Source organism: Aeromonas media (assembly GCF_000819985.1).
Taxonomy (GTDB): Bacteria; Pseudomonadota; Gammaproteobacteria; order Enterobacterales; family Aeromonadaceae; genus Aeromonas; species Aeromonas media.
This window is the reverse complement of record NZ_CDBZ01000154.1, coordinates 1-55,183: the sequence shown is the minus strand read 5'-3', so window position 1 is coordinate 55,183 and position 55,183 is coordinate 1. Positions and strand designations below refer to the sequence as shown.

Sequence of the window (55,183 nt, the reverse complement as noted above, 5' to 3'; positions counted from 1 at the left end):
TGCTGCATGACCAGCTTCACATCGGTGACGAGGTGGCGCTGATGCCACCGGCGGGGGACTTCTTCCTGCAGACCGAGACGGCCACCCCAGTGGTACTGATCTCCGCCGGAGTGGGTCTGACCCCCATGCTGAGCATGCTGAACCAGTTGCTGGCTGAACAAGCGGGGACTGAAATCCGCTGGCTGCACGCTTGCGAGCATGGCGCCCAGCATGCCTTCAAGGAAGAGATCCAGATAAAGAGCAGCCAGCACGCCAGCTTGCAGAGCCGGGTCTGGTATAGGACACCTGCCGAACAGGACGTGCAGGGGCAAGATTACGACTTCAGCGGCACCCTGGCGCTGGAACAGGTCACTGACCTCATCCCGGCCAACGCTCACTACTACTTCTGCGGCCCCCTGGGCTTTATGAAGGCTGTGAAAGATCAGCTGAGCAGTTTGGGCGTCCCCGCAGACAGAATGCATTACGAGGTGTTCGGCCCCCATCAGGATCTCTGATCCCGCCTCCTGACAGGGAAAATGAACAAGGCCCACGAACGCAGGTTCGCGGGCCTTGTTGTATCGAGTGGCCTGGCTTGCCGGACTTAGTGCATCGCCTTGGCGCGGGCGATGGCATTGGCGGGCATGCGATTACCGAGTCGGCTCAGCAGGCTAGCCGCCTTCTGGTGGGTCGCCTTGTCGCCGATGACGGCGCCGTGCAGCCAGTGGTAGGCCTCCTCGTAATCCAGCGGACTGCCCATACCCTGCAACAGCATCTCGACCCACTCTATCTGGGCCCGCTGGAAACCCAGGCTGGCAGCCTCCCGCATCAGGGTCTCGGCCCGTACCAGGTCCTTCTGGACCAGGATGCCTTTCCAGTAGTAGCGCCCCAGCTGCTCCAGTGCGGGAGCCAGGCCCTGATTGGCCGCCTCCCACATGTATTGCACGCCTACCTGGGCATCCGGCTTGGTGCAGACGCCCCAGGCCAGCATGTCCCCCCACAGGAACTGATAGGCCGGGATCTTCATCACAGAGGCGCGTGCCTCTATGTCCTGGGTCAGCTGGCACCTGTCCTGCTTCACCCGGGTCAGATGACGTCCCTGCTCTATCCAGTTGAGCAGCTCGTCCTGCCGATAGAGCGGCACAGCCTGCAGCTCTCCCTTGGCCAGGGATCCAGGATTCACCGCCCTGGGCAGCGGAGCAGCCGCCGGGGTTGATGCCACTGGAGCGGGTGCATCAACGCTCGACAGCACAGGGGTCGGAGCAGCGGCAGCCGTAGGCAACGCTGCCGACGCCACCGGCGCTGGGGCAACGGCAGCTGACGGTACAGGTGCGATGGCCGGTAGAGTCGCTGATGCAACCTGTGCTGATGACGGGGCGGTCGATGGCAAAGCCGCCGAGGGGGTCGGGACTGTGGTGGCCGCCACCGACTGGGTTTGTGTGGCCGCCGAGATCGGCTCGGCCCCCTGCAAGGGGAGGCTGCACAAACCGACGAGGCCGATGAGGGTACTGGGTTTCATCATAGGGATCTCCTGCTGCCCTCTTTATCGGCAGCCGGGTCCATCTCCTTAGTCCGCCATGGCAAACCCCGGAAATGACAAAGGGGAGCCTGGGCTCCCCTCATGATCGACGCTGCGGCTTACTTGACGAAGTCGACACCCAGCTGGATATCGGCCTTCAGGGTAGCCAGCATGCTGTCCATGGACTCTTGCTCGAAGGCGCTCAGCTTGCCGTAGTCCAGCACGCTCTCGACACCGTTCTTGCCCAGCAGCACCGGCTGCGCGAAGAAGGTGGCGTGCTCGCCGTTGCCTTCCACATAGGCGCACTCGATGACATTGGCTTCGCCCTGCAGACCCTTGATGAGGGACAGACCGAAACGGCAAGCAGCCTGACCCATGGAGAGAGTGGCAGAACCGCCACCGGCCTTGGCTTCCACCACTTCGGTACCGGCATTCTGGATGCGCTTGGTCATGGCAGCCGCTTCTTCCGCGGTGAAGCTGGCCCCTTCGATCTGGGACAGCAGCGGCAGAATGGTCACGCCACTGTGGCCACCGATCACGTTGACGCGGATCTTGTCGATGTTCAGGCCCTTGGCCTCGGCCACGAAGGTCTCGCCACGGATGACGTCCAGGGTGGTCACGCCGAACAGACGACGCTTGTCATAGACGCCGGCCTTCTTCAGCACTTCGGCGGCGATGGCGACCGTGGTGTTGACCGGGTTGGTGATGATGCCGATCAATGCCTGCGGGCAGGAGGCGGCACACTTCTCCACCAGGTTCTTGACGATACCGGCGTTGATGTTGAACAGATCGGAACGATCCATGCCGGGCTTGCGCGCCACGCCGGCAGAGATCAGCACGACATCGGCGCCGACCAGAGCCGGGCTCGGATCTTCACCGCAGAAACCTTTTACTTTCACGTCAGTCGGAATATGGCTCAGGTCCGCCGCCACGCCCGGAGTGACCGGGGCAATGTCATACAGGCTCAACTCGGAACCGGCAGGCAGGCGATTTTTCAACAGCAGAGCAAGGGCTTGGCCGATGCCACCGGCGGCACCCAGAACGGCAACTTTCATGATCAACTCCATGTCTAAGCGTAGGTTTAAGGTTGTTTCTAGTTGGGTTAACGCTGTTTCTTATTGTGCGCCTCACCTTAAAGGATCCCCTGCTAAAAAACAATCTGATAACAGTTGTAATCACGGGTTCTGTGAGCCAGGGAGCAAGCGGTGACGAAAGCGGAGAGGAATATGCGATAAATGGGAGGAAAGACACAGATTTCCTGTGTCTCCCTCACCATTAAGAGGTAAATACGACTGCTTCAGGACTGGAATGCCAGTGCACGCTTCTCGCACCAGCGGAAACCAATTGTTAACAATCCATTCATGGTCAGGTAGAGGCCCCCGGCCACGGTAAACACCGCCAGGGTGTCATAGGTCTGGGCGTTGAGACGCTGGGCCAGCCCCATGATGTCCATGATGGTGATGGTACTGGCGAGGGAGCTGCCCTTGAGCACCAGGATCACTTCGTTGGAGTAGGCAGGCACCAGCCGACGGGCGGCGTGGCGGGTCTTCATCCACAGAGTCTGGCCGGCGGAGAAGCCGAGCGCCCGGCAGGCTTCCACCTCGCCGGCGGGGATGGCGTCGAGCGCCCCCTTGAACAGCCGGGTGGAGTAGGCCGCGGTGTTGAACCCGAGCGCCAGCACGGCGCAGAACCAGGGCTGCTTGAGCAACGGCCAGAGCGGTCCGGCCTTGAGCCATTCAAACTGGCCAGGCCCGTAGTAGATGAGGAAGATCTGGATGAGCAGGGGCGTGCCGGTAAAGACCAACACCCACAGCTGCACAAGCTGGGTCACCACCGGAATGCGGCGCTCCAGCACCCAGGTCATGCCAGCCGCCATCAGCACGCCAAGCAGCAGGCTGAACGCGGTGAGCTGCAGGGTAATCGCCAGCCCCCCCAGCAGGGTCATCAGGTAATCCTGCATGGTCAGCCTCCGTAACGGCGGGTGTAACGGGCAGCCTGCTTCAAGCCAAACTCACTCACCAGGCTGATGGCCAGGTAGATGAGGGCGGCGGCGGCGTACCAGGTGAAGGGTTCATAGGTGCTGGCCGAGGCCATCTGGGCCTGGCGCATCATCTCGTTCACCCCGATGAGCGACACCAAGGCAGTGTCTTTGAGCAGCACCAGCCACTGGTTGCCCAGCCCCGGCAAGGCGTGACGCCAGGCCTGGGGCAGCACGATGCGAAAGAAGATATGGCTCTTGCCAAGACCCAGCGCCAGCGCCGCCAGCCGCTGCCCGGCGGGCACCGCATTGAGCGCCGCCCGCAGGGTCTGGGTGGCGTAGCTCGCGAACAGCAGGGAGAGCGCCAGCACGCCACAGGCGAAGGGGCTGAACTCCACATACTCCCCGGTGATGAGGAACAACACCTGGGTCGAGCCGAAGTAGATGAACAGCACCACCAGCAGCTCGGGCAAACCACGAATGAGCGTGGTCAGCGTGGCCACAGGCCACACCAGCCAACGCTGCTTGCTGAGCTCGGCGGCGCTGAATGCCAGCGCCAGCGCCATGCCCCCGACCAATGATGCCAAGGCCAGCCCCAGGGTCATCCAGGCTGCATCCAACAACAGGCTCAGCATGGCTTACTGCGCGAAGTACTTGTCGAAGATCTTCTGATAGGTGCCGTTGGCCTTGATGTCGGCCAGCCCCTTGTTCAGCTGGGTCAGCAGCTCCTGGTTGCCCTTGGCCACAGCGATGCCAAAGCCGGTACCGAAGTACTTGGCGTCGGTCACCGGTGTACCGATGACACCGTACTCCTGGTGCTGCTTGAGCCAATCGGCGGCAACGGCGGTGTCGGCGAAGACGCCGTCGGTGCGACCGTTCATCATGTCAAGGAAGGCGCTCTGGTAGCTGGCGTAGGGCACGGTCAGCAGACCCTTGCTCACCCAGTTGTCCACCAGGTAGGACTGATGGGAGGTGCCGTTCTGCACGCCAACCGTCTTGTCCACCAGCTCTTCAGGCCCCTTGAAGGCGCCCTTCTTGGCCACGAAGACCGCGGAGTTCTCGTAATAGATGTCGGAGAAGTCGACCTGGGCGGCCCGCTCCGGAGTCACGTCCATGGCGGCAATGACGGCGTCATAGCGACGGAACTTGAGGCTGGGGATCAGGCTGTCAAAGGCCTGGTTGTGGAAGCTGCACTCCAGCTTCGCCTGCTCGCAGACGGCGCGGGCCAGATCGATGTCAAAGCCCTGGAACTCGTTCTTGTCATCCAGGTATTCGAACGGCGCATAAGTGGCCTCGGTGGCGAACTTGATCTCCTTGGCCAGCACCGAGGTGCTCAGCAGACCCATGGCAGCAACCAGCAACAGACTCTTTTTCATGACAGCTTCCTTATCGATTCAGTATCAATGCATCAAGAATTCGGCAAACCGGCTGGTTTGCGGAGATTGGAAGATGGCGGCGGTGCCGGATTCGATGATCCGCCCCTTCTCCAGATAAATCACCTGACTGGCCACCTTGCGGGCGAACTCCACCTCGTGGGTCACCACCACCTGGGTGATGCCGGTCTGGCTCAGGGTGCGGATGATCTCCGCCACCTCTTTGGTTATTTCAGGATCGAGCGCCGCGGTGGGCTCGTCAAACAGCAGTACCTGGGGATCCATCATCAGGGTTCTGGCGATGGCCACCCGCTGCTGCTGACCGCCGGAGAGGCGCGCCGGCCAGGCATCCCGCTTGTCGGCCAGCTGCAACTGGGCCAACAGGTAGGCACCCTTCTCGATGGCGGCCGCCTTGCTCATGCCGAGCAGTTTTACGGGCGCCTCGATGAGATTCTCCATCACGGTGAGATGGGGCCACAGATTGTACTGCTGGAACACCATGCCCACCTTGCGGCGCAAGGCCTGGGCCTGACGGTTGAATTCGGCGGCAGAAAGGTTGGACGGGAAAGAAAATTCACTGTCGGCTATGCGCAGCACACCCGCATCCGGGGTGTCCAGCAGGTTCATCATCCGCAGCAGCGAACTCTTGCCCGCACCGCTCGGGCCCAGCAATACCAAGGTCTCGCCGGGTGCAGTCCGGAAGCTGACCTGTTGCAGTACCGGCACTTTGTGCCAGGATTTTTCGATGCCGATTAATTCGATACCCATACAGCCCAATTGAATAAGTTTTCAAAATTTCGTCCTGATTCTAGCGCCAGCATAAGTTGATGCAAGCTATATTTGAATCAATATGCAGAACAAGCGCCGCTTCCTTGCCAAAACAGGCATATGAATGCAAAATAGCAGCGCTGTTCGTATCTGCCGCCTGAGCGTGACAGGCGGTCACCTCCCTCATTCGTGAGTCCAAGATGAAACATAACGACAAGCAAGAAAAACTGGCCAAGGCCTTTAAAGCCTTGCTGAAAGAGGAGCGATTTGGCTCCCAGGCAGAGATAGTCACTGCCCTGCAAGAGATGGGCTTTGAGAACATCAACCAGTCCAAGGTCTCGCGCATGCTGAGCCGCTTCGGCGCCGTCCGCACCCGCAATGCCAAGATGGAGATGGTCTACTGCCTGCCGGTGGAACTGGGTGTGCCCACCACCTCCAGCCCGCTCAAGAACCTGGTACTGGATGTCGACCACAACGGCGCCCTGGTGGTGATCCACACCAGCCCGGGGGCGGCCCAGCTCATCGCCCGCCTGCTCGACTCCCTCGGCAAGGCCGAAGGTATCCTCGGCACCATAGCCGGTGATGACACCATCTTCATCACCCCGACCAGCGACACCGACATCGAAGAGCTCTACCTCTCCGCCCTCGAGCTGTTCGAACAGACCCCCTGATCCGGTCGCGCTCGCGCCACCTGAACGAAAAATCCCGGCCAAGGCCGGGATTGTTGTTTCTGCGCGATTAGCAAGCAGTTACTTGCCTTGGGCGACCAGAAAATCGATGGAGGGGGCGAAGAAGGCGGCTCCTGTCACTGCCCTGGTGAAGCGCAGCAGGTGATCGAAGTGGCTCCCCTCCCCCTTGTACATGCTGGCCAGCATGGCATTGAAGTGCTGCGGGGTGCGGCAGCAGGAGATGAAGTAGAGCCCCTGCTCGCGCATGGTGCCCCAGGGCATGCTCTGGCGCAGTATCTCCATGGACTCTCCCTTCGGGGTCTTGAGGTTGACCCGCTTGATGTGGGAGGTCAGCGGCTTGTCGGCCGATTCATACTCGATGTTGTCGGCCTTGGTGCGGCCAATGATGTCCTCCTGCTCCTTCAGGGCCAGCTTCTCCCAGTCGCTCATGGCATGCACCCAGCGCTGGACATGGACATAGGAGCCACCGGCAAACTCGCCCCCCTCCAGCAACGCTACCTCGGCCCTGTGCTCATCCTGGGGGTTCTCGGTGCCGTCGACGAAACCGGTCAGATCCCGGCAATCCAGATTGCGGAAACCGCGCACCTCTTCGGCCAGTGCCACCAACCCGGCCAGCAGGGCCATCACGCGCTGACCGGCATGGTGCAGCACATCGACCCGATCGGCACGCAGTTGCACGAAGAGATCAAACGGGGTATTCGGCGCCTCATGACCATTGGCTTCCTGAGCCATAAAACCACGGAACTGGGGCGGACGGGCGACAGGGTAGATGGCATCCCAGCCCTCGGCCCCGACGGCAACCAGACCGCTGAAACCGGCGTCGGGGAAATCGGCGCTCACCGAATCCCACAGAACCGGCAGCCTGGCCAGACGGGCTGCCAGCTCGACACCGTCACCGGTGCGATTGAACATCAGATAGAGGGCATGCAGATTCGGCTCTGCGCAGATCCCGGCTTGGGCTTTCATTTCTCTCTCCAAAGGCATTGGCTATGGGCGTGGCGCGATTATAAACCGGAACGGAGTCAATTCCTTGATTTCCCATCACTATCAGGACATCTGTTCGAACAGCACCAGGGCATGGGGGGCCACGGTGACCCGCGCCCTCTCCCCCTCGAGAGGCTCCCCTATGCTGGCCTCCAGCACCTGGTCGGCGCACTCCACCAGCACCCGGCAGTGATGGCCGAGGAACTGCTGCTCCCGCACCAGCAAGTCGCCATCGGCGGCGGCCGCCAATGCCAGCTGCTGGGGCCTGAGCATCAGCTGCAACCGCTCTCCCGGGGCGCGACCGTGCGGCTCATGGCCACAGATGACCCCGAGCGCCGTCTGCACGCAGTGGCTGTCCACCACCTCGGCCGCCAGATAGTTGACCCCACCAAGAAACTCCGCCACGAAGCGGTTCTGCGGCTGGCGATAGAGTTGTTCCGGTTCCCCTACCTGCTCGATGTGACCGGCTCGGAACAGCGCCAGCCGGTCGGCGAAGGCAAACGCCTCTTCCTTGCTGTGACTGACGAAGATGGCGCCTATCCCCTGACGCTTGAGCAGGGTGCGGATCTCGAGGATCAGCTTCATCCTCACCTGGGTGTCGATGTTGGAGAAGGGCTCGTCCAGCAGCATCAGTCTGGGCTTGCACACCAGGGCGCGGGCGATGGCGACCCGCTGCTGCTGGCCACCGGAGAGCTGATGGGGATAGCGATCCCCCAAGCCCTGCAGGTTGACCAGGGTCAGCGCCTCGTCGATCTGCTGCTGGCGGGCCTCGCGAGGTGCCCGGGTCAGCCCGAAACCAATATTCTCGGCCACCGTCAAATGGGGGAAGAGGGCGTAATCCTGAAAGATCATGCCGATGTGGCGACGCTCAGGCGACACCGTCACGCCGGGCCCGTCCAGCAGGGTATCGCCGAGACGAATGCTGCCTTCCGCCAGTGGCAGCAGGCCGGCGACGGCCTTTAGCAGGGTGGTCTTGCCACAACCGCTCGCCCCCAGCAGGCAGACGATCTCGTTGTCGGCCACCGTCAGGGAGAGCTGCTCCAGCACGTTCTGGCCGTTGTAACGGCAGCTAACCTTCTCTACTTGCAAGCAAGACACGACTCAGTTCCTCTCGTTTCGTGGCATCCCCCGCCGATGGCCGGGGTACGCTCATGTACCCTGGTGACAGGCCTAATGACCCGGGCTGTCCAGACTGCGATTGACCCAGATAAGCGGTACCAGCCCCACCAGCACGATGACGATGGCGCCGAGCGCCCCCCGCTCCAGCATCTCGTCCGAGACGAACTGGTAGACATGGGTCGCCAGGGTCTCGAAGTTGAACGGCCGCAGCAGCAGGGCCGCGGGCAGCTCCTTCATGGATTCGATGAACACCAGCATGGCACCGGCAAAGAGACCTCGTCGCACCAGAGGCAGATGCACCCGGCGCAGCATGCCCCCCGTCCCCTGTCCCAGAGAGCGGGCCGCCATGTCGAGGCTGGGGGAGATCTTGCCCATGCTGCTCTCCACCGAGCCGATGGCGATGGCCACGAAGCGCACCAGGTAGCCGAATACGATGGCGGTGAGGGTGCCAGTCAGCAGCAGGCCTGGTCCCTGCATCCCGAGCCACTCGGCCAGATCGTTGAGACCAAAATCGAGCGCCGTCAGCGGCACCAGCACCCCGATGGCGAGCACTGTGCCCGGCATGGCATAACCGGTGGCGGCGATGCGCAGGGGCAGCAGGCTGCGAGTGCCACCATCGAGACGGCGGAAGAAACCCAGCAGCAGGGCGATGGCCATGGCGAGCAGGGCAGTCAGGGCCGAGATGAGCAGACTGTTGCCGGCGAAGCGCACGAACTCCAGCGTCCACGACAGTGCGAAATAGCGCACCCCGTAATCCAGCAGGATGACGAACGGCAGAGCGAAACCGGCCAGCACCAGTCCCCAGCACCAGAGCCCGGCCAGCAGACGGCTGGCCCCCTTGAGGGGATAGCGCAGAGGCTGCTCATGGCCCATGGATTTCTGGAATACCTGCTGGCGCTGGCGGGAGCGGCGCTCCAGGGCGATGAGCAGCACCACGGCCAGCAGCATCAGGCAGGAGAGCCGGGCGGCAGTGGCCAGGCTGCCGTAACCGAGCCAGGTGTCGTAAATGGCCGTCGTCAGAGTGTTGATGGCAAAGAAATGGACGGTGGCGAAGTCGGCCAGGGTCTCCATCGCCACCAGCGATGCCCCGACCATGATGGCGGGGCGGGCCAGGGGCAGGCTGAGGCGACGAAAGCTCTGCCAGGGGGTGCAGCCGAGCAATCGGCTGGAGTGAATGAGGCTGACCGACTGTTCCAGGAAGGAGGCGCGCGCCAGCAGATAGACATAGGGGAACAGCACCAGCGCCAGCACCCAGGCGGCACCGCCGAGGGAACGGATGGCCGGGAACCAGTAATCGGTCGGGCTCTGCCAGTCAAACAGGGCTCTCAGCCCCGCCTGCAGCGGGCCCGAGTAGTCGAGCAGGTCGGTATAGACGTAAGCCACTATGTAGGAGGGCATGGCCATGGGCAGCATCAGGGCCCACTGCAGGGCGCGGCGCCCGGGCACCTGGCACATGGCGACCAGCCAGGCAGTGGGCACCCCGAACAGCAGGCTGAGCAGCACCACCCCCAGCACCAGACCTGAGGTGTTGCGAAGGTAATCGAGCAGCACCGTATCGACGAGGTGGCGAAACAGGTCTCCGTCTGCCGAGAGGGCAGAGAAGATGAGGGCAAGCACCGGCAAACCCAGCAGCAGAGCGGTGGCCCAGCTGCTGGCAATCCATCCAAAATTTTTCATGAGACCACAGAGATTGATGGGGCCCTTGGCCCCATCTGATTACAAGTCGAATTTCACTTCATCCAGCAGCTGCAAGGCGTCCTTGCGGTGCTTGGCGTAGTCGCTGACCGGCATGGGGTCAGACTTGAAACTGCCCCAGGACTTGACCATGGCGGAAGGCTCGACCCCGGCCTTGACCGGGTACTCGGCATTCACGTCCGCGTACATGTGCTGGGCGGTGTCGCCAGAGAGAAACTCCATCAGCTTCTGGGCCGCGTCCTTGTTCTTGGCGTACTTGGTCATGGCCACACCGCTCACGTTGACGTGGGCACCGCGATCACCCTGGTTCGGGAAGTTGATGTAGACCGCATCGGCCCAGGATTTCTGTGCCGGGTCTTTCAACATGGCACCCAGGTAGTAGCTGTTGCCCAGAGAGACGTCGCAGATACCATCCTTGATCGCCTTGACCTGATCCCGGTCGTTGCCTTGCGGCTTGCGCGCCAGGTTGGCCTTGACCCCTTCCAGCCAGGTTTTAGCGTCCGTCATGCCGTGATGGGCGATCATGGACGAAACCAGCGCCACATTGTACTCGTGCTTGCCGCTGCGGGTACAAATTTTTCCTTTGAATTCAGGCTTGGCCAGATCTTCGTAACTGATGGTGTCGAGCTTGCCGAGGCGATCCTTGCTGGAGTAGATGGCGCGAACCCGGGTGGTCAGGGCGAACCACTTGTTGTCCGGATCCCGATAGATGGACGGGATGTTATCCTGCAGCGTCTTGCTGTCCACCGGCTGCACCAGATCCTTCTCCACCAGATCGGTCAGGCGGCTGATGTCGACGGTCAGCATCAGATCCGCCGGGGAGAGCTTGCCTTCGCGCTCCAGACGCTCGTTCAGCCCCTCTTTGGCAAACACCACGTTGACCTTGATACCGGTTTCTTTCTCGAACTGCTGGATGATGGGCTTGATCAGCTCATCCTGCCGAGTGGAGTAGACATTCACTTCCGCAGCGGCAAAGGCCGACTGGGCGATCAGCGAGGAGAACACCAGCGCCAGCATCTTCATTTTCATCATCCATTCCTTGTCTGTGCATAAAGTGATAACTATTTTCGTTTGCATTCTGCATGAATCAGGATGAGAGGATCAAGGTGGTTTACAGAGGTAGGGCCACATATTTAATCGCCGCTAAAACAAAAAGACCGGATGGAATCCCACCCAGTCTCTCCATGACCACGTATTCTCTTTTTCTGCCGGGTCTGCCTGAGTGCTCCTCGGGCTTAGCCACCGGTTCCATGGCGCGGGATCACAGTGCCTCGTCGTCGCTCTCGCCGGTACGGATGCGCACTGCCTGCAGCAGGTCATAGACGAAGATCTTGCCGTCCCCTATCTTGCCGGTATAAGCCGCCTTGCAGATGGCCTCGATCACCCCTTCCACGTTCTCGTCGGCGGTGGCGATCTCCAGCTTTACCTTCGGCAGGAAGTCGACCTGGTACTCGGCCCCCCGGTATAATTCGGTGTGCCCCTTCTGGCGACCGAAGCCCTTGACCTCGGACACGGTCAGACCCTCGACCCCCAGGTTGGCGATGGCCTCGCGCACGTCGTCCAACTTGAAAGGTTTGATAATCGCAGTAATCAGCTTCATCTGGTTGCTCCCAATCCATGGTATGTCATGAAGAGGTCATCAATTCTTGTGCCAAGTATTTTTATTGTTTATTTTCATAAAGATAGCCATTAACCCTTGAGCCGTTTCGACTCAGGATCACCAAGGAAGCGCATCTCGCCCCATAATGAGGCACCAAGCTGCACCAGACTCCCTTGATGCACCAAATGAGAGCATCACCCCATGTTAGTCATCTCCAACAGCGTGATCATTCCCTGGCATGAGCTGCAGTTTCAGACCATGCGCGCCCAGGGTGCCGGGGGTCAGCACGTCAACAAGACCGACTCCGCCGTCTGGTTGCGCTTCGATTACCGCGACTCCCCCAGCCTGCCGGATCTCTACAAGGAGGGGCTGGAGAAGCTCAGCGACAGCCGGGTCCACGACGGCTTCATCCAGATCAGGGTCGAGACCCACCGCAGCCAGGACATGAACCGCAAGGAGGCCATGAGCCGCCTGACCGAACTGCTGAAAAAGGCCGCCTGGCGCCCCAAGGCACGCCATGCCACCAAGCCGACCCGCAGCTCCCAGCGCAAGCGGGTCGACGCCAAGAAGCGCAAGGGCGAGATCAAGTCGGCCCGCGGCAAGCCCGGGATGGAGTGAGCCGTTCAGGCCGAGGAAGAGAGACCCATGAGATACAGTTTTTGTGAGAGCGCCCAGGGCCCCCTGCTGGTCGCCATCGACCAGGATGGCCTGCGCTTCGTGGAGTTCATGCGGGGGGAGCAGCCGGTCACCCCGACAGCGGAATGGCAACGGGACGATATGGCCCTGGCCCCCTACCTCGAGCAGTTCGAGGCCTATTTCGCCGGCCGGCTGCAGCGCTTCACGCTGCCCCTCGCCGCCAGAGGCACCCCCTTCCAGCAGTCTGTGTGGCACGCCCTGTGCGACATCCCCTACGGCGAGACCGTCAGCTATCTCGAGATAGCCCAGGCCATCGGCAACCCCAAGGCGGTGCGGGCGGTCGGGGCCGCCAACGGCCGCAACCCCCTGAGCATCATAGTGCCCTGCCACAGGGTGATCGGCAGCAGCGGCGCGCTGACGGGGTACGCCGGCGGCATCCCCATCAAGCGCTGGCTGCTGGCACTGGAGCAACAGACTGTCGACAACTTCACGCTGACTCCCTGACCCTTGGTTAGCCGGCGGCATCCCGTTCACAACACTGGTTGCTGGCGCTGGAACAACAGACTGTCGACAACTTCGCGCTGACTCCCTGACCCTTGGTTAGCCGGTGGCATCCCGTTCACAACACTGGCTGCTGGCGCTGGAACAACAGACTGTCGACAACTTCGCGCTGACGCCACCGGGCGTTTAGCAAAATGAACAGAGTATGAAGAATCGCCTCAGAAGGGCTTCAGACTGGGAAAGGCATGATGCACTCACACTTGGATGGCACGGCTCATCCCTCATTCAAGTGGCACCCATGTGACGCTTCCAATCTGTCTTTTTCCCCGCGCCTCCTCTGAGGCGCTTTTTTTTTGCCCGAGTGGCCACAAAAAAGCCCGCCGAAGCGGGCTTTGATCTGAAGGCTCGAGCCTCTAGGTCACTCAGAGGGCGAGGAACAGGCCAGCGAGCGAGGCGCTCATCAGGTTTGCCAGCACCCCCGCCAGTATGGCCCGCATGCCGTAACGGGCGATGAAGGACTTGCGCTCCGGCACCATGGCCCCCAGGCCGCCAATCAAGATCGCCATGGAGGAGATGTTGGCGAAACCGCACAGGGCGAAGGTGACGATGGCCTTGCTCGACTCGTTCAGAGTCTGATCCTGCACCAGGGCGATGAAGGCGACGAACTCGTTGATGACGATCTTGGTGCCGATCAAGGCGCCGGCGGCCTGAGCCTGATCCCAGGGCACGCCGATCAGCCAGGAGACGGGGGCGAACAGCCAGCCCAGGATGATCTGGAAGCTCAGATCCAGCCCCACCAGATCACCGGCCCAGCCCAACAGGCCGTTGAGCATGGCGATCACCCCGACGAACGCCAACAGGGTCGCGCCCACCGCCACAGCGATGTTGAGGCCGGACATGGCGCCATCGGCCGCCGCTTCGATCACGTTGGTGGCGCGCGGGATCACCACATCTTCATGATGATCTTCCTCATCGGCACCGGGCGGTACCAGGATCTTGGCCATGGCCAGACCGGCAGGTGCCGACATGAAGGCGGCGGCGATCAGATATTTCAGCTCGACCCCGATGCTGGCATAGCCCACCAGAGTGCCACCGGCCACCGAGGCGAGACCGCAGCTCATCACCGCAAAGAACTGGGAGTCAGACATCTTGGAGAGGTAGGGCTTGACCACCAGGGGGGCCTCCACCATGCCAACGAAGATGTTGGCGGTGGCGGAGAGGCTCTCGGCACGGCCGGTGCCCAGCAGCTTCTGCAGACCGCCGCCCAGCAGGGCGATGACCCGCGGCATCAGGCCGATGTGGTAGAGGATGGCGATCACCGCGGAGAAGAAGATGATGACCGGCAGCACGTTGAACGCGAAGATGAAGCCCAGTTTGAACTTGGCCAGATCCCCGAACAGGAAGGCAATCCCCTCCTGGCCGTAGCCGATCACGCTGCTGACGCTCTCGCTGATGCCGTTGAGCATCTGCTGACCCGCAGGCAGCCAGAGCACCAGAGCGGCGAAGAGGACTTGCAGACAGAGGGCGAGCCCCACTGTTCTCAGCGGGATACGACGACGATTATCAGAGCAGAGTGCGGCTAGCGCCAGGATACTCAAGATGCCGAGCAGGGCGATCATAGGGATTCCATCTATTTGGGCTGAAGATGGGCGCGGATTCTGCTCCCCTACCCCCATCACTGCAAGTCCACCTAGTTACAGCCCTGTTAGCAAAAACGTTTGCACGATATCGGTTGCGTCAACTTGCTGATTTGGCTCGTTTTTGGTATCAGGCGAAAGTCAGTGTTTCAATATGGAAACGATTATTCCTCCACACCGGACAATCTGCCTCCCAGCCAGGGGGCCAGCCGCTGTGCCCAGTAGGGTTCGGGGCCGAAGCTCTCCTTGAGGAAATCGATGAAGAGGCGGATCTTGGGATCCAGGTGCTCCCGTCTGGCGTAGACGGCGTGCACCGCCATCTTCTGGTTCGGGCGCCACTGGGGCAGCAGGGGGATGAGCTGGCCGGATTGCAGCTCCTTGTCCAGCAGGTAGTTGGCTACATAGGCGATGCCGAGCCCGGCCAGGGCGGCATCCCGCACCGCCTCCGCCAGATCCACCCGGTAGTTGCCTGCCACCTGCACCGTCTGGCGCTCCTTGCCCTGGCGAAACGACCACTCGTGGTAGCGCCGCTCCCGGCTCTGGTAGGTGATGCAGTTGTGCCTGGCCAGATCCCTGGGGTGCAGCGGGGTACCGTGGCTCAGCAGATAGTCCGGCGAGGCCACCAGCACGAAGCCGATGTCCGCCAGCCGCTGCCCCACCAGGGCTTCGGGCTTGTCCTCGTAGGTGGTGATCCAGAGATCCAGCCCCTCATCCACCAGGTTGGTGCGGTGATCGAACAGGGAGACTTCCAGCTCCAGATCCGGGTAACGCGCCTGGAATGCCTTGAGCCGAGGGATCACGTGCAAGCGGCCGAAGGACTGGCCCACCCCCAGGTGCAGCACACCGCTCACCTTGCCGCGCCGCTCCGCCACCATGGAGTCCGCCTCCAGGGCCACCGCCACCAGGGCACGGCAGTGGCGGGCATACTCCTGGCCGAGTTCGGTGAGGGAGAAGCGGCGGGTGGTACGCTGCACCAGCTGGGCGCCGAGCTCGGTCTCAAGCTGAGCCAGCTGCTTGCTGATGTGGGACTTGGAGACCCCGAGCCGCCGCGCGGCGGCAGAAATGCCCTGCTCGCGGACCAGGGCATCGAAGATCACCATTTGGGGAAGACGTTGCAGCACGGGATAACCAGAGTGAGTGGCGGGCCCCCATTATTCCAGAGCCGCCCGCCAGGGGGTAGGGTCAGCGCCCCAGCGCCTCGATGATCTGCTGTTTGAGAGGATCATCCGACGGATTCTGATTGGCACCATAGCTTGCAATCAGCTTGCCATCGCGGCCCACCAGATATTTGTGGAAGTTCCAGTTCGGTGCATCCCCATCGGCGGCGACCGCCAGCCCCTTGAACAGCGGCACCGCATCGGCGCCACGCACCGAGACCCGGTTGAACATGGGGAAGGTGACCCCGTAATCCCGGCGACACACTTCGGCGGTCTTGTTTTCGTTGCCCGCCTCCTGCCAGAAGTCGTTGGAGGGGAAGCCGAGCACCACCAATCCCTTCTCTTTGTAGCTCTGGTAGAGCGCCTCCAGATCCCGGAACTGGCCGCTGTAACCACAATAAGAGGCGGTATTGACCACCAGCACCACCTTGCCCTCGGTCAGCTGGCAGAGGTTGTGGCGCTGGGTGTTGTTGAGTTCCCGCATCTCCACATTGAAATAGTCGGGGCAGGCGGCAGACGCTGCGCCCGAACCGATCAACAACCGCAGGGTGAACCATTTCATCGACGTGACTCCTCGGGTTTTCTCCATCATACGCACGATTCCTGAACAAGGTTCAGCGATCAGTGCAGCGGGATCCCGGTCAACCAGCCGTGGCCCCAGAAGACCAGCAGGGCCGTCAGCATCAGACCGGCGCCCACGCTGATCCCCGAACCCTGCCAGGTGGCCGCCGGCCGGGGCTTGGTGCGCCAGTCCCGCACCGAAATCCAGACGATGCTGACCAGCGCCCAGGCGCCTATCCCTCCGAACAGCACCAGGGAACGCGCCTCGCTGTTGACCGCCAGATGAGCGCAGGCCCAGAGCAGGGTACCGAGCAGTTGGGGATGTACCAGCCAGCGGCGCAGGTGGTTCGTTCCCTGCCCTGCGCACAGCAGGATCAGCGCGACCGGCATGGCCGCCATCACCAGCATGGGTCCCCAGGCGGGCGGGAAGTAGAGCGGCATGGGGCTGGCGCTGCGCCAGCCGGCGAGGATGCAGCCGATGGCGACGAACACCAGCAGCGAGAAGAGTCCCTTGTAACGGTTCTCACCCAACCGATCGCGCAGCCGGACACGGTGCGCTGCGGCGAAGCAGGGATAGAGATGGATCAGGGTAAATAGCACTACCCCCAGGGTCAGCAGGATCATGGGCGTCTTCTCGCACGTTGCCCCTCACGGGATGGGGAGATCACTATGCCGCAAAGGACCCTGGCAGAATACAAAAACCATATAGAAGACAGCAGGATAATAAAAAAGCCGATCCAGGGATCGGCAAGGTGCGTCAGAGGGTCCGCCCTCAGGCGAGCAACCACATCCGCTACACGGGGCTGGGTGCGGCCGGTGACGGGCACCGGCCAGAAGAGGATTAACGACGCAGCAGATAGAGAGCGGCGACGTTGCGGGCCGTGAGCTGCAGGTTGGTGGTGGCGGTTGCGATCGCCTCCGACAGGGACATGGCCCGGTTGACCACCGCAAACACGGCGTCGATGCCATGGTCATGGACCACGCCGCAATCGTCGGTGAGGCAGCCGGCGATGCCGATCACCGGTTTGCCGAACCGCTTGGCGCAGCGTGCGACACCAATTGGCGTCTTGCCGTGGATGGTCTGGCTGTCGATGCGCCCTTCGCCGGTGATGACGAGATCCGCATCGGCCACTTCATCGGCCAGTTTCAAGGCGTCGATGACGATCTGGATGCCGGGCTTGAGCTCGGCCCCGAGCAGGCCGACCAGGGCGGCGCCCATGCCACCGGCGGCGCCCGCCCCCGGAATATCCTTCACCTGCTTGCCGAGGGCCTGTTCGATGCAGTCGGCGTAGCGGGCCAGGTTGCCATCGAGCTGGGCCACCATCTCCGGAGTCGCCCCCTTCTGCGGGCCGAACACGGCGGAGGCGCCTTTCGGGCCGCACAACGGGTTGTTCACGTCGCAGGCCACCTCGATGACCAGCTCGCTCAGGCGCGGATCCAGCCCGCTCAGATCGATGGTCGCCAGCTCGGCCAGGCCGGCACCCCCCAACTCGATGGCAGAGCCATCCGCTTTGAGCAACTTGCCACCGAGCGCCTGGATCATGCCGGCACCGCCGTCGTTGGTGGCGCTGCCACCGATGCCGAGAATGAGGTGCTTCACCCCCATCTCCAGCGCCGCCAGGATCAGCTCGCCGGTACCGACGCTGGAGGTGAGCAACGGATTGCGCTGCTCGGGTGCCACCAGATGAATGCCGGAGGCAGCGGCCATCTCGATGACGGCCCGCTCGCCATCCCCCAGCAGACCGACGAAGCCCTGCACTTTGTTGCCGAGCGGAGCCGTCACTTCAACCTGCAGGATGCGGCCACCGGTGGCATCCACCAGGGACTGCACAGTGCCCTCACCGCCATCGGCCATGGGCAATTTGACATAGGTGGCATCCGGCAACACCTGCTTGAAACCCGCCTCGATGGCATCGGCCACCGCCATGGCGCTCAGGCTCTCCTTGAATGAATCGGGTGCAATAACAATTTTCATATCAATTCCTTAGGCGAGGCCAAACACGCCAAACATCAGGGTGGAGACAGTCGCAATGGTCAGACCGACCGCGGTTTCGTACGGGATGAGCTTGAGGCGCTCTCCGACGCCCATGTGAACGCTACCACCGGTGGCGTGGAAGAAGGAGCCGTGGGGCATGTGGTCAAACACGGTAGCACCGGCGTGGATCATGGCGGCCCCCGCCAGACTGCTGATGCCCAGTTCAATCAGGGTGGAGCTGAATACGTTGGAGGCCACCACTGTGCCTGCGGTGGTCGAGGCGGTCGCCAGCGACATCAGGGCACCGGAGATGGGGGCCAGCAGGTAGGAAGGCAGACCGGAGGCGGTCAGGCCGCTGATCAGCACATCCTTCAGACCCGAGTTCGCAATGATGCCCGCCAGGGTACCCGTGCCCAGCAGCATGATGGCCACCGGCGCCATGCGGGCCAGACCGGAGACTGCAAACTGGTTCACCTTGCTGAACTTGCCCATCATCAGGGCGCCGACCAGGCCGCCGAGGGGCAGGGCGATGAGCGGATCCACGACTATGCCGGCCACCGGGCGCAGGGCCAGCAGCAGTATGGCGACCAGGGGGGCGCTGATGGCGGCGAAGAAGCCGGGCAGCTTGCCACCGTCAAAGTTCACCACTTCGTCGGCCGCGACCTTGCTGCCCCGCTTGTTGAGGCGCTTGGCGAGCCAGTAGGCCATCACCAGACCGAACAGACCCGGGATGATGCCGGCCGCCATCACGGAGGTGAGGGGCAGGTGGAAGGCGTCGGACGCGGCGATGGCGTTGGGGTTGGGAGACATGACGTTACCCGCCTTGCCGCCCCCAATCATGGCCAGCAGGATGGCCGCCTTGGAGAGATCGGCACGACGGGCGATGGCCAGCGCTATGGGGGCGACAGTGATGACGGCCACGTCCACGAAGACGCCGACCGCGGTCAGGATCAGGGTGGCCAGGGCCAGGGCCAGCAGGGCACGGGTCTCGCCGAGCTTGCGGACTATGGTCTCGGCGATGGTGGTGGCGGCACCCGATTCGATCAAGACACCTGCCAGCACACCGGCCGCCAGGATCCGCATCACGGCCGTGGTGATCCCCTGGGCGCCGCCGATCATCAGGGCGACGGTCTGGGTCAGGTCGGCGCCGCCGATCAGGCCACCGGTCAGGGCACCGACTATCATGCCGTAGGCAGGCGGCACCTTCTTCAGAATGAGGAAGATGGCGATGGAGAGCGCAGCGAGAGCACCGAGCGCGGATACAGGGATCATGACGGGCACCTTTCAAATGAGTGAGTGGTGGCCATTATGGTGATCCCAACCCGGAATGCTTTGGCTTAAAAGCCAAAGCTTGCGTTTCAACAGCCTTTATTTTTGTTCATATGAACAAGTCAGCCGTCGAGATTGAGCCCGAGATAGAGCAGGAACTTGTCATCTAACTTGTTGAAATTTAAGCCTGTTATCTGCTCTATCCGGGTCAGCCGGTAACGCAGGGTATTGGGGTGGATGAAGAGCGCTTCAGCACAGGGATGCAGATCACAATCCTGCAAGAAATATTGGCGCAGCGTTTTTTGCAGCGTTCCTTTTGCATCCTCCTTTGCCAGCTTTTGCAGCGGGGCCCGCAGCTGATCCGCCTGCCAGGAGTCCGCCAGGCTGCCGAGCAGCACAGGCAGGCGGTAATCCTCGAAGAAGTAGACCTGCTTGCGCGGCGCCTGGCTCATGCCACGGCGCAGGGTGTCACGGGCGGTCTGGTAGGAGCGCGCCAATCCGCCCGTCCCGGCGAAGTAATCACCCACCCCTATGCGTACCTTGAAATGAGGAATGCGGGCCAGCAACTGCTTGATGCGGCTGCGCTCCTGCGCCGATTGCCAGACGCCGTCACAGAGCTGCGCCGGCTTGAGCACCACTATCTCGTCCAGACCGTTGATGGCCACCAGGTTGTCCCGCTCCGGGTTTTCCAAGAGGTGCACCAGTTCCCGCAGGCGGGCGGGCTCCGCTTCCTCCAGTGCCAGCACGGCGACGACGCGAGGCTGCGCCAGATCGAGATCGAGGAAGCGGGCCGCCTGCTGCAGCTGATCGGCCCGCCCCTCGCCGCGGATGAGCTGCAGCACCAGTTCCTCCTTGTGGCGTTTGTCCCACTGCAACTGCTCGGTGAGCGCCGCCTGCTCCAGGATGAGCTCGGCGGTCATCCGCACCAGTTCAGCGTAAGCACGCACTTCCTCCGGATCCCCAGAGATGCCGATGACCCCGAGCAACTCCCCCTGATAGGCGATGGGCAGGTTGATGCCGGGCCTCACCCCCTTGAGCTGCCGGGCAGTGGCATCGCTGATCTCCACCACCCGGTTCTCGGTCAGTGCCAGCACGGCCCCCTCGTGACGCTGATGGAGCCGCTCCGGGTTGCCGGAGGCGATGATGAGGCCCCGCTCGTCCATCACGTTGACCGAGAACGACAGTATCTTCATGGCCCGGCTCACTATCTGACGAGCAAGGGTGTCATTGAGCTGCATTGCCTCTCCATACCATTCGTTGACAGGGCCCCCGGGTGGCCTGGTTCAGGGGACAGACCCGTTAAAGATCCCACATCATCAAGACAAGCGCGGGGGGGATCGCTAGAATAGGCCACTTTACGCTATCTGTGCCCCACCATGGATCATGGATCCGGCGTCATGCCGCTCCCTATTGTGGTGGCTCCACCCTTCCGATAGGGACTCCGCTATGGATTATGAATTTCGCCGCGACCCGTTCGGTGGCTATCGCGCCCGGTTCTCCATGGGCCACGAGGCCATCGGTCAGTGGCTGATCGATGAAGTTGGCAAGGATGAGGAGACGCTCGACGAGCTCTTCTCCATCATTGACCAGCTATCCAATCGAACCCGCACTGAGTACCAGCGTCATGGCGGTGACTATTCACTGCTGCTCACCCCTGAGGAGGCAGAGGTGAAAGCCAACGTCCTCAATATCGAGCTGGATGAGGATCTCGACGATCTCGCCTACTACGATGATGAGCAGCTGGCCATGTGCGGACTGGAAGACTTTGCCCAGGTGCTCGGCTCCTGGCGCGCCTTTATCCGCAACGAGGATATGGGCTGAATACCCCCAATTTCGGGCGAGCATGCCCCTTGCAACCCAACAGGATTGACTATGTCCATTTACGATTTTGATGATGAACTGCCGGAAGACGAAGAACAGGAATCCAGCCAGAAAGCCGCCGTGCCTGCCAAGAAGAAGGGCAAGCAGGTGATGAATACCCAGGTCAACCTGAGCCCGCGCGATGCCAGCCGCCTGAACGGCCTGCACGTGGAAGCCATCACCACCCTGGACGATGTCAGCCTGCCGAAGAACGTGATCTTCAAGGCCGGCCTCATCGCCCTGGGCGAGCTGGAAGCCACCAAGCGCGCCGACATCATAGCCCGCGTGATTGCCGAATCCGGTCGCTAATCAGCGCCACCCTCTATCCCCAAAGCCGGAGCCTCTGCTCCGGCTTTTTTATTGTCCGCTTTGGTCAGCACCGGCGGCAAGAAGGAGCACGCCAGGACTCCGACCAGTCCATTGCGCCTTGTGCGAGAGGCGAAGGCTCGTTAAGGTGCGCCCCTTGCAACCCACAAGGAGACTCAATGTTACCACTCCCTGACACCCTCATCTGGCTCGCTCTTGGGCTGGCCGTGCTGCTCGGCCTGGCCCGCCAGCAGCGCAGCGGCCTGATCCTGCTGGGGATTGCCCTGCTGACCGCGCTCTGGCTGGAGCGACTCGGCCCCGTCGCCGCGCTGGTCAGCCTCGCCGGCCTGTTGCTGGCCTGGCGCACGCCCACCCTGCCCCAGCCCTGGCGTGGCGTCGCGCTGACCCTGGTGCTGCTGTGGGCCCTGGCACTGACGCTGCACCTGGTGCCGGGCTTTGCCAACCTCAAGGTGCTGGATCGGGTGCAGGCCGGCCCCGCCAGCGTCCCCTTCACCCTCTACCTGAATCTGGACAAGCCGCTCATCTTCTTCGGTCTGCTGCTGGCCTGGCCCGCCCTGCTCGGCCCGGGCGGCGCGATGCGCTGGCGACCGCTGGCCCTGCTCATGCTGCCGCTGGCGGCCCTGCTGATCACCGCCTGGCAACTGGGAGCCCTCAAGCCCGAAGTGGGGCTGCCCCACTGGTGGTGGCTGTTCGCCTTCAACAACCTGCTGTTCACCTGCGTGGCGGAAGAGGCGCTGTTTCGCGGCTTTATCCAGCAAGGGGTGGCGAGCCGAAGCAAGCCCTGGCTCGCTCTCCTGGTCGCCAGCCTGCTGTTCGGGGCCGCGCACCTGGCCGGCGGCCCGCTGCTGGTGCTGCTTGCCGCCCTGGCGGGGGCCTGCTATGGCCTGGCCTTCCTGCTGAGCGGACGGCTGAGCGTCGCCATACTGCTGCACTTCCTGTTCAACTTCGCCCACCTGGCCCTGTTCACCTACCCGCTGGCCAGCAGCTAAATACGGAGGCAGGCTCTCACCGGATAAAAAAATGCCCCGAACCTGTGGGTTCGGGGCATTTTCATCGCATCCGGACAGCTAGTCGACGTAGAAGGTCTGCTGGAAGGTCAGCGTCTGCTGCTGCCCCTCCCCCATGATCTTCAGGGTGAACTGGTAGGTGTCCTCGTTCCGGTAGGGCAGCACCGCCAGGTAGTAAATGGAGTCCCCCTCCTTCACCTCCTGGAAGCTCAGGGTGCGTATGGTGCCGGTGAGGTTCTTGGCCTCGCCGCTGATGCCCACCGCCTGAGCCACCCCTTGCTTGTTCTGCACCGCAATGTTGACGATGCCGTTGTAGCGGCTGCGCTCCAGGCCATAGGCCTTTGCCACCTCAGGGGTGAGGAAGCTGGAGTTGAAGGCGCTGTAGTGAACCTGCCAGGGGCCCAGCTCCTTCATCTGCTCGGCCCGCAGTGGCAGTGTCATCAAGAGTGCCAGCAGGCAGCTCATCCAGACTGTTTTCATGATGTCATCCTTCTCGTGTTCCACTCTCCAGCAGGGCGGCGATCTCGGCGGGGATCTGTCTTGGTGCCTCGATGGCGACCGTCTTGTGCCGTCCCAGCTCCCCCCGCACGATGCGGACCTGCCCCTTGGCCACCTTGCACTGTTTGGCCAGATACTTGATCAGATGGCTGTTCGCCTGGCCATCCACCGGCGGCGCCGTGATGGCCACTTTCAGTTCGTCCCCGTGCAAGCCGACGATCTGATCCCGGCTCGCCTTGGGCTGGATCATCAGGTGCAACACCAGCGCGTCCCCTTCCAGCAGGACGGCTGGCATCAGATCATCCACCACAGCTGACCGAACAGATCCCCCAACAGATAGTTTATGGCCTGCAGCGCGATGAAGGCGACCAGCACCGAGAGATCCAGGCCACCCAGCGCCGGCAGTATGCGGCGGATGGGTGCCAGGAAGGGCTCGGTCAGCTGATGCATCACGTATTCGATGGGGTTGCGGCCCTGGCTGACCCAGCTCAGGATGGCACGGATCAGCAGCACCCAGAAGATCATGGAGCCCGTCTTCTTCAGTATGGTGAGCACCGCAAACAGGCTGAGGGTCAACCAGTCGGTCAGCAGCACGTTCATGCTCTTGAGCAGCGCCAGCTTGGCGAAGGCGATGATGAGTGCCAGCAGCACAGAGGCCATGTCCAGCCCGCCGAAGCCGGGGATGATGCGGCGCAGCGGGATCACCAGGGGGTTGGTCACCTTGACCACCATCTGGCTCATGGGGTTGTAGAAATCGGCGCGGGCCCACTGCAACCAGACTCGCAGCAGCACCACCATGAGGTAGAGATCAAAAATCGTATTAATCAAAAAGTAAGCCGTGTTCATCCGGGCTCCTTGCTACAAAAGGTTCAGAAAAGGGTTTCCATCTCGCCGGCCCGAGTGACGGCCGCCTGCATGGCGCGTGAGGTCAGCGGCTTCAGCCCCTGCTCCTGGAATGTCTTGACGGCCTCGGCCGTGGTGCCGCCCTTGCTGGTAACCTGCTCGCGCAGGGCCTGCAGGGAGAGCTCGGGGTTCTGCTCCACCATGGCGGCGGCGCCAAGGGCGGTCTGCTGCACCAGCAGACGGGCCTGCTCGGGAGTGAAACCCATGGCCTCCGCCTCCTCGGCAATCCCCTGCATGAACAGGAAGAAGTAGGCAGGGGCGCTGCCAGCCGCCGCGATGACGCCGTTGATGCCGCTCTCCTGCGCGACCCAGAGGGTCTTGCCGACGGCCTGCATCATCTGTTCGGCGAAGTCGCGATCCGCCTGTTCTATGCCGGTCGGAGCATAGAGCCCGGTCATTCCCAAGCCCAGCAGGGAGGGGGTATTGGGCATGGTGCGGATGATGCGGGAGTGCCCCCCCGCCATCTCCTGCAACCGCTCGACCTTGATACCGGCGGCAATGGAGATGAGCAGCTTGCCCGCCAGCGACCCCAGCTCGGCCACCAGCGCCTCCAGCATGGCCGCCATCAGCTGGGGTTTGACCGCCAGCACGATGACGTCGGCCTCACGGGCCGCCTCGGCGTTGTTCTGGGTGATGCGAATGCCGAACTGATCAGCCAGTTCGTCCAGCTTGGGCCGACTGGGGTTGGCAGCGATGATCCGCCCGGCCGGATAACCGGCCTGGATCAGGCCGGCAATGATGCTGCGGCTCATGTTGCCCGCCCCGATGAAGGCGAGGGTTCTCTTATGCTGCATCTTGCACTCCTGCTGATGAAATGACTGCGGAGCCCTGCGTGCCCGCCCCAATAAAGGCGAGAATTCTATGTTGCATCACACACTCCTGTTAATGGCTTCCAATGCGGCGGTGTGCCGGGCCGACGAAGGCGAGGACAGGCTACACCGCATGCTTCTGTTCATGAGTAATCACGGGCACCGAAGATGGCGGTGCCGACCCGGACCATGGTGCTGCCATGGGCGACGGCGGCCTCGAGATCCTCGGTCATGCCCATCGAAAGGGTGTCGACGCTCGGGTATTGTTGCGCAAGCTCGGTGAACAGAGCCTGCATGCGCCGCATCTGCACAGCCAGAACCGCCTCGTCGCTGGTGTGCTCCGGGATGGCCATCAGGCCACGCAGCACCAGTCGCTCGCTCTGGGCAACCAGGGCGGCCAACCGGAAAATCTCTTGCTCCGACGTACCGGATTTGCTGCTCTCTCCGCTAATATTGATTTGCAGACAGACATTTAGCGGTGACAACCCGGCTGGACGCTGGTTGTTGAGGCGCTCGATAAGTTTGTCACGATCGACGCTTTGCACCCAATCGAATCGCTCCGCCACCAACCTGGATTTGTTCGATTGCAGCGGGCCGATAAAGTGCCACTCTATGTCTTGGCAGGCAGCCTGCTCACGCAGGGCATCAATCTTGAGGGCGGCCTCCTGGGCATAGGATTCGCCAAAGCGGCGCTGACCGGCGGCATAGGCGGCCTGGATGTCTTCAAGCGGCTTGGTCTTGCTGACCGCAAGCAGCTGGATATGATCGGCGCCACGGCCAACTCGCCTGGCGGCCTGTACAATACGTTCCTTTACCTGAAGCAGGTGCTGGGCAATCTGGCTCATATTTCGTTCGTGATCTTGTGATGGGAGAATAACAAATCTATGGATATCACAGAGTTATTGGCTTTCAGTGTAAAGCATAAGGCCTCGGATCTACACCTCTCAGCCGGGGTTCCCCCGATGATCAGGGTTGATGGAGAGGTTCGCAAGATCAATTTACCCGCCCTGGATCACCGTGAAGTGCACGCCCTGATCTACGACATCATGAACGACTATCAGCGCAAGGAGCTGGAGGAGAATTTCGAGGTGGACTTCTCCTTCGAGGTACCCGGCATGGCGCGTTTTCGGGTCAACGCCTTTCAACAGGCGCGGGGCTCTGGCGCCGTGTTTCGCACCATACCCAGTACCGTTCTGACCCTGGAGGATCTGGAAGCTCCCGAGATGTTCCGCAAGATAGCCGAGTTTCCGCGCGGCCTGGTGCTGGTCACGGGCCCGACAGGTTCGGGCAAGTCCACCACGCTTGCGGCCATGGTCAATTACATCAATGACAACTTCCACCACCACATCCTCACCATCGAGGATCCCATCGAGTTCGTGCACGAGAACAAGCGCTGCCTGGTCAACCAGCGCGAGGTGCACCGCGATACCAAGAGTTTCGCCAACGCCCTCCGCTCGGCCCTGCGTGAGGACCCGGACATCATACTGGTGGGGGAAATGCGCGACCTCGAGACCATCCGCCTCGCCATGACGGCGGCAGAGACCGGTCATCTGGTGTTCGGTACCCTGCACACCTCGTCGGCGGCTAAGACCATAGACCGGATCATCGACGTCTTCCCCGGCTCGGAGAAGGACATGGTGAGATCCATGCTCTCCGAGTCCCTGCGGGCGGTCATCTCCCAGACCCTGCTCAAGCGGATCGGCGGTGGTCGGGTGGCAGCCCACGAGATCATGCTGGGGATCCCGGCGGTGCGAAACCTCATCCGGGAAGACAAGGTCGCCCAGCTCTACTCCGTCATCCAGACCGGGATGACCCACGGCATGCAGACCATGGATCAGAGCCTCAAGCAGCTCGTCAACCGGGGCGTGGTTGCCGCCCTCGATGCCAGGGCCAAGGCGGCCGATCCCAACAGCATTTAAGATGCTTTCATACCCAAGGAGACACTATGAACATGGATGTTCTGCTCGCTGCACTGGTTGAACAAAAGGGATCGGATCTCTTCATCACGGTCGATGCCCCCCCCACCCTCAAGGTCAATGGACGCCTGGTACCGCTCGAGGGGGGGCCGCTGGACAGGCAGGCGGCGCTGGCCCTGGTCAGGGATAGCCTGGACGAGACGCACTTCGAGCGATACCTGCATAGCCGGGAGGCAAACTACGCCATCCACCGTGAAGGACTTGGCCGATTCCGGGTCAGCGCCTTCTGGCAGCAGGATATGCCGGGCATGGTGCTGCGTCGTATCGAGACCCGTATTCCCACCTTCGAGGAGTTGGTACTGCCCCCCATCCTGCAGGATGTGGCCATGGCCAAACGCGGGCTGGTGCTGTTCGTCGGTGCCACGGGGGCTGGCAAGTCCACCACCCAGGCGGCCATGATCGGTTATCGCAACCAGCACGGCGACGGCCACATACTGACGGTGGAGGATCCGGTGGAGTTCGTCCACCAGCATGGGCGTTGCCTGGTGACCCAGCGGGAGGTCGGCATAGACACCGACTCCTTCGACGTGGCCCTCAAGAATTCCATGCGCCAGGCACCGGATGTCATCCTGATCGGTGAGATCCGTACCCAGGAAACCATGGAACTGGCCATCCAGTTTGCCGAAACGGGCCACCTCTGCCTCGCCACCCTGCACGCCAACAACGCCAACCAGGCGCTGGATCGCATCCTCCATCTGGTGCCGGAGGCGAAACACCGCCAGTTCCTGTTCGATCTCTCCTTCAACCTGCGCGCCATCGTGGCGCAGCAACTGCTCCCCAGCGTGAATGGCAGCCGCCGGATCGCCGCCTTCGAGATCCTGCTCAACACCCCGCTCATCACCGACATCATCCGCAAGGGCGAGATGCACAGGCTCAAGGAGGTGATGACCAAATCCGGCGAGCTCGGCATGCAGACCTTCGATCAGGCGCTGTTCACCCTGTTCTGCGCCGGCCAAATTGGCTACAGTGAGGCCCTTGCCCATGCCGACTCCGCCAACGACCTGCGACTGCTGATCAAGCTGTCGGGTCGCGAGCAGCTGGGTGCAGGCACACTCGACAACGTGACCCTGGATGAATGAGGGACGTGCGTCACCGCTAGTAAAGGACAGTTATGCTAATTGTGGTTTCCCCGGCCAAGACGCTGGATTACGAGTCGCCGCTGGTGACCTCCCGTTTCACCCTGCCCGAGCTGCTGGATCACTCCGCCCTACTGATCCATCGGGCCAGGCAACTGGCCCCGGATCAGATCGCCAGCCTGATGAAGATCAGCGACAAACTGGCGGGACTCAACGCCGCCCGCTTTGCCGAATGGCAGCCGGATTTCACCCCTAACAATGCCCGCCAGGCCCTGCTGGCCTTCAAGGGTGATGTCTACACCGGCCTCGCCGTGGAGGATTTCAGCGAGGCGGATCTCGACTTTGCCCAGGCGCACCTGCGCATGCTGTCCGGCCTCTACGGCGTGCTGCGACCGCTGGATCTGATGATGCCCTACCGGCTGGAGATGGGGATCCGCCTCGACAACGAGCGCGGCAAGGATCTCTATCAGTTCTGGGGTGACATCATCACCGAGCACCTGAACAAGGTGCTGGCTGCACAGGGCAGCGAGATGCTGATCAATCTGGCGTCTGACGAATACTTCAAGTCGGTTCGCCCGAAGGCCCTGAAGGGCCGCATCGTGACCCCCGTGTTCAAGGACGAGAAGAACGGTCAGTTCAAGATCATCAGCTTCTACGCCAAGAAGGCCCGCGGCATGATGGCCCGCCACATCATCAAGCACCGACTGACCGAGGTAACCCAATTGACCGGGTTCAATGAGGCTGGCTACTATTTCGTGCCACAAGAGTCCGACGATCGCACCCTGATGTTCAAGCGCGCTGAAAATTAATTACAGATGGAGGGAACCAAGTTCGGGATCCACGGGTCTGAACCTATGAATCCTCTGTTGTAAGCACTTTTTGTTGGCCGACGTTAATGCGTCGGCTTTTTTCTGCGCGCTTCTCACCACACGGGCCCGGAAGACCGGCAGCAAAACGGCCATCCGAGGATGGCCGTTTCAACGTCAATGGGGCATTACTTCTTTTTCTTCTTGGTGCTCTTTTTCTTGCCATCCTTCGGTTTCTTCTTCTTCACCGGCACTCGCGCCTCCTTGTGCCTCGGGCGCAGCTCCTCGATCACCCGACGCTTGAGCCGCTCCTCGGTGTAGCGCTCGATCTTGGCCACCATGGCCATGTCGTGGGCTTCCACCAGGCTGATGGCGCAGCCACGGTTGCCGGCACGGCCGGTACGGCCGATGCGATGAACATAGACATCGGTGCCGTAGGGCATGTCGTAGTTGATGACGTGGCTGACGTTGGGCAAGTCGATACCCCGGGCGGCCACGTCGGTGGCAATGAGGAAGGGCACTTCACCTTCGTGGAACTTGCGGATCGACTCGATGCGCTTGCTCTGCTCCATTTCACCACGGATCCAGGCACAGGAAACACCGGCCGCCTGCAACTGGCCGGAGAGCTCCGCCAGCCGCTCGCGGGTCTTGACGAAGACAATGGCCTTCTGGGTCTGCGGATCCTTCAGAATATGGATCAGCAGCGCCAGCTTGTGGGCCGCGTCATCGGCCAGGTGCACCCACTGGGTGATGGGACGACGCTCGCTGCGGGGCGGCTCGGCGTGCAGCTCGACCGGATCGTTGAGGATCTCGTTGGCAAACTTGGTCAGGCCGGCTCCTTCCAGGGTGGCGGAGAACAGCATGGTGTGCTTGCGGTAACGCGCCTCTTCCACGATGCGGTTCACATCCTTGATGAAGCCCATGTCCAGCATGCGGTCCGCTTCATCCAGCACCAACACCTCGATGTCGTGGCTCTCGAACTCTTCCTTCTCGATGTACTCGAGCAAGCGACCCGGAGTGGCCACCACGATGTCGGTGGTCTTGGTCAGGGCCGGCAGCTGCTCTTCATGGCTGACGCCACCGATGATGGTCTCGATACTGAGATGGGTATGTACCGCCAGCGCCCTGGCATGGGCACTGACCTGAAGTGCCAGCTCGCGGGTCGGGGTGAGGATCAGCATGCGGCACGGGCCCGGCTTGCGGCGCGGGAAGTCCAGCAGATGCTGCATGGCTGGCAGCAGGAAGGCGGCGGTCTTGCCGGTACCGGTCGGCGCGGATGCCAGAATATCGCGGCCGTCCAGGGCTGGCTCCAGCACCATCTGCTGGATGGTAGTGGGGCGGGTGAAACCCATCTCGGCCAAGGCCCGGTTGAGGGCTGGATTCAGGTCGAAATCATCAAAGGACTGGCTCATGGCAATACTCGGTCATTAAGGAAACGGCAGATTATAGGCGATTATGCCGCCAGCTCCTATGGCGACTGTGGCTTAGCCGCTATAATCGCCGACCATTTTCGCTATGGCGGACGAGCAACGAGGGTCAGATGGGGCGTAGCAGCGGTTTTACCTTCAAACAATTTCATATCGACCATGACCGCTGTGCCATGAAGGTGGGCACTGACGGCATCCTGCTGGGAGCCTGGGCTCCTGTCGCCGATGCGCGTCGAGTACTGGATATCGGTACCGGCAGCGGCCTCATCGCCCTGATGCTGGCCCAGCGCAGCACGAACGACTGCCGGATCGACGGGGTGGAGCTGGATAAGGATGCAGCGGAGCAGGCCAGGGATAACGTGGCGGCCTCCCCCTGGGCCTCCCGGGTCACCATTATCGAGAATGCCATTCAGGACTATCAGGCTGTTCCTTACGATCTCATCGTCTCCAACCCCCCGTATTTCTTGGCAGGTCAGGTATTTAGCGATCCGGCCAGGGCGCTCGCCCGTCACACGGGTGCGCTCGGTCCCCATGCGCTGCTGGCGGCAAGCCGTCGCCTGCTGAGTCAGGATGGACGGCTGGCACTGGTGCTGCCGACCGCCATGGCAGATGAAATTTTATGCATCTCGGCAGATTATGATCTGTACAGCCTTTGTTATACAGCTGTTATCACCAGGGAGGGGAAAGAGGCAAATCGCGTTTTATTGCTACTTGGCAGAGGATTAAGCAGGTGTGAGCAGGGTGAAATTGTGATCCATTCTACTGCTGGAGGCTATTCCGACAGATACATCCAACTAACCCACCCCTTCTATTTGAAGATGTAAATTTCGCCTTGAACTATTTTTTCACATCATTATGCTGACCATCAAACGAGCGCCCGCTCAAGACCAGCTCAAACCACTGGTGGCGATGAAAAAAGCAGCGGGGCTCCTTTTTTTTACCCCTGAACAACGCCGGTCACTGACCAATAAAAAACTATAACAAGCAATAGTTTACAAGACAGACGAGGTTGAACTTGACGAAATCACTCACATTGTCCGATGTACTCGGATTGGGCTTCATGACCTTCGCCTTCTATCTGGGCGCAGGCAACATCATCTTCCCGCCCCTGGCCGGTTACATGGCAGGTGAACACCTCTCCCTGGCCATGCTCGGCTTCCTGGTGACTGCCGTGGGCCTGCCCCTCATCACCATTCTCGCCGTCGCCAAGGCCGGCAATGGCTGGGCCGGCATGACCAAGTTGCTGCCCACCGGCATCGCCACCGCGCTGGCCGTCGCCATCTACATCATTATAGGCCCGGCCTTTGCCGCCCCCCGTACCGGCCTGGTAGCCTACGAGATGGGTCTCAAGCCCTTCCTCGGTGACATGGGTCAATCCGGACTGGCCGCCTACACCGTGGTCTTCTTCGGCGTGGCCATTCTGGTCTCCCTCAATCAGGGCAAGCTGATGGATGCCATCGGCAAATACCTGACCCCAGTACTGATGCTGCTGCTGCTGACCCTGGCCATCGGCGTCTTCGTCGCACCCCAGGGCTCCATGCCCGCCGCGTCAGGCGACTATCAGCACAGCCCCCTGGTGAAAGGGATCCTGGAAGGCTACAACACCATGGACACCCTGGCGTCCCTGATGTTTGGCGCCCTGATCGTCGATCTGCTGCGCAAGAAAGGCATCCACGACTACCAGAGCCAGTTCAAGTACCTGGCCATCGCGGGCATCATCTCCGCCATCGGCCTGTCCGTGGTCTATGTCTCCCTGTTCCAGCTGGGTAACACCGCCGGCGGGGTCGCCACCGACATCAGCAATGGCGGCGCCATCGTCAACGCCTATGTCCTGAGCCTGTTCGGCCAGCCGGGTCAGTTCATTCTGGCGGCCATCATCACTCTGGCCTGTTTCACCACGGCCGTGGGCCTGATCTCCGCCTGCTCCGACTTCTTCCACAATCTCACCGGTATGAGCTACCAGAAGCTGGTCGTACTGCTGGGGGCCGTCTGTGCCGTGGTGGCCAACGTCGGTCTGAGCCAGCTCATCAGTCTCTCCATCCCGGTGCTGGTCGCCATCTATCCGGTTGCCGTGGCGCTGGTGCTGGTTACCTTCCTGAAGAGCTACTTCGGACGTCCTCGTCTGGTATTCCGCTCCGTCCTGCTGGTTGCCTTCCTGTTCGGCTGCCTGGACGGTCTGGGTGCGGCCGGCATGAAGATGGATGCGTTCGCCTTCCTGCCGCTGTTCGACAAGGGCCTGGCCTGGTTGCTGCCCACCCTGCTGGCCTGCGGCCTGGGCACCATGGTACGTGGTGGTGACAAGCTGGCTGCCGAAGCCGCCTGATCGTCACCCCAACAACATAAAAGAAGAGGCCAGCATTTGCTGGCCTCTTTCATTTGTGCAACGAGTGCATTGCAAGGTGGTTTCGTGTTCAGAGCACGGATGCCGGCTTGGGTTTGCCTGCCAGGCCGTACCAGTGGCTCTCGACCTGACCGGCATGCCAGCGCAGGGTGCCCCAGGGCTGCTCGCCCTGCCAGCGCGGGAAGTTGATCTGCACGCTGTTGTCTTCGTACTTGTAGAGGGAGGTGCTGATCTCGATATCCGACAGGATAAGCAGCACTACCCCCCCGATAACACTCCATTTCAGCATCTTCCACATGGCGGTTACTCGAAGCAGATCTCTATGGTGGCGCGGCCATACTCGGAATCGAACGGCATCATGATCTTGGCACCATCGGCCCTGTGGGTGATGGTGTGGTTGGGGCCGGAGACGATGATGGGAGTCGCCATGTCGAACTCATAGCCCTTCTCCCCCAGCATGCGCTTGGCGCCACCGGTCACCATGTTGGTGATCTCGCCCACCATGTCGGTCACCTCTTCATTGATGGTGGCCGGCGCCTCCCCCAGCATGCGGCGCATGATCTCCAGCGCCAGCCCCTTCTCGAAGCTGATGGAGAGCGACCCCCGGGTCTGTGGACCCACCATGCCGATGAGGCCGGAGACATCCCCCCGCGCCAGCTCATCCGTCTTGCGCTTGGGAGCACCGGGTTTGAGTTCCATCTGTGCCATGGTGGAGAGCACGTTGAGCAAAGAGAGCAGGAACGGGTTTACGAAATCAGCCTTCATCTTCACTTCCTACGGTGTCGGAGCAACGAGCACATTGGCCATGAGCCTCTATGGTCTTGTTGGTAATAGTAAAACCATGCAGATGAGCCTGCTCGGAAAAGGCGCTGTCGATGGCAGGATCATGCAGCTCCACCACCTCTTTGCAACGATCGCAGATCAGCAGTTGCATGGGATGGGCATGGTCAAAGTGACAGCAGAAGATGAAGGCGTTGAGCGACTCCACCTTGTGAGCGAATCCCTGCTCGAGCAGGAAGTCGAGTGCCCGGTAGACGGTGGGGGGCTTGGCATGGGCCTCGGTCTGCTGCAACTGGGCCAGCAGGTCATAGGCGCTGATGGCATTGCCATGGGTGGCAAGCAGCCGGAACACCTGGCGCCGGGTCGGGGTGAAACGGATCCCCCGCTGGTCGCAGAGACGTTCCGCTCGTTGTAGAAGTAGGTCTTGATTCATGATCACGCAGATACCCTGTCAATTAGCCGGATACTATCACAGGGCCTCGCTGGCGCGGCGACAAAATTCATTTTCTGAGGCTGTCTCACGTTGTGGTAGAATCCGGCCCCTTCTTTTGCCAACCCGGATGATTTTTATGCAGGCGCAGCGCTTCTCCATCGCCCCCATGCTGGACTGGACCGATCGGCATTGCCGTTATTTCCACCGTCTGATGACCCGCCAGACCCTGCTCTATACCGAGATGGTGACCACCGGCGCCATCATCCACGGCAAGGGAGATTATCTGGGCTACAGCGAGCAGGAACACCCGCTCGCCCTGCAGCTCGGGGGCAGCAACCCGGCGGATCTGGCCCGCTGTGCGAAGCTGGCCGAAGAGCGTGGCTATGACGAGATCAACCTCAACGTGGGTTGCCCGTCGGATCGCGTCCAGAATGGCCGCTTCGGCGCCTGTCTGATGGGGGAGCCCGCCCTGGTGGCCGATTGCGTCAAGGCGATGCGCGACGTGGTGAACATTCCGGTGACGGTCAAGACCCGTATCGGCATCGACGAGCAGGACTCCTACGAATTCTTGCAGGCCTTCATTGAGCAGGTGCGCGATGCCGGCTGCGAGACCTTTATCGTTCACGCCCGCAAGGCCTGGCTGAGCGGCCTGAGTCCGAAAGAGAACCGCGAGATCCCGCCGCTCGACTACCCGCGCGTCTATCAGGTCAAGCAGGACTATCCCGAGCTGACCATCGCCCTCAACGGCGGGGTCAATTCTCTCGAGCAGACCCTAGAACATCTGCAGCAGGTGGACGGGGTCATGATGGGGCGCGAGGCGTACCAGAACCCCTACCTCCTGGCCGAGGTCGACAACCGGGTATTCGGTCTGGGTGGTGAGGTGCCGAGCCGCCACGAGGTGGTGCGCATGATGCTGCCCTACATGGAGCAGGAGCTGGCCAAGGGCAACTACCTCTCCCACATGACCCGCCACATGCTGGGTCTGTTCCAGAACATGCAGGGAGCCCGTGCCTGGCGTCGTCACCTGAGCGAGAATGCCTGCAAACCGGGTGCAGGCATCCAGGTGGTGCTGGACGCCATGGCCAAGGTGCCGGAATTCGTCAGCGCCGAGTCGGTGGAGTAACCATGTATCGCTTCACCGGTTCCTGGCTGCACAAGGCGCTGGTACGCCTCTGCGCCGGCCTGCTCGCCATCCTCGGCATCAAGCTCAGCGTCTTCTATTTCATCGGGCTGCTGATCGTGCTTGGCCTGCACAGGGAGCAGTTGCTCGGCTGATCCCGCCAGCCACTCAGGCAAGAAAAAGCCGGAACAGCGATGTTCCGGCTTTTTTATCTGGATGATGGCGCCCGTTCACTCTTCCAGCGCCACAAACTGCAATTCCGGAGGGGAGGAGGTCAGCACGTCGGCGCAATAATCCCAGGTCGAGATGCGATAGTGCTGCAAGTCCTCGTCCAGGTGCAGGCCATCTGACTCCTGATGGAACCAGCTGGCGAAACGGGACGGCGTGATCAGCTGGATCTGCTCCTCGATGACGTGGCTGTCCCGCCCTTCCGCCAGATCGCAATCCTCCATCACCCTCACGGCGAAGATATGGCGGAAACTGACCCGGCACAGCGGCTGCGGCGGCAGATCTATGCTGCGGGCGCGGCCCAACACGATCGTCAGATTGTCACTCCAGATATCCTGATGCAGTTCGGCTACAACCAGGCCGGGGGGAAGTTGGCGGGAGGGTGCCCAGGGCACGGCCACCTGCCGGATGGCATTCTTCTGTTCCATATCCACCTCACTACAGCGCATGCCATATCCTGAGTGTATCTGAAACAAATTTTAACGAAGATGGCAAGAAAAAACCCGGCAGGAGCCGGGTTTCATTTGATTACTTTACGCGATTACTTGACGGCGTCTTTCAGCGCCTTGCCTGCCACAAAGGACGGCACATTGGCGGCTGCAATCTGGATCTCTTTGCCAGTCTGCGGGTTGCGACCGGTGCGGCCCGCGCGATGGTTGACCTTGAAGGTACCAAAACCCACCAACTGAACGGCATCGCCCTCTTTCAGGCTCTGGGTAATACCATTGATGATCTCTTCCAGAGCGACTTTGGCCTGAGCTTTGCTCAGGTCTGCTTTGGCGGCAATTGCATCGACAAGTTGAGCTTTGTTCATAACATTTCCTTTATGATCGGGCATTTAGCACCGGGCCACTCTATTCAAAAAAAAACACTCAGGCAAAGGCTTTATCAGCCGGATTGGCTTGAATGCTGGGGTTTTCATCAAGATCTGCGGAAATAGTCACATATCTCGTCCCCGCGCCCTCCTGACTGGCGACACGGGACGAGAAACCGACGGAGACTTGTATGCAAACCCCCGCCTGATGTAACAATATCCCCACACTCCTATTGACGGTCAACAGGATTTTCCCTAGTTATAGGAGTGTCGTCAGTCGATGAGAATGACCGAAGGCCTGCAGCCATCGCGCTTCATGCCATGCCCATGGAGGGACTATGTTAACTGAACTGGAACAAACCAAGCGCGCGTTGGCAGGCAAGCACCGGGCAATCGATGACTGGCTGGATGCCAGGCAGGCATTGCTGGTCGAATACATGCGGCTGGCCGGGCTCATGCCCACCAAGTCCAAGCAGCGCTCCCTTCCCGGTCACGTCGAACTGCAGCGCTTCTGCGAGCAACTGGTCGACTACGTCAGCGCCGGTCATTTCGAGATCTACAACCACGTGGTCACCGCCTTCGAACAAGCCAGCGGTGACAAACTGGAGTTGGCCAAACGCATCTATCCCCATATTCGTGCCTGCACCGAGTTTGCCCTGGAGTTCAACGACAAATACAGCAATGCCGACGAGGCCCAGCTGTTGCAGCTCGATGAGGATCTGAATCAGCTGGGGCCCGTGCTGGAGGACAGGTTCAAGCAGGAAGACAGGCTGGTCAAGGCACTTCAGGTGGTCGAATCCCTCAGTCAACAGCGGGTCTGATGTCCAATATCGGAGCCAGTTCAACATCCTGATGCGCCAGCTACATTACACTCTGGGGCATGGATGGTTAGCACTGTGCTCGCACGCAGACCGGAGATGAACATGGCCGAGCGCCGCCACTTTACACGAGTCTTCTATTTGACCGCCGCCAAACTGACGCAGGGAGTACACCAGTGGCACACCCAACTGGTGGATGTCTCCCTGCAGGGCGCCCTGCTGCTGAGGCCCGAGGATTGGGTCGGCAGCGATGACAAGGAGTACGAGATCTGCTTCATGCTCGGCGGCAGTGACATCGAGATCAGGATGCAAGTGGAGCTAACCCACGAGGCCAGCAAGAAGCTGGGCTTCTACTGCCACCACATCGACATCGACAGCGCCACCCACCTCAAGCGGATGATGGAGTTGAACATCGGGGAAGAGCAGCTGCTGTATCGCGAGCTGGAGCAGTTGCTGCAAGAGCACAAGGAACACAATCCTCCCACCTGACTCACCATCGGTGAAAAAGGAGCGTCATACGCTCCTTTTTTGTTCTCTTTTGCGCTGTTACAAGGCCTCCAGGGCATCGAACAGCTTCTTCACCGGCACCACCTCCATCCCCTCGATAGGATGCTTGGGTGCGTTGGCATGAGGCACTATGGCACGGCGGAAACCGTGCTTGGCCGCCTCCTGCAACCGCTCCTGGCCAGAGGGTACAGGTCGGATCTCGCCAGACAGCCCCACCTCGCCAAAGACCACCAGATCCTTGGGCAAGGCCTGATCCCGGAAGCTGGAGACCATGGCCAGCAACAGCGCCAGATCCGCACTGGTCTCCTCGACCTTGACCCCGCCAACCACATTGATGAAGACATCCTGATCCGCCATCTGCAACCCGCCGTGACGGTGCAGTACCGCCAGCAGCATGGCGAGACGGTTATGATCCATGCCCACCGCCACCCGGCGCGGATTGGAGAGCTGGGAGTAATCCACCAGCGCCTGCAACTCCACCAGCAGGGGGCGCGTCCCCTCCCAGATCACCATGACGATGGAGCCGGGTGCCTGCTCCTCGCCACGGCTCAGGAAGATGGCGGAGGGATTGCTCACCTCTTTCATCCCCTGCCCCGTCATGGCGAAGACACCGAGTTCGTTGACCGCACCGAAGCGGTTCTTGTGGGAACGCAGGGTCCGAAAGCGCGAGTCGTGGGCACCGTCCAACAGTACGGAGCAGTCGACACAGTGCTCCAGCACCTTGGGACCGGCCAGGGTGCCGTCCTTGGTGACATGGCCCACCATGAAGATGGCGACATGATTCTGCTTGGCATAGCGGGTGAGCAGGGCCGCAGATTCGCGCACCTGGGAGACGGAGCCGGGGGATGACTGCACATCCGCCACATGCATCACCTGGATCGAGTCGATGACCATGATCTGCGGCTGCTCCTGCTGGGCAATGATGCAGATCTGCTCCACGCTGGTTTCCGACAGCATGCGCAGCTTGTCGGTGGGCAAGCCCAGCCGGCCGGCCCGCATCGCCACCTGTTGCAGCGACTCCTCCCCGGTCACATACAGGGTCTTCATCCGCTGTGCCAGACCACACATGGTCTGCAGCAGCAGGGTCGATTTGCCAGCCCCCGGGTTGCCACCAATGAGGATCGCCGAGCCCGGCACCACACCGCCGCCGAGCACCCGGTCCAGCTCCTTGAAGCCCGAACTGAAGCGGGGGATCTCGGTGGTCGCGACCTCGGCCAGGGTCTGCACCTGGCTGCCGATGGCACCGGCATAACCGGTGTAGCGGGCACTCTTTCCCGGTGTCGTGACGCCCAACCGGACCTCGGTGATGGTGTTCCACTCCTTGCACTCGCTGCATTGGCCTTGCCAGCGGGAGAAGTCGGCGCCACATTCGGAACAAACATAGGCGGTTTTGTTTTTGGCCATGGATAACTCGGGGACAGGATGAATTCCTGCTTGATATACTGGTTTGCGACCGACAGATCAAACCCAGAATCGGAAAAGTGACTTTCCGCGGCAGGAATACATGGATTCAGAACAACCACTCCACCTGATAGAACAACTGGTCCCCCTGCTCCGGGAAAAGGACTTCGACGAGATCTTCAACCGCCTGACCCAGAACGAGAATACCAACGGCCGTTTCCTGCTGAAGATGGAGCTCAAGCGCAAGTGCACTCCCTGCCGGCGCGTGATCGACATGCGCAACGAACTGGGGCCCCTCTGTCAGGTACACGAGTTTGAGGGTGTCACCCACTTCATGCCCGCCGAGGCCATCGAGCAGTTCCAGTCCCAGTGCTACCTCTACCGGGACAGCTACACCCTGGGGGTCTACGAGGCGCTGCAAGCCTGGTGCAAGCTCAATCAGGGGCGCAGCGAGAGCCTCTCCTTGCCCGTCAGCCCGTTCCGCCCCTTCGATGTCAATGCCATTCCCTTCGCCAGCCACTACGGCCGGCAGGAGGAGCGGATGCACTTCAGCTCACCCATGGTGCTCAAGCTGGCGAGCGGAGAGAAGCTGCAGGCCAAGAGTTCGGACATCTCTCTCGGCGGGATCCGGGTCTTGGTCCCCTATCTGCCCGACTACCAGACCGGCGACCACATCGAGGTCTTCTTCACCGGCCTGGAACGCGAGCACCCCACCCCCATGCTGCGCCAGTCGATCGACTATCAGATCCTGGGGAAGGAGCAGAAAGAGGGAAAATTCTGGCTGCGGCTGGTGAAGAGTGACGATCATCCCGCCTTCGATGAGTTCCTGCGCGACTTCATCGAGCGCAACCGCAGCCGCTATCGGGTCAGCGTCGACTACCTGCTGTCGACCGCCATCATCAAGGGGTACGAACAGTTCTACCTGCCGCGCATGACCGGCATGCCGCTCTTCTTCGGCCAGGGTGCAACCCCTGGCCTCGAGATCGCCCTGCGTACCGAGAACAACCAGCACATCCTCGAGTACTGGCGCGACGCCAAGAACCGCGACATGCTCGCCAGCCTCTTCACGCCAGCGCGCATGCCGTCACTGTTGCCCGCCAAAGGGGGGCTTCGCGAAACCCTGATCTACAGCTTCACCCACTCGGTGCGCAGCCACCTCTACTTCTTCTCCGCTACCCGGGAAGAGCTTGAGCAGAGCGGGCTGACTGCCCTGTTCTTTCAGATAGGCGCCCGCCGCCCCAGCTGGCGTGTCTACAAATTCAGCCTGGAGGCCTGCACCCTGGCCGAGGCCGATCTCGACAGCCAGCCGGGAGGGGCGCACCAGTTGCAGGACATGTTGCTGCGCGAGCGGCTCGGCCAGCTGGGCTATGTGGGCATGCTGCAGGAGATCGGGCTCGACAACCAGCGCGGCGAGTTCCGGTTCGACAGCAGTCAGACGCACAACGCCAACGCCTTGCAACGCTTCGGCCACGACATCCATGCGATCCCCTTCGAGATAGAGACGCTGCACTATGTGCAACTGCGCAAGGAGGCCCGCTACGTCCACAAGACGGCGATCGTGATCCGCCACCAGGATCGCGCCTGGCTCGGCTGGACCCGCGACATCTCGACCCACGGCATGCAGATAGAGCTGGAGGAGCCGTTCTCTGGCGAGAAGGGGGACATCATCCAGGTCGCCCTGCCCCGCCTGCAGGATCTCGCCAAGAACATGGATCTGCAGCACCTCCCCTATCGGCTGGTCAGCCTCAACCTGAGTCGTACCGTGCTGCACCTGTGCATCGAGGGGACGGCAGAGCGCCACATCGGCCACCAGTTTTTCAGCCTGCTGATCGAGAGCAACCAGAACAAGCTCAAACCCACCAAGGAGCACAAACGCTATCGTGGCATGGCAAGGGCACTGCGCAACCTCTATACCCACCACCTGTTCAATACCCCTGTCTATGTGAACAAGCTCAACGGGCCACCCCGCCCCGCCGCGCTGGGGCTGGCGCCCAGACCGCGCAGCCTCGCCGGCCTGTTGCAGGCTTGCGCCGAACAAGAGAAACACCTGAACCTCTACCCCCTGTTCCAGGGAACGCTGCTCAAGACCCTGCTGCTCAACCCCCTGCGCACCATAGAGCGGGAAGACAAGCCGGAAGAGGAAGAGGTCTACATCGCCGGACTGCACACCAAGGGTGGCACTCCCCTGTTTCGCAGCCAGCTTGCCAGCAGTTTTGCATCGGTTGAGCAGAAGCGCCGTTTCATCGAGTTGGCTCGGCAACAGGGTGAGTTCTATTCGGTGCTGGTCGGCATCTCCCGCACCGGCCGCCCCGACACCAGCTTCATCGCGGGCGAGCTGGACTACATCGCCAAGTTCGCCATTCACAAGGCCAAGAAACTGGAGGAGGAGCTGTGGAGCGTGGTGGGGGTGGGCGAGTTGACCGACACCACAGAGGCCACCCTGTTCCGGCTCGGCATCCCGGCACTCTGACCCTGGCGGGACGAGCGCCATCCACGACAAGGGCAGCCATGTGGCCGCCCTTGTCCATGTCAGGCCGCCTGCGGGTTGCGCAGCCAGGCCAGGATCTCGGGGAAGTGATCCTCCTGGGCCTGGGGGGCCGTCAGCATGTTGATGTGGTCGTAGTCGAGCCGGTTGCCGTTGTCCCGGCCGAGGCGGGTATGACGCGCGGCGGAGCCCATCTCGTCGCTGAAGCGGCGCACGTCGGTCGGGTGACCCAGCACCTTGTCCGCCTTGGCCGAGATCATCCAGAGCGGCGGCCAGTTGACCCTGGCTGCGGCCTCCCCGTAGGCGAAGCCATCGTGGGGATCCTGCCAGGGCCCGCATTTCACCCAGGGGATGGTCTCCTGCAGGTAGCGCAGCGGCTCATCGTCCGCCCCAATTCGCAACCGGCGCGCGGCCAGAAAACCACGGTTTCGTGCCAGCCAGGGTGCCAACCGGTTCCAGATTAGATCCACCTTCAACCAGCGCTCGGGGTTCTGTACCGAGACCCCCCGCTTGGTGCCGAAAAACACCAGACTGGCTATCTGGTCGGCCAGCTCCGGGAAGCGCACCAGGGTCGAGGCCATGATGACCCCGCCCCAGGAGTGAGCCATCCAGTGCACCCTGGCGCCGGCATGACGAGCAGCGACCCAATGTTGCAGGGCCGGCAGATCCTCGGTGATCAGCTCATGCTGGCCGTGGCCAGCCCGCTCGGCGATGGCCGGCGTGCTCTGGCCTCGCCCGCGCAGATCCGCCACATACACCTGATAACCGTGCCGCGCCAGGAAACAGGCCAGCCCCTTGCCGGATTCGGTGTAGAAGATGCGTCCGTTCTCGATGGCGCCGTGCACCATCAGGATGGGATCGGCATGCACGGCGACACCGGGCTGAATATGGCGCACATGCAGCCGATGCTCGCCACAGGGGACAAACAGGGATTGTTGCAACAGTTCCATCTTGTTCTTTGCTCCTCCTTGAGCGGGTTCAACACCAGCGCCGGTCGCGGCAGGCCAGCGCGCCGAGCAGGCAGAGCACCCCTTCCAGATCATGGTGATTGAGGGTGGCGGCCGCCTGGGCACGTACCAATGGCTTGGCGTGGATGGCAATGCCGAGCCCGGCCACCCCCATCATCTTGAGATCGTTGGCGCCATCGCCGACCGCCACCGTCTGGGCTACGGGGATCTCATGCTGCCGCGCCAGTTGCTGCAACACCTCGGCCTTGACGGCGGCATCTACGATGCGCCCGCTCACCTTGCCGGTCAGCAGGCCTCCCTCCACCGCCAGCTCGTTGGCAAAGATGGCGTCCAGCCCGAGCGCCTGTTGTAGTTCGCCGGCGAAACGGGTAAAGCCGCCCGAGGCAATCGCCACTGTCCAACCCGACTGTTTGAGGGTATCGACCATCAGTTGCAAGCCGGGCATCCAAGGCATGGCGGCCGCCACCTCATCGAGGATGGTGACCGGTGCACCTTCCAGCAGCGCGACCCGGCTGCGCAGGCTGTCGGCAAACTCCAGCTTGCCCTGCATGGCCGCCGCCGTCACCGCCGCCACCTGATCGCCCACTCCAGCCAGACGGGCTATTTCGTCGATGCACTCGATCCGGATCGCGGTGGAATCCATGTCCATCACCAGCAACCCGGGTTCTCCCAGGGTCGGCAGGATGGCGAGATGGCAGACATCGATGTCCCACTCCTGCCCCTTGATGGCCTGCACCAGCTCGGGAGAGAAGCGGTTTGCGCCGAGCAGAAGCAGAGGAACACCGGCCTGCTCCCCCAGGGGATAGAGGCTGGCTTCGACCTCATGGTCTGCCAGCAGCCTCGCCACCTGTGCCAGGTCGCGAGCATCCAGCGCCTTGCCAAACAAGACGAGCCAGGCGTCGTCGTGGGCACTGGCTGCGGGCAACAGGGCTTCAGGGGTAAGCTGCCAGCAGGGAACACTGCACAGGGCCTTGGCCCAGTCATGCGGGGAACGGGGGAGTTGGGACAACAACATAAGAGAGACGCCTTCCTTGGAGATCACGGGGTTCATCATGCGGGCCCAGAGTAGCGTATTGCTTTTTGTACAGGCAAGCGCCAAGATCCCCCACCATTGTTCATTCACCGCAAGAGGCTCAGCGCTGTGCGTCATCTCCCCATCAAACGTGTTATCAGCCTGGCAGCAGGGATCCTGCTCGCCCTCTGGGTGCTGGCGCTGATGATCCACATGCAGGGAGCAAGCCAGGCCGCATTGCACAGCGCGGCGCGGGACAGAGCCCAGGCGCTGGTCGCCTACGCCGCCCGGGACATGCGGCGCTGGATCAAGGAGGACAAGGAGAGCGAGCTGGAGCGGCTGGCACAGGATCTCGCTGCCGAACCCGAGATCCTCGATGTCACACTCTACGATGCCCGTGGTATCCCGCTCGCCCAATCGGATCAAGCGGTACCTCTGGACAGCCTGTTGCCCATCGGCACCGACAACAAGTCACTGCCGGAGCAGGGCAAGGGGCGCACCCAGTTCGTGCAGGAGATCCAGGAGGGTAACCTGACCCTGGGCTACCTGAGGATCACGCTGGAGGAGCAGACGCTGATCGCCGCGCAAGACACCCATCTCAAGGTGAGTCAGGAGAAACAGCGGCTGATGCTGCTGGTGATGCTGCTGGCCGGCCTGCTCATCTCCTACGGGGTGCGCCGCAACTACATGCGGGTACGCAAGCACAAGAAGAGATCGGTGCAGAGCCAGGCCTCCGCCGATCACGCCCCACCGCCCGGCATCGAATAAGGCGCAGTTCGCAAAACGCGTTGCTCATGTTATTCCCCCCCAACTGTTCGAGCTTCTGATCGAACAGAGTATCGAGACACTTGGCATCGCGTCATCGCTGAGGCGTTCGTTAACGAAGTGACGCTCCACGATCACCTCATGCCGCAGTTGCTTGAGCAGCCTATCCAGCCATTTTCGCTGTATCGACATCCAACTGTGCTGCGCCTAGTTCTTCTCCATCCCCAAGTGCATTGATTGAATCTCGAGCCCACAGAAGGCGGTATCCCATAGCCCTTAACTTCTCAGGTCTGCCCACCTGACTTTGGTGACATCCTGGGGTTCAGGCGTAGCTTGAGACTGAAGCAAACGAATTTTTCACACCTTTCCAGCCGGTTTGGGGTGTGATCTCGATTAGTGGTTTATGTTTTCGGTATGAGACGCCCGCATTGAATGCATTGAATGCATTGAATGCAATGAGAGACAACATTTGTGGAAATCTTCAGGCAAGAGGCGCATCAGCCACTCCAGCAGAAGGAAACAAGGTCATGAAGCAACCCCTATTTCGCCGTAGCGTGTTGGCGGCCGTGATTGCCCTCGGCACGGTATTGGCTGCCTGCAAGGAGGAGCCCCCCCCCGTCACGCAAAGTGTCCAGCCCAGCGCGGCCTCCAGCACAACCAGCGCTGCGGTCGCACCACAAGCGCAACCTATTGGCACACAAGCATCGAAATATACCCCAGAGGCGCTCGAGACCCTGCTTGCGCCCATAGCCCTTTACCCTGATGCGGTATTGGCTCAGGTGCTGGCCAGCGCCACCAATCCGCAAGAGGTGCTCGATGCCGGCAACTGGCTGGTCGCCCACCCCGATCTCAAAGGGAAAGAGCTGACCGCCGCCATTGCGCCGCTGGGCTTTACACCGCCCACCATGTCGCTGATGCACTTCCCGACTGTCATGGACATGATGTGCTTGAAGATGGAGTGGACGACCGAGCTGGGCAGTGCCTTCCTGGCCGATGAACCGGGCGTATTGGCAGCCGTTCAGCGCCTGCGCCAACAGGCGATGGAGGTGGGCAACCTGAAAGACTCAGAGCAGATGAAAGTGGCCAGGGATGAACAGAACAATCAGCAGATCGTCACCATTGCGCCTGCCAACCCTGACGTCATTTACGTCCCGCAATACGACCCAACCGCCGCCTATAGCGCGCCAGCTGCCGCGCCAGCTGCCGGGCCAGCTCCCGCGCCGGTGACCACGGAAACCACGACAACGACTGCGCCTGCGCCTGCGACAACGACCACGACAGTGGTGGAACATGACGACGATGATGAATACGACCGCGGTGATATGGTCTTGACGGGCTTGCTCGCCTTTGGTGCGGGCATGTTGGTCAACGAGGTCTTCAACGACGATGATGATGAGGGCGATTACTATTACCCGCGGTGGGGATCGGGTTATCCCGACGGTTATGTCCCCTATCGTTATAACCCCAACTATGGCAATGGTTTCCGCCCCACCAATGGCTACAACCGTCCGGTCAACTATCAGCGGGGCTCTAACAACAATATTTATATCAACGCCAAGGGGAACGATTACTTCAACAAGTTTGAGCGCGGCCCCAACAACTACCTGCGCCAGGCCGACAGCCCCATCACGGCGGCGCGCCCCCAGCGCGCTGAGCTGGCTACTCTGGAACAACGCTCGCTGAATAACGAGGCAGGAGGGGGGCGACGAGATGCTACACCGAAGGGGAGTTATGCGGGGGCCAATCGCCAACCAAAAAGCGAATATGCCGGCGCCCCGCGCGCTGTCAATGAGGTAAACAGGGAGGCTCGCGCAACCGCGCCGAAGGGGAGCTACGCAGGAGCCAACCGCCAACCCAAGAGCGACAATGCCAAGGTGACGCGCGACGCCAGACAGGCAAACAGGGAAGCAAATGTGGCCCAACGCACGCCGCGCCAGGGCGACTACGCAGGAGACAAGGTCAGGCGGCAGCAAATCACGCCACAGACCGCAGGAGCCCGTGATCGCGGCTATGTCCAGCCACGCGCCACTCACAGCAAGAGCACAGCACAGACGGCGACGCGCAGAGCACCTGTTGCCTCAAAGAGTGCCTTCCAAGGGGTACAGAATTCGGGTAGAACCGAGCGCGCCGCCAGCCAACGTGGGCGTGAAAGTGTGGCTAGCAGCGCGCGTGCCGGGCGCACCACTCAACCCAGACGGAGTACGCGATAATGAAGCGTTTGTTGAAATGGAGTTGGGCCCCCTCATGGGGTTTGGCCCTGCTGGCTCTGACCGTTGCCTGCGACGCAAGCGCCATGGCACAGCGTACCTTCGCCACCCCGGATGAAGCGGTGCAGGCTCTGATCTCGGCCCTGGAGCGGAATGATGTCACCGCACTGACGCTGTTGCTCGGCGAAAATAGTGAGGAGGCCATTACCTCGGGGGATGAGGTGGCCGATGCCAATGATCGCACCGCCTTCGTCGCGAGCTTCAAGAGCAAGCACCAACTGATGGCCGAAGGTAAGGATAAAATGATACTGGTCGTGGGGGAGTCGGATTGGCCACTGCCCATCCCCCTCGTGGCCGCAGATGGCAAGTGGTATCTCGATGGTGCCGCCGGTGCCAAAGAGATCGCCTATCGCCGCATCGGTCGCAATGAGCTGGGGGCGATTGCGGTGTGCCGTGGCTTTATCGACGCGCAGATAGAATACGCCGCCATGGGGCATGATGGCCAAACTGCGGGGCTCTTTGCGGCAAAACTGCGTAGTGATGCAGGACAACAAAATGGACTCTATTGGCCTGTAGGCGAGGGGGAACCAGCAAGCCCGGCCGGAGAGGAAGTCGTCAGTGCCGCGGCAGAGGGCTACAAGACCGTTGTCGGTCAACGCACCCCCTATCATGGCTACTACTACCGTATCCTGTATGCCCAAGGGGCCGCAGCCAATGGGGGGAGTAAAGAGTACTTTGTCGAAGGACAATTGAGAGACGGTGTCGCCCTGATCGCCTGGCCAGCCGATTATGCCAACAGCGGGGTGATGACCTTCATGGTGAATCACGAGGGGCGGGTTTATCAAAAGGATCTCGGCGCCGAAACGGCAACTGTCGTTGAGGCGATCCAACTGTTCGATCCCGACAAGAGCTGGTCGCTGGTGGTTAGCGAAGAGGGTGATTAGGGTTCTTTATCTACCACAGAATCTTGGCGACTAGCATGGGCGAGCGCGGCGTGATTGAGATCACAGGAGGTGATGCGGGGCCAACCGGTTCCGTCATCGGCCAACAGAAAGGACATCGTTGTCGATCTGCGGATCTGCCAACCCTTGCCTCACCTCTCGCTGGCCCACGCGATGTTCGGCATCAGAATGAAGCGCCGCTGAGTCAGAATATGCCGTCGTTTCATGGTGTTGCTCTCGTGGTGGGCGGCCAGAAAGGATAAACGGCACACCCAGCCCTCTGGGCTTCCTTCCCCAATGAGGCATAAAAAACGGCGACCCAAGGTCGCCGTTTTGCATGGAGCCGAAGCCGCGGGCTCAGTCGCCCAGCAGCACGGAGTCCAGTGCGATTTCGATCATGTCGTTGAAGGTCAGCTGACGCTCTTCGGAGGTGGTCTGCTCACCGGTACGGATGTGATCGGAGACGGTGCAGATGGTCAGTGCCTTGGCACCGTACTCTGCGGCCACGCCGTAGATACCGGCGGCTTCCATCTCGACACCCAGGATGCCGTATTTTTCCATCACGTCAAACATGGAAGGATCCGGGGTGTAGAACAGGTCGGCGGAGAAGATGTTGCCCACGCGCACGGCCACACCCTTGTTCTTGGCGGCTTGCACGGCATTGGCCACCAGACCGAAGTCGGCGATGGCCGCGAAGTCGTGATCCTTGAAGCGCAGGCGGTTGACCTTGGAGTCGGTGCAGGCACCCATGCCGATCACCACGTCACGCAGTTTCACGTCTTCACGCACGGCGCCGCAGGAGCCCACGCGGATCAGGGTCTTCACGCCATAGTCCTTGATGAGCTCGGTGGCGTAGATGGAGCAGGACGGGATGCCCATGCCGTGGCCCATGACGGAGATGCGACGGCCCTTGTAGGTGCCGGTGAAGCCGAGCATGCTGCGCACGTCACACACCTGTTCGACGTTCTCCAGGAAGGTTTCGGCGATGTACTTGGCACGCAGGGGATCCCCTGGCATCAGCACGGTATCCGCAAAGGCGCCATCTTTCGCATTGATATGAGGAGTTGCCATTCTCTTGATTCCTTCACACTAGGTTGAGTTTTATTGTTTTATAAAATTGCCCGCCGCCGAAGTGGCGGGCGGGTAAGTTACAGGAAACTGGTGCCGTATTGCAGCTTGGGCAGACCGTGATAGGCCGCTATGCTCTGGCCGATGTCGGCGAAGGTCTCGCGGCGGCCGACGGAACCCGCCTTGACTGGCTTGCCGTAGAACAGCACGGGGATGTATTCACGGGTGTGATCGGTGCCATTCCAGGTCGGATCGCAGCCATGGTCGGCGGTCAACACCACCACGTCGCCATCTTGCAGTATCTCGAACAGCTCCGGCAGGCGGGAGTCGAAATACTCCAGCGCATCGGCATAGCCCTTGACGTCACGACGGTGGCCGTAGGATGAGTCGAAGTCCACGAAGTTGGTGAAGACGATGGTGTTGTCACCAGCCGCCTTCACCTCTTCCAGGGTTCTGTCCCACAACTCGGTCAGGCCTGTGCCCTTCACCTGTTTGGTGATGCCTTGCTGGGCATAGATGTCGGCTATCTTGCCGATGGAGACCACCTGGCCACCCGCATCCTTCATGTAGTCCAGCACGGTCGGCGCTGGCGGCAGCACGGAGTAATCGTGACGGTTGCCGGTGCGCTTGAAGTTGCCCTTGCCGCTGCCCACGAACGGACGTGCGATGACGCGGCCTATGTTGTAGGGCTCCAGCAGCTCACGCACTATGTGGCACAACTCATAGAGCTTCTCGAGGCCGTAGGTCTCTTCGTGGCAGGCAATCTGGAACACGGAATCGGCAGAGGTGTAGAGAATGGGCTTGCCGGTCCGCATGTGCTCTTCGCCCAGATCGTCCAGCACCTGGGTGCCGGAGGCGTGGCAGTTGCCGAGGTAACCCGGCAGACCGGCCTTCTCGACGATGGCATCCAGCAGCGCCTGCGGGAAGCTGTTGTGGTGATCGTGGAAGTAACCCCACTCGAACAGGACGGGCACACCGGCGATCTCCCAGTGGCCGGACGGGGTGTCCTTGCCGGAGGAGAGCTCCTGGGCGAAGCCGTAGGCACCGACCACCTCGATATCCTTCTTCAAGCCAGCCGGGAAGTAGCCGGAAGCCTGCTCCCCCGCGTGGCCCAGGCCCAGCTTGTTGAGGTTGGGCAGGTTGAGGGCGCCACGGCCTTCGATCTCACCGGCGGCACAGGCCTTGGCGATATGGCCAAGGGTGTTGGCGCCCATATCTCCGAACTTCTCGGCATCGGCGGCAGCGCCAATACCGAAGGAGTCCATCATCAGAATAAAGGTACGTTTCATGGGTCTTCCCCTTGTTACAAATCGGCCAGACCGATGCGACGGTAAACCTCGGGCAGTGCCTGGGGTCGAGTGTCACCGATCTTGACGGCTGCCTGCACCATGCGGGCGGCCTCGGCAAATTGAGCTTCTGTCTGAGCGTGGATCAGCGCGAGCGGCTTGTCAGCCTCGACGCTCTGCCCCAGGCGGATAAAGTCGGTCAGACCGACCGCATAATCGAGTTTGTCCCCCGCAGCGCGGCGACCACCGCCCATGGCGACCACGGCCAGGCCCAGTTCGCGGGTATCCATGGCGGTCACGAAGCCGCTCTGCGCGGCATACACGGGGCGCACTATGCCAGCCTTGGGCAAATAGCTGTCGTAACGCTCCATGAAGTCCGCCGGACCACCGAGGCCGGTCACCATACGACCGAAGATCTCGGCAGCCTTGCCGTTGTCCAGCACTGCCTGCAACTTGGCACGGGCGTCATGCTCATCGCTGGCGAGGCCCGCGGAGATCAGCATCTCGGCACACAGCGCCAGGGTCACTTCGTGGATGCGCGGGTTGCGATACTCACCGGTCAGGTAGCGTACCGCCTCGCGCACTTCCACCGCGTTGCCAGCGCTGGAGGCCAGTACCTGGTTCATGTCGGTGAGCAGCGCCGAGGTGCGGCAGCCGGCACCGTTGGCCACGGCGACTATGCTCTTGGCCAGCTCCTCAGATGCTTCGAAGGTCGGCATAAAGGCGCCTGAGCCCACCTTGACATCCATCACCAGGGCTTCCAGCCCGGAGGCGAGCTTCTTGGAGAGGATGGAGCCGGTGATCATGGCGATGGATTCGACGGTGGCCGTGATGTCCCGTACCGCATAGATACGCTTGTCGGCCGGGGCGAGATCGCCGGTCTGACCTATGATGGCCACGCCGGCCTCTTTCACCACTTTCAGGAAGCGATCGTTGTCGACCGAGGTCTGGTAGCCGGGGATGGCATCCAGCTTGTCCAGGGTACCGCCGGTGTGGCCCAGGCCACGGCCGGAGATCATGGGCACGAAGCCACCGCAGGCGGCGACCATGGGACCGAGCATCAGGGAGACCACATCACCCACACCACCGGTGGAGTGCTTGTCGACGATGGGTCCCCCCAGGTTCAGATGATCCCAGGTCAGCACCATGCCGGAGTCGCGCATGGCGCAGGTCAGGGCCACCCGCTCATCCATGGTCATGTCTTTGAAGTAAACAGCCATGGCCAGCGCCGCAATCTGGCCCTCGCCTATGGTGTTGTTGGTAATGCCCTGGACGAAGAATTGAATCTCTTGGGTACTGAGCGCTTCACCGTTGCGCTTCTTGCGAATGATTTCTTGAGGCAAAAACATCTTTCATTCCCTCCGTGCGCCGTGCACGAACACAGACCGAACAGGGGACGGCGTGCCGCCCCCTGTCACCGCTTAGTAACCGCTGGTGTTGGCCGGCTTGTCGCCGTGGCCCAGGGTCGCCAGCAGGCTGGCCAGCAGGCTGGAAGCGCCGAAGCGGAAGGTGCGCGGGGAGACCCACTCCTTGCCCAAGATCTCTTCTGCCATGGCCAAGTACTGACCGGCAACGGCTGCGTCTTTCACGCCACCGGCAGGCTTGAAGCCCACCTTCGGGTTCTTGGCCTTGATCACTTCCATCATGATGCGGGCAGCTTCCGGGGTCGCATTGACCGGTACCTTGCCGGTAGAGGTCTTGATGAAGTCGGCACCAGCGTCGATGGAGATCTCGGAGGCGCGACGGATCAGCGCCTCTTCCTTCAACTCGCCGGTCTCGATGATCACTTTCAGCAGCACCTTGTCGCCACAGGCTTCCTTACAAGCTTTGACCAGATCGAAGCCGACCTGTTCATTGCCGGCCATGAAGGCGCGGTACGGGAACACCACGTCCACTTCATCGGCACCGTAGGCGACGGCGGCGCGAGTCTCGGCCACGGCGATCTCGATGTCGTCGTTACCGTGAGGGAAGTTGGTCACGGTGGCGATGCGCACGTCGGCAGCACCGATCTCACGCAGGGTTTTGCGAGCGATGGGGATGAAACGGGGATAGATGCAGACGGCGGCGGTGAGGCCAGCCGGAGACTTGGCCTTGCGGCACAGGTCGATGACCTTCTGATCGGTGTCGTCATCGTTCAGGGTGGTCAGGTCCATCAGGTTCAGGGCGCGTTGAGCGGCCAGTTTCAGATCAGTCATGCTATGTCTCCAAAGTCTCGATAAGTCCCCCCACCCACGATCAACCTCCAGCGAACACTCAGGATCGGCAAGAGAAGATCCCGGACGAACGGGATATGGAATTACAGCGCAAATGCACAGGCAATACGGCTGCAAATAAGGCAAGAGCCCTGTCACTTTCTTACAAAAGTGCGGACTTGGTTCCATGAAGACTTGAGAAAGGCCGACAACCGCAGACCCGACTTCCCAATCAATTCCATTTGACCGCCAACACCCACTTCATGTGGGCATTAGTCAATGCCAGCACCCTGCTGGCATCGCCTATTTCAGCCGAGATACCCCTTGTTTGCAAGCCGGATTTGCCAATTTCAGAGGTACCTCACACCCGGCAAATCCAGCACTGGTAGGTGCTTAAGAGAAGAAGCGGGTCAGGATCCAGGAGTAGGCAATCCCCCCCAGATAGACCCCCACAATCCCCATTACCCCGGACAGAACGGGAGGTGCCGGGATCGGCAACTTGAGGAAAGAAAACAACACGCCAACGATAAAGCCGGCAGCAATCGCCAGTAGCACTTCATTCATAAAACCTCCGATTTGACTCATTTTATTATTAGTCTAGAAAGGAAAACGGTTGTCACCGCCCCAAACGAGAACGCCACAGCTTTTCGCTGTGGCGCTCGTTTCAACTTGTCTGTCAGACAAGCATTACATGGCTGTCAGTGCCAAGAAGAAGCCTGCGATGGTGGCAGACATCAGGTTGGACAGAGAGCCGGCCAGCACGGCCTTCAGACCGAACTTGGCGATGGTGCCGCGACGGTTCGGCGCCATGGACCCCAGACCACCCAGCAGGATGGCAACGGAGGACAGGTTGGCGAAGCCGCACAGGGCGAAGGAGATGATGGCCTTGGTGTGGTCGGACATGGCCACGCCGTTGATCAGCACTTCATCCTTCAGGTAGGGAGCGAAGTTCAGGTAAGCCACGAACTCGTTCACTACCAGCTTCTGACCGATGAAGGAACCGGCCACGACGGCTTCGCTCCAGGGCACACCGATCAGGAAGGCCAGCGGGGAGAACAACCAGCCCAGCAGCAGCTCCAGGGAGAGCTCAGGCATGCCGAACCAGCCACCCACGCCGGAGAAGATGCCGTTGATCATGGCGATGAGGCCGATGAAGGCCAGCAGCATGGCACCCACGTTCAGGGCCAGCTGCAGACCGGCGGAGGCACCGGCAGCGGCGGCGTCGATCACGTTGGCAGGCTTGTCGTCCAGATCGCCATCGGCAGAGTTCTCGTCGTAGCTCGGGGTCTCGGTTTCCGGTACCAGCAGCTTGGCGAACAGCAGACCACCCGGGGCAGCCATGAAGGAGGCGGCGATCAGGTATTCCATCTTGACGCCCATGGAGGCGTAACCGGCCAGCACGGAGCCGGCAACGGAGGCCAGGCCACCACACATGACGGCGAACAGCTCGGAGTCGGTCATCTTGGAGATGAAGGGACGCACCACCAGCGGGGCTTCAGTCTGGCCGACGAAGATGTTGGCAGTGGCAGACAGGGATTCGGTACGGGAGGTACCCAGCACCTTCTGCAGACCACCACCCAGCAGCTTGATCACCCACTGCATGATGCCGAGGTAATAAAGAACAGCGATCAGGGAAGAGAAGAAGATGATGACGGGCAGGACACGGAAGGCGAAGATGAAACCACCGCCACCGAACACTTCGAACATCTTGTTGCTGACCAGACCACCGAACAGGAATTCGATGCCGTTCTGACCATAACCGATGACGCTGGAGACGGCGTTGGACACGCTCACCAGAATATCCCGGCCAACCGGGACATACAGCACGAAGGCACCCAGGCCTGCCTGAATGGCAAAGGCACCGCCCACGGTACGAATTTTGATTGCCTTGCGATTGCTGGAGAACAGCACCGCGATAAGGATGAGCGTTGCCATCCCCACCAGACCCATTATCAGATTCATTATTAACACTTCCTCTTTGGTAGCACCTGCCAGCTTGTTAACGTTTTGTGTATGAAAGCCGCTAATCAAGGGTGCGCATTATACTAATTACGGTGCGACAAAATAGAATACTGGTCACATTTTATAAGCCTGAAATGGGCTGAACGTCGTTTAATTAGACCGCAAACGATTTTTATGGGTCCTGTTTTTTATCACACCGGCATCAGTCGTTAATCCGCTGTTAAATTCATGGTCGCACGCGGGAAAAGCCGCAGAGTGGATTCATGTAACACCGAAATAACATCCGCCAGCGGTTGCTGCCGTAATTGCGCCAACAGCAGGGCTATGGTCGGCAGGCTGGCCGGGGTGTTGATCTCCCCCTGGCGCCCCTGCAGCGGCATGTCGGGGGCATCGGTTTCCAGCAACAAGGCCTCCAGCGGCATGGCGCGGATCGCCTCCCGGGTCTTGTTGGCCCGCTCATAGCTGATGACACCTCCGATCCCCAGCCTGAAACCCAGTTGCCAGAACGCCTCGGCCTGATGCAGGGAGCCGCTGAAGGCGTGAATGACACCGCCTCGCGCCGGTTTGAAGCGCCGCAGGATCTTGGCCACCGTGTCGTTGGCCCGCACCGAGTGGACGATGAGGGGCAGATCATGAGCCATGGCCAGCCTCACTTGAGCCTCTAACAGCGCGAGTTGCCCCTCCTGGGGCACCTGGGTGCGCAAGTCCAGCCCGCATTCGCCGATGGCCACCAGCCCCCTGGGCTTGCCCGCCAGCAAGGCCTCCAGCCTTGCCAGCGCCCCCTCCGTCTGGGCCCCCACATACCAGGGATGCACCCCCAGACCATAACGAATGCCTTGATGGTGCTCGGCCAGCGCCATCACGCGCCCCCAGTTTTCCTCTCCCACGGCGGGGATGATATACTCGCCCACCCCCAGCTGGCGCCACTGGGCCAGCAATGCCTCCCGATCGTCATCGAACACCGGAAAATCCAGGTGGCAGTGGGTGTCTATCAGTTCCATGTCGCGCTTACCTGTTTGTCGTACTCAATGGGTTGATTCCATGCCAAAACACCTTTCCTACGGCTTTACCCTGCTCGAACTGGTACTGGTCATCGTCGTGCTGGCCATACTCGCAGTCACCGCCCTGCCCCGCTTCATCAATATCCAGGACGACGGGCTCAAGAGCAGCGTCTCGGCGACCGCGGGCGGTTTTGCCAGCGCCGTGCAACTCGCCCATGCGGGCTGGGCGGTCAAGGTGAAGGGAGATCCGCTGGCACTCTATAACTTTAGCGGCATGGGCAAGCAGGATCTCGACATCAACCACTATGGCTGGCCAGTAGGGACCGATGAAAATCGACCTAGTATGGGGATTGACACCATTTTCCCTGGCGGAAAAAGCAATGAAATATCTGTCAACAGCAGAGCAGACTGCGAGCTTCTCTTCACCGGACTACTCGATACAGAACAAACAGTGGCGGATGAAGATAAAACAGGTGCCGAACCAGATTATATTTCGCAACTCATCCCTGCATACGATCAAACAGAGGCTGGAGGCCTAAATAACTGATCCTAATAGTGCTACACCTTTGCTGTGCCATAGCCATTCCCCGGGAAAGGAGACACGGTATCCATGAAGTGTTTCACTCGAGCCAGCAGGTTGGCCATCCCTCTGCATTGATGATTGCGCGTGATGGTTTCATGCAACTTGTGCCACAGCCGTTCTATGTAATTAACCCAAGGACTGTAAA

Annotated in this window: 60 protein-coding genes and 1 pseudogene (1 of these 61 cut by a window edge); 21 read left to right on the top strand and 40 right to left on the bottom strand. The window is 61.2% G+C overall.

Features of this window, described 5'->3' with window-relative positions; genetic code table 11:
* Positions 1–494, top strand: partial view of an NO-inducible flavohemoprotein gene (hmpA, locus tag BN1127_RS13450; RefSeq protein ID WP_042649808.1) — the 3' portion only. Its footprint begins 700 nt before the window's first position; the window shows 494 of its 1,194 coding nt (coding positions 701–1,194); the start codon falls outside the window, past its left edge; its stop codon occupies positions 492–494.
* A gap of 86 nt (positions 495–580) precedes the next feature.
* On the opposite strand, the gene BN1127_RS13445 is transcribed toward hmpA, so the two are convergent.
* The 6 genes from BN1127_RS13445 to BN1127_RS13420 form a co-directional block, all read right to left on the bottom strand.
* Entirely contained in the window at positions 581–1,159 is a 579-nt protein-coding gene (locus tag BN1127_RS13445) for a tetratricopeptide repeat protein (protein ID WP_231557486.1), read from the bottom strand.
* A gap of 455 nt (positions 1,160–1,614) precedes the next feature.
* Positions 1,615–2,550, bottom strand: a complete 936-nt coding sequence (gene mdh, locus BN1127_RS13440; protein ID WP_041206414.1) for a malate dehydrogenase — start codon at positions 2,548–2,550, stop codon at positions 1,615–1,617.
* Between the two features lie 242 nt (positions 2,551–2,792).
* Complete coding sequence (gene artM / locus BN1127_RS13435; protein ID WP_042649806.1) at positions 2,793–3,455, bottom strand: arginine ABC transporter permease ArtM; 663 nt, start codon at positions 3,453–3,455, stop codon at positions 2,793–2,795.
* Between the two features lie 2 nt (positions 3,456–3,457).
* On the bottom strand, positions 3,458–4,108 hold the full coding sequence (gene artQ / locus BN1127_RS13430) for an arginine ABC transporter permease ArtQ (RefSeq protein ID WP_005332336.1): 651 nt from the start codon (positions 4,106–4,108) through the stop codon (positions 3,458–3,460).
* A 3-nt stretch (positions 4,109–4,111) separates the two neighbouring features.
* A complete protein-coding gene (locus tag BN1127_RS13425; protein ID WP_042649805.1) occupies positions 4,112–4,849 on the bottom strand; it encodes a transporter substrate-binding domain-containing protein in 738 nt (245 codons plus the stop codon).
* 24 nt (positions 4,850–4,873) lie between these two features.
* Positions 4,874–5,614 (bottom strand): ATP-binding cassette domain-containing protein, encoded by a 741-nt coding sequence (locus BN1127_RS13420; RefSeq protein ID WP_042649804.1) that lies wholly within the window; start codon positions 5,612–5,614, stop codon positions 4,874–4,876.
* 200 nt (positions 5,615–5,814) lie between these two features.
* Here BN1127_RS13420 and argR point away from each other — a divergent pair, with 200 nt between their 5' ends.
* Positions 5,815–6,285, top strand: a complete 471-nt coding sequence (gene argR, locus BN1127_RS13415; RefSeq protein ID WP_005308670.1) for a transcriptional regulator ArgR — start codon at positions 5,815–5,817, stop codon at positions 6,283–6,285.
* Positions 6,286–6,363: 78 nt separating this feature from the next.
* Here argR and BN1127_RS13410 read toward each other — a convergent pair whose 3' ends face one another.
* The 5 genes from BN1127_RS13410 to glnK form a co-directional block, all read right to left on the bottom strand.
* A complete protein-coding gene (locus BN1127_RS13410) occupies positions 6,364–7,269 on the bottom strand; it encodes a Dyp-type peroxidase (RefSeq protein ID WP_042649803.1) in 906 nt (301 codons plus the stop codon).
* 81 nt (positions 7,270–7,350) lie between these two features.
* Positions 7,351–8,385: an ABC transporter ATP-binding protein gene (locus BN1127_RS13405; protein WP_042649802.1), complete on the bottom strand. Its 1,035-nt coding sequence runs from the start codon at positions 8,383–8,385 to the stop codon at positions 7,351–7,353.
* A 72-nt stretch (positions 8,386–8,457) separates the two neighbouring features.
* On the bottom strand, positions 8,458–10,083 hold the full coding sequence (locus BN1127_RS13400) for an ABC transporter permease (RefSeq protein ID WP_042649801.1): 1,626 nt from the start codon (positions 10,081–10,083) through the stop codon (positions 8,458–8,460).
* Between the two features lie 39 nt (positions 10,084–10,122).
* Positions 10,123–11,130, bottom strand: a complete 1,008-nt coding sequence (locus BN1127_RS13395; RefSeq protein WP_082030105.1) for a Fe(3+) ABC transporter substrate-binding protein — start codon at positions 11,128–11,130, stop codon at positions 10,123–10,125.
* A 232-nt stretch (positions 11,131–11,362) separates the two neighbouring features.
* Entirely contained in the window at positions 11,363–11,701 is a 339-nt protein-coding gene (gene glnK / locus BN1127_RS13390) for a P-II family nitrogen regulator (protein WP_005332325.1), read from the bottom strand.
* Between the two features lie 201 nt (positions 11,702–11,902).
* Between glnK and arfB the strand changes: the two genes are divergently transcribed.
* Positions 11,903–12,319: an alternative ribosome rescue aminoacyl-tRNA hydrolase ArfB gene (gene arfB / locus BN1127_RS13385; RefSeq protein ID WP_005332323.1), complete on the top strand. Its 417-nt coding sequence runs from the start codon at positions 11,903–11,905 to the stop codon at positions 12,317–12,319.
* A 27-nt stretch (positions 12,320–12,346) separates the two neighbouring features.
* A complete protein-coding gene (locus BN1127_RS13380; RefSeq protein WP_042649799.1) occupies positions 12,347–12,841 on the top strand; it encodes a methylated-DNA--[protein]-cysteine S-methyltransferase in 495 nt (164 codons plus the stop codon).
* Between the two features lie 419 nt (positions 12,842–13,260).
* On the opposite strand, the gene BN1127_RS13375 is transcribed toward BN1127_RS13380, so the two are convergent.
* From BN1127_RS13375 to BN1127_RS13345, 7 genes are all read right to left on the bottom strand, one after another.
* Positions 13,261–14,457 (bottom strand): NupC/NupG family nucleoside CNT transporter, encoded by a 1,197-nt coding sequence (locus BN1127_RS13375; RefSeq protein WP_042649798.1) that lies wholly within the window; start codon positions 14,455–14,457, stop codon positions 13,261–13,263.
* A 182-nt stretch (positions 14,458–14,639) separates the two neighbouring features.
* Positions 14,640–15,575 carry a LysR family transcriptional regulator gene (locus BN1127_RS13370; RefSeq protein ID WP_042649797.1) on the bottom strand — a complete coding sequence of 312 codons (936 nt, stop codon included), beginning with the start codon at positions 15,573–15,575 and terminating at the stop codon, positions 14,640–14,642.
* Positions 15,576–15,657: 82 nt separating this feature from the next.
* The gene (locus tag BN1127_RS13365; protein ID WP_042649796.1) at positions 15,658–16,194 is read right to left on the bottom strand and encodes a glutathione peroxidase; all 537 of its coding nucleotides are present in this window, start codon (positions 16,192–16,194) and stop codon (positions 15,658–15,660) included.
* Between the two features lie 59 nt (positions 16,195–16,253).
* Positions 16,254–16,817, bottom strand: coding sequence for an NnrU family protein (locus BN1127_RS13360; protein ID WP_042649795.1), 564 nt, complete (start codon positions 16,815–16,817; stop codon positions 16,254–16,256).
* Between the two features lie 217 nt (positions 16,818–17,034).
* On the bottom strand, positions 17,035–18,168 hold the full coding sequence (locus BN1127_RS13355; protein ID WP_042649794.1) for a glycerate kinase: 1,134 nt from the start codon (positions 18,166–18,168) through the stop codon (positions 17,035–17,037).
* 9 nt (positions 18,169–18,177) lie between these two features.
* The gene (locus tag BN1127_RS13350) at positions 18,178–19,440 is read right to left on the bottom strand and encodes a GntP family permease (RefSeq protein ID WP_042649793.1); all 1,263 of its coding nucleotides are present in this window, start codon (positions 19,438–19,440) and stop codon (positions 18,178–18,180) included.
* A gap of 119 nt (positions 19,441–19,559) precedes the next feature.
* Positions 19,560–20,675, bottom strand: coding sequence for a sugar diacid recognition domain-containing protein (locus BN1127_RS13345; protein ID WP_042649792.1), 1,116 nt, complete (start codon positions 20,673–20,675; stop codon positions 19,560–19,562).
* 208 nt (positions 20,676–20,883) lie between these two features.
* Between BN1127_RS13345 and BN1127_RS13340 the strand changes: the two genes are divergently transcribed.
* The 3 genes from BN1127_RS13340 to BN1127_RS13330 all read left to right on the top strand — a co-directional run bounded on the left by BN1127_RS13340 (position 20,884) and on the right by BN1127_RS13330 (position 22,613).
* Complete coding sequence (locus tag BN1127_RS13340; protein ID WP_005332296.1) at positions 20,884–21,258, top strand: YacL family protein; 375 nt, start codon at positions 20,884–20,886, stop codon at positions 21,256–21,258.
* A 51-nt stretch (positions 21,259–21,309) separates the two neighbouring features.
* A complete protein-coding gene (locus BN1127_RS13335) occupies positions 21,310–21,606 on the top strand; it encodes a hypothetical protein (protein WP_005332293.1) in 297 nt (98 codons plus the stop codon).
* Between the two features lie 176 nt (positions 21,607–21,782).
* The gene (locus BN1127_RS13330; protein WP_042649791.1) at positions 21,783–22,613 is read left to right on the top strand and encodes a CPBP family intramembrane glutamic endopeptidase; all 831 of its coding nucleotides are present in this window, start codon (positions 21,783–21,785) and stop codon (positions 22,611–22,613) included.
* Between the two features lie 78 nt (positions 22,614–22,691).
* On the opposite strand, the gene BN1127_RS13325 is transcribed toward BN1127_RS13330, so the two are convergent.
* The 5 genes from BN1127_RS13325 to BN1127_RS13305 form a co-directional block, all read right to left on the bottom strand.
* Entirely contained in the window at positions 22,692–23,111 is a 420-nt protein-coding gene (locus BN1127_RS13325; RefSeq protein ID WP_041206420.1) for a DUF4426 domain-containing protein, read from the bottom strand.
* Positions 23,112–23,115: 4 nt separating this feature from the next.
* Complete coding sequence (gene yggU, locus BN1127_RS13320; protein ID WP_041206422.1) at positions 23,116–23,424, bottom strand: DUF167 family protein YggU; 309 nt, start codon at positions 23,422–23,424, stop codon at positions 23,116–23,118.
* Positions 23,424–23,975 (bottom strand): YggT family protein, encoded by a 552-nt coding sequence (locus BN1127_RS13315; RefSeq protein ID WP_025325667.1) that lies wholly within the window; start codon positions 23,973–23,975, stop codon positions 23,424–23,426. Before BN1127_RS13315 ends, yggU begins: the two co-directional genes overlap by 1 nt.
* Before the next feature lie 23 nt (positions 23,976–23,998).
* Positions 23,999–24,826, bottom strand: coding sequence for a pyrroline-5-carboxylate reductase (gene proC / locus BN1127_RS13310; RefSeq protein WP_042649790.1), 828 nt, complete (start codon positions 24,824–24,826; stop codon positions 23,999–24,001).
* 158 nt (positions 24,827–24,984) lie between these two features.
* Complete coding sequence (locus tag BN1127_RS13305; RefSeq protein WP_042649789.1) at positions 24,985–25,686, bottom strand: YggS family pyridoxal phosphate-dependent enzyme; 702 nt, start codon at positions 25,684–25,686, stop codon at positions 24,985–24,987.
* A gap of 39 nt (positions 25,687–25,725) precedes the next feature.
* Between BN1127_RS13305 and tapT the strand changes: the two genes are divergently transcribed.
* From tapT to yaaA, 3 genes are read left to right on the top strand one after another with little or no spacing between them, the layout of a single operon-like run.
* A complete protein-coding gene (gene tapT, locus BN1127_RS13300) occupies positions 25,726–26,760 on the top strand; it encodes a type IVa pilus ATPase TapT (protein WP_041206426.1) in 1,035 nt (344 codons plus the stop codon).
* Positions 26,761–26,786: 26 nt separating this feature from the next.
* Positions 26,787–27,896, top strand: a complete 1,110-nt coding sequence (locus BN1127_RS13295; protein WP_042649788.1) for a PilT/PilU family type 4a pilus ATPase — start codon at positions 26,787–26,789, stop codon at positions 27,894–27,896.
* A 32-nt stretch (positions 27,897–27,928) separates the two neighbouring features.
* Complete coding sequence (gene yaaA, locus BN1127_RS13290; protein WP_042649787.1) at positions 27,929–28,702, top strand: peroxide stress protein YaaA; 774 nt, start codon at positions 27,929–27,931, stop codon at positions 28,700–28,702.
* A gap of 185 nt (positions 28,703–28,887) precedes the next feature.
* Here yaaA and srmB read toward each other — a convergent pair whose 3' ends face one another.
* The gene (gene srmB / locus BN1127_RS13285; protein WP_042649786.1) at positions 28,888–30,111 is read right to left on the bottom strand and encodes an ATP-dependent RNA helicase SrmB; all 1,224 of its coding nucleotides are present in this window, start codon (positions 30,109–30,111) and stop codon (positions 28,888–28,890) included.
* A 128-nt stretch (positions 30,112–30,239) separates the two neighbouring features.
* Here srmB and BN1127_RS13280 point away from each other — a divergent pair, with 128 nt between their 5' ends.
* Positions 30,240–30,950, top strand: a complete 711-nt coding sequence (locus tag BN1127_RS13280; protein WP_042649785.1) for a tRNA1(Val) (adenine(37)-N6)-methyltransferase — start codon at positions 30,240–30,242, stop codon at positions 30,948–30,950.
* Between the two features lie 236 nt (positions 30,951–31,186).
* Positions 31,187–32,449: a branched-chain amino acid transport system II carrier protein gene (gene brnQ, locus BN1127_RS13275; protein WP_042649820.1), complete on the top strand. Its 1,263-nt coding sequence runs from the start codon at positions 31,187–31,189 to the stop codon at positions 32,447–32,449.
* Positions 32,450–32,537: 88 nt separating this feature from the next.
* On the opposite strand, the gene BN1127_RS13270 is transcribed toward brnQ, so the two are convergent.
* The 3 genes from BN1127_RS13270 to zur are packed head-to-tail and all read right to left on the bottom strand — an operon-like array spanning position 32,538 to position 33,680.
* Positions 32,538–32,765 (bottom strand): hypothetical protein, encoded by a 228-nt coding sequence (locus BN1127_RS13270; RefSeq protein WP_005332257.1) that lies wholly within the window; start codon positions 32,763–32,765, stop codon positions 32,538–32,540.
* A gap of 5 nt (positions 32,766–32,770) precedes the next feature.
* Entirely contained in the window at positions 32,771–33,232 is a 462-nt protein-coding gene (locus BN1127_RS13265; protein ID WP_005332255.1) for a chemotaxis protein CheX, read from the bottom strand.
* On the bottom strand, positions 33,222–33,680 hold the full coding sequence (gene zur / locus BN1127_RS13260) for a zinc uptake transcriptional repressor Zur (protein ID WP_042649819.1): 459 nt from the start codon (positions 33,678–33,680) through the stop codon (positions 33,222–33,224). The genes BN1127_RS13265 and zur overlap by 11 nt, the downstream gene beginning before the upstream one ends.
* 136 nt (positions 33,681–33,816) lie before the next feature.
* Between zur and dusA the strand changes: the two genes are divergently transcribed.
* Together dusA and BN1127_RS21600 are read left to right on the top strand one after the other, a co-directional pair.
* The gene (gene dusA / locus BN1127_RS13255; RefSeq protein WP_042649784.1) at positions 33,817–34,803 is read left to right on the top strand and encodes a tRNA dihydrouridine(20/20a) synthase DusA; all 987 of its coding nucleotides are present in this window, start codon (positions 33,817–33,819) and stop codon (positions 34,801–34,803) included.
* Between the two features lie 2 nt (positions 34,804–34,805).
* Positions 34,806–34,955 (top strand): hypothetical protein, encoded by a 150-nt coding sequence (locus tag BN1127_RS21600; RefSeq protein ID WP_005332250.1) that lies wholly within the window; start codon positions 34,806–34,808, stop codon positions 34,953–34,955.
* Between the two features lie 75 nt (positions 34,956–35,030).
* On the opposite strand, the gene BN1127_RS13250 is transcribed toward BN1127_RS21600, so the two are convergent.
* The gene (locus BN1127_RS13250; RefSeq protein WP_042649818.1) at positions 35,031–35,456 is read right to left on the bottom strand and encodes a hypothetical protein; all 426 of its coding nucleotides are present in this window, start codon (positions 35,454–35,456) and stop codon (positions 35,031–35,033) included.
* 113 nt (positions 35,457–35,569) lie between these two features.
* On the bottom strand, positions 35,570–35,842 hold the full coding sequence (hupA, locus tag BN1127_RS13245) for a nucleoid-associated protein HU-alpha (RefSeq protein WP_005305063.1): 273 nt from the start codon (positions 35,840–35,842) through the stop codon (positions 35,570–35,572).
* 338 nt (positions 35,843–36,180) lie between these two features.
* On the opposite strand from hupA, the gene BN1127_RS13240 reads away from it, so the two are divergent.
* A complete protein-coding gene (locus tag BN1127_RS13240; protein WP_041206431.1) occupies positions 36,181–36,663 on the top strand; it encodes an Rsd/AlgQ family anti-sigma factor in 483 nt (160 codons plus the stop codon).
* A gap of 102 nt (positions 36,664–36,765) precedes the next feature.
* A complete protein-coding gene (locus tag BN1127_RS13235) occupies positions 36,766–37,149 on the top strand; it encodes a PilZ domain-containing protein (protein ID WP_041207087.1) in 384 nt (127 codons plus the stop codon).
* A gap of 57 nt (positions 37,150–37,206) precedes the next feature.
* Here BN1127_RS13235 and radA read toward each other — a convergent pair whose 3' ends face one another.
* Positions 37,207–38,571, bottom strand: coding sequence for a DNA repair protein RadA (gene radA / locus BN1127_RS13230; RefSeq protein ID WP_005332241.1), 1,365 nt, complete (start codon positions 38,569–38,571; stop codon positions 37,207–37,209).
* Positions 38,572–38,671: 100 nt separating this feature from the next.
* Here radA and BN1127_RS13225 point away from each other — a divergent pair, with 100 nt between their 5' ends.
* Positions 38,672–41,038: a PilZ domain-containing protein gene (locus tag BN1127_RS13225; RefSeq protein WP_042649783.1), complete on the top strand. Its 2,367-nt coding sequence runs from the start codon at positions 38,672–38,674 to the stop codon at positions 41,036–41,038.
* Positions 41,039–41,097: 59 nt separating this feature from the next.
* Here BN1127_RS13225 and BN1127_RS13220 read toward each other — a convergent pair whose 3' ends face one another.
* Positions 41,098–42,003 (bottom strand): alpha/beta fold hydrolase, encoded by a 906-nt coding sequence (locus tag BN1127_RS13220; protein ID WP_005332237.1) that lies wholly within the window; start codon positions 42,001–42,003, stop codon positions 41,098–41,100.
* Between the two features lie 28 nt (positions 42,004–42,031).
* Positions 42,032–43,036, bottom strand: coding sequence for a phosphoserine phosphatase SerB (gene serB, locus BN1127_RS13215; protein WP_042649782.1), 1,005 nt, complete (start codon positions 43,034–43,036; stop codon positions 42,032–42,034).
* Positions 43,037–43,162: 126 nt separating this feature from the next.
* Here serB and BN1127_RS13210 point away from each other — a divergent pair, with 126 nt between their 5' ends.
* From BN1127_RS13210 to BN1127_RS13200, 3 genes are all read left to right on the top strand, one after another.
* Positions 43,163–43,801 carry an AhpA/YtjB family protein gene (locus BN1127_RS13210; RefSeq protein WP_041207088.1) on the top strand — a complete coding sequence of 213 codons (639 nt, stop codon included), beginning with the start codon at positions 43,163–43,165 and terminating at the stop codon, positions 43,799–43,801.
* Between the two features lie 524 nt (positions 43,802–44,325).
* Positions 44,326–46,008, top strand: a complete 1,683-nt coding sequence (locus BN1127_RS20900) for a DUF3300 domain-containing protein (protein WP_048824813.1) — start codon at positions 44,326–44,328, stop codon at positions 46,006–46,008.
* Entirely contained in the window at positions 46,008–46,949 is a 942-nt protein-coding gene (locus BN1127_RS13200) for a DUF2950 domain-containing protein (RefSeq protein WP_081805783.1), read from the top strand. The genes BN1127_RS20900 and BN1127_RS13200 overlap by 1 nt, the downstream gene beginning before the upstream one ends.
* Before the next feature lie 354 nt (positions 46,950–47,303).
* Here the strand turns inward: BN1127_RS13200 and deoD are convergent, their stop codons facing one another.
* The 7 genes from deoD to BN1127_RS13165 form a co-directional block, all read right to left on the bottom strand.
* Entirely contained in the window at positions 47,304–48,017 is a 714-nt protein-coding gene (deoD, locus tag BN1127_RS13195; protein WP_005332225.1) for a purine-nucleoside phosphorylase, read from the bottom strand.
* Positions 48,018–48,094: 77 nt separating this feature from the next.
* Positions 48,095–49,303: a phosphopentomutase gene (locus BN1127_RS13190; protein WP_042649781.1), complete on the bottom strand. Its 1,209-nt coding sequence runs from the start codon at positions 49,301–49,303 to the stop codon at positions 48,095–48,097.
* Positions 49,304–49,317: 14 nt separating this feature from the next.
* The gene (gene deoA, locus BN1127_RS13185; protein WP_005332220.1) at positions 49,318–50,649 is read right to left on the bottom strand and encodes a thymidine phosphorylase; all 1,332 of its coding nucleotides are present in this window, start codon (positions 50,647–50,649) and stop codon (positions 49,318–49,320) included.
* Between the two features lie 72 nt (positions 50,650–50,721).
* Positions 50,722–51,495 carry a deoxyribose-phosphate aldolase gene (gene deoC, locus BN1127_RS13180; protein WP_005332219.1) on the bottom strand — a complete coding sequence of 258 codons (774 nt, stop codon included), beginning with the start codon at positions 51,493–51,495 and terminating at the stop codon, positions 50,722–50,724.
* A gap of 390 nt (positions 51,496–51,885) precedes the next feature.
* Positions 51,886–52,056, bottom strand: a complete 171-nt coding sequence (locus BN1127_RS13175) for a XapX domain-containing protein (protein WP_005332215.1) — start codon at positions 52,054–52,056, stop codon at positions 51,886–51,888.
* A gap of 123 nt (positions 52,057–52,179) precedes the next feature.
* Positions 52,180–53,454 carry a NupC/NupG family nucleoside CNT transporter gene (locus BN1127_RS13170; RefSeq protein ID WP_042649780.1) on the bottom strand — a complete coding sequence of 425 codons (1,275 nt, stop codon included), beginning with the start codon at positions 53,452–53,454 and terminating at the stop codon, positions 52,180–52,182.
* 209 nt (positions 53,455–53,663) lie between these two features.
* Complete coding sequence (locus BN1127_RS13165) at positions 53,664–54,455, bottom strand: TatD family hydrolase (protein ID WP_042649779.1); 792 nt, start codon at positions 54,453–54,455, stop codon at positions 53,664–53,666.
* Here BN1127_RS13165 and BN1127_RS13160 point away from each other — a divergent pair.
* On the top strand, positions 54,439–55,002 hold the full coding sequence (locus BN1127_RS13160; protein WP_269425368.1) for a prepilin-type N-terminal cleavage/methylation domain-containing protein: 564 nt from the start codon (positions 54,439–54,441) through the stop codon (positions 55,000–55,002). The genes BN1127_RS13165 and BN1127_RS13160 overlap by 17 nt on opposite strands.
* Positions 55,003–55,013: 11 nt before the next feature.
* Here the strand turns inward: BN1127_RS13160 and BN1127_RS22155 are convergent.
* Positions 55,014–55,183: pseudogene (locus BN1127_RS22155) on the bottom strand (IS630 family transposase); the annotation flags it as partial.

Bases quoted from the DNA above. Each gene is read 5' to 3' on its own strand.
- mdh (WP_041206414.1), bottom strand. From the start codon at position 2,550: ATGAAAGTTGCCGTTCTGGGTGCCGCCGGTGGCATCGGCCAAGCCCTT.
- artM (WP_042649806.1), bottom strand. From the start codon at position 3,455: ATGCAGGATTACCTGATGACCCTGCTGGGGGGGCTGGCGATTACCCTG.
- artQ (WP_005332336.1), bottom strand. From the start codon at position 4,108: ATGCTGAGCCTGTTGTTGGATGCAGCCTGGATGACCCTGGGGCTGGCC.
- BN1127_RS13425 (WP_042649805.1), bottom strand. From the start codon at position 4,849: ATGAAAAAGAGTCTGTTGCTGGTTGCTGCCATGGGTCTGCTGAGCACC.
- BN1127_RS13420 (WP_042649804.1), bottom strand. From the start codon at position 5,614: ATGGGTATCGAATTAATCGGCATCGAAAAATCCTGGCACAAAGTGCCG.
- argR (WP_005308670.1), top strand. From the start codon at position 5,815: ATGAAACATAACGACAAGCAAGAAAAACTGGCCAAGGCCTTTAAAGCC.
- BN1127_RS13410 (WP_042649803.1), bottom strand. From the start codon at position 7,269: ATGAAAGCCCAAGCCGGGATCTGCGCAGAGCCGAATCTGCATGCCCTC.
- BN1127_RS13400 (WP_042649801.1), bottom strand. From the start codon at position 10,083: ATGAAAAATTTTGGATGGATTGCCAGCAGCTGGGCCACCGCTCTGCTG.
- BN1127_RS13395 (WP_082030105.1), bottom strand. From the start codon at position 11,130: ATGAAAATGAAGATGCTGGCGCTGGTGTTCTCCTCGCTGATCGCCCAG.
- glnK (WP_005332325.1), bottom strand. From the start codon at position 11,701: ATGAAGCTGATTACTGCGATTATCAAACCTTTCAAGTTGGACGACGTG.
- arfB (WP_005332323.1), top strand. From the start codon at position 11,903: ATGTTAGTCATCTCCAACAGCGTGATCATTCCCTGGCATGAGCTGCAG.
- BN1127_RS13380 (WP_042649799.1), top strand. From the start codon at position 12,347: ATGAGATACAGTTTTTGTGAGAGCGCCCAGGGCCCCCTGCTGGTCGCC.
- BN1127_RS13375 (WP_042649798.1), bottom strand. From the start codon at position 14,457: ATGATCGCCCTGCTCGGCATCTTGAGTATCCTGGCGCTAGCCGCACTC.
- BN1127_RS13370 (WP_042649797.1), bottom strand. From the start codon at position 15,575: ATGGTGATCTTCGATGCCCTGGTCCGCGAGCAGGGCATTTCTGCCGCC.
- BN1127_RS13365 (WP_042649796.1), bottom strand. From the start codon at position 16,194: ATGAAATGGTTCACCCTGCGGTTGTTGATCGGTTCGGGCGCAGCGTCT.
- BN1127_RS13360 (WP_042649795.1), bottom strand. From the start codon at position 16,817: ATGATCCTGCTGACCCTGGGGGTAGTGCTATTTACCCTGATCCATCTC.
- BN1127_RS13355 (WP_042649794.1), bottom strand. From the start codon at position 18,168: ATGAAAATTGTTATTGCACCCGATTCATTCAAGGAGAGCCTGAGCGCC.
- BN1127_RS13350 (WP_042649793.1), bottom strand. From the start codon at position 19,440: ATGATCCCTGTATCCGCGCTCGGTGCTCTCGCTGCGCTCTCCATCGCC.
- BN1127_RS13345 (WP_042649792.1), bottom strand. From the start codon at position 20,675: ATGCAGCTCAATGACACCCTTGCTCGTCAGATAGTGAGCCGGGCCATG.
- BN1127_RS13340 (WP_005332296.1), top strand. From the start codon at position 20,884: ATGGATTATGAATTTCGCCGCGACCCGTTCGGTGGCTATCGCGCCCGG.
- BN1127_RS13335 (WP_005332293.1), top strand. From the start codon at position 21,310: ATGTCCATTTACGATTTTGATGATGAACTGCCGGAAGACGAAGAACAG.
- BN1127_RS13330 (WP_042649791.1), top strand. From the start codon at position 21,783: ATGTTACCACTCCCTGACACCCTCATCTGGCTCGCTCTTGGGCTGGCC.
- BN1127_RS13325 (WP_041206420.1), bottom strand. From the start codon at position 23,111: ATGAAAACAGTCTGGATGAGCTGCCTGCTGGCACTCTTGATGACACTG.
- yggU (WP_041206422.1), bottom strand. From the start codon at position 23,424: ATGCCAGCCGTCCTGCTGGAAGGGGACGCGCTGGTGTTGCACCTGATG.
- BN1127_RS13315 (WP_025325667.1), bottom strand. From the start codon at position 23,975: ATGAACACGGCTTACTTTTTGATTAATACGATTTTTGATCTCTACCTC.
- proC (WP_042649790.1), bottom strand. From the start codon at position 24,826: ATGCAGCATAAGAGAACCCTCGCCTTCATCGGGGCGGGCAACATGAGC.
- BN1127_RS13305 (WP_042649789.1), bottom strand. From the start codon at position 25,686: ATGAGCCAGATTGCCCAGCACCTGCTTCAGGTAAAGGAACGTATTGTA.
- tapT (WP_041206426.1), top strand. From the start codon at position 25,726: ATGGATATCACAGAGTTATTGGCTTTCAGTGTAAAGCATAAGGCCTCG.
- BN1127_RS13295 (WP_042649788.1), top strand. From the start codon at position 26,787: ATGAACATGGATGTTCTGCTCGCTGCACTGGTTGAACAAAAGGGATCG.
- yaaA (WP_042649787.1), top strand. From the start codon at position 27,929: ATGCTAATTGTGGTTTCCCCGGCCAAGACGCTGGATTACGAGTCGCCG.
- srmB (WP_042649786.1), bottom strand. From the start codon at position 30,111: ATGAGCCAGTCCTTTGATGATTTCGACCTGAATCCAGCCCTCAACCGG.
- BN1127_RS13280 (WP_042649785.1), top strand. From the start codon at position 30,240: ATGGGGCGTAGCAGCGGTTTTACCTTCAAACAATTTCATATCGACCAT.
- brnQ (WP_042649820.1), top strand. From the start codon at position 31,187: ATGACCTTCGCCTTCTATCTGGGCGCAGGCAACATCATCTTCCCGCCC.
- BN1127_RS13270 (WP_005332257.1), bottom strand. From the start codon at position 32,765: ATGTGGAAGATGCTGAAATGGAGTGTTATCGGGGGGGTAGTGCTGCTT.
- BN1127_RS13265 (WP_005332255.1), bottom strand. From the start codon at position 33,232: ATGAAGGCTGATTTCGTAAACCCGTTCCTGCTCTCTTTGCTCAACGTG.
- zur (WP_042649819.1), bottom strand. From the start codon at position 33,680: ATGAATCAAGACCTACTTCTACAACGAGCGGAACGTCTCTGCGACCAG.
- dusA (WP_042649784.1), top strand. From the start codon at position 33,817: ATGCAGGCGCAGCGCTTCTCCATCGCCCCCATGCTGGACTGGACCGAT.
- BN1127_RS21600 (WP_005332250.1), top strand. From the start codon at position 34,806: ATGTATCGCTTCACCGGTTCCTGGCTGCACAAGGCGCTGGTACGCCTC.
- BN1127_RS13250 (WP_042649818.1), bottom strand. From the start codon at position 35,456: ATGGAACAGAAGAATGCCATCCGGCAGGTGGCCGTGCCCTGGGCACCC.
- hupA (WP_005305063.1), bottom strand. From the start codon at position 35,842: ATGAACAAAGCTCAACTTGTCGATGCAATTGCCGCCAAAGCAGACCTG.
- BN1127_RS13240 (WP_041206431.1), top strand. From the start codon at position 36,181: ATGTTAACTGAACTGGAACAAACCAAGCGCGCGTTGGCAGGCAAGCAC.
- BN1127_RS13235 (WP_041207087.1), top strand. From the start codon at position 36,766: ATGGCCGAGCGCCGCCACTTTACACGAGTCTTCTATTTGACCGCCGCC.
- radA (WP_005332241.1), bottom strand. From the start codon at position 38,571: ATGGCCAAAAACAAAACCGCCTATGTTTGTTCCGAATGTGGCGCCGAC.
- BN1127_RS13225 (WP_042649783.1), top strand. From the start codon at position 38,672: ATGGATTCAGAACAACCACTCCACCTGATAGAACAACTGGTCCCCCTG.
- BN1127_RS13220 (WP_005332237.1), bottom strand. From the start codon at position 42,003: ATGGAACTGTTGCAACAATCCCTGTTTGTCCCCTGTGGCGAGCATCGG.
- serB (WP_042649782.1), bottom strand. From the start codon at position 43,036: ATGTTGTTGTCCCAACTCCCCCGTTCCCCGCATGACTGGGCCAAGGCC.
- BN1127_RS20900 (WP_048824813.1), top strand. From the start codon at position 44,326: ATGAAGCAACCCCTATTTCGCCGTAGCGTGTTGGCGGCCGTGATTGCC.
- BN1127_RS13200 (WP_081805783.1), top strand. From the start codon at position 46,008: ATGAAGCGTTTGTTGAAATGGAGTTGGGCCCCCTCATGGGGTTTGGCC.
- deoD (WP_005332225.1), bottom strand. From the start codon at position 48,017: ATGGCAACTCCTCATATCAATGCGAAAGATGGCGCCTTTGCGGATACC.
- BN1127_RS13190 (WP_042649781.1), bottom strand. From the start codon at position 49,303: ATGAAACGTACCTTTATTCTGATGATGGACTCCTTCGGTATTGGCGCT.
- deoA (WP_005332220.1), bottom strand. From the start codon at position 50,649: ATGTTTTTGCCTCAAGAAATCATTCGCAAGAAGCGCAACGGTGAAGCG.
- deoC (WP_005332219.1), bottom strand. From the start codon at position 51,495: ATGACTGATCTGAAACTGGCCGCTCAACGCGCCCTGAACCTGATGGAC.
- BN1127_RS13175 (WP_005332215.1), bottom strand. From the start codon at position 52,056: ATGAATGAAGTGCTACTGGCGATTGCTGCCGGCTTTATCGTTGGCGTG.
- BN1127_RS13170 (WP_042649780.1), bottom strand. From the start codon at position 53,454: ATGAATCTGATAATGGGTCTGGTGGGGATGGCAACGCTCATCCTTATC.
- BN1127_RS13165 (WP_042649779.1), bottom strand. From the start codon at position 54,455: ATGGAACTGATAGACACCCACTGCCACCTGGATTTTCCGGTGTTCGAT.